At 57.7% G+C, this 57,671-nt stretch carries 51 protein-coding genes (2 of these 51 cut by a window edge); 12 read left to right on the plus strand and 39 right to left on the minus strand.

From position 1 onward, the window contains the following. Window positions 1-208, plus strand: partial view of a protealysin inhibitor emfourin gene (locus tag IM317_RS13120; RefSeq protein WP_033146198.1) — the 3' portion only. It extends 143 nt beyond the left edge of the window; only the last 208 of its 351 coding nucleotides appear in the window; its start codon lies beyond the left edge, outside the window; its stop codon occupies window positions 206-208. On the opposite strand, the gene IM317_RS13125 is transcribed toward IM317_RS13120, so the two are convergent. From IM317_RS13125 to IM317_RS13180, 12 genes are all read right to left on the minus strand, one after another. Further along, a complete protein-coding gene (locus IM317_RS13125; RefSeq protein WP_033146199.1) occupies window positions 205-426 on the minus strand; it encodes a zinc ribbon domain-containing protein in 222 nt (73 codons plus the stop codon). The genes IM317_RS13120 and IM317_RS13125 overlap by 4 nt on opposite strands. A gap of 58 nt (window positions 427-484) precedes the next feature. Next, window positions 485-2,026, minus strand: coding sequence for a peptide MFS transporter (locus IM317_RS13130; protein WP_023308797.1), 1,542 nt, complete (start codon window positions 2,024-2,026; stop codon window positions 485-487). A gap of 300 nt (window positions 2,027-2,326) precedes the next feature. Continuing rightward, entirely contained in the window at window positions 2,327-3,799 is a 1,473-nt protein-coding gene (gene der, locus IM317_RS13135) for a ribosome biogenesis GTPase Der (protein ID WP_023308811.1), read from the minus strand. Between the two features lie 112 nt (window positions 3,800-3,911). After that, window positions 3,912-5,090 (minus strand): outer membrane protein assembly factor BamB, encoded by a 1,179-nt coding sequence (bamB, locus tag IM317_RS13140; RefSeq protein ID WP_033146210.1) that lies wholly within the window; start codon window positions 5,088-5,090, stop codon window positions 3,912-3,914. Window positions 5,091-5,100: 10 nt separating this feature from the next. After that, complete coding sequence (locus IM317_RS13145) at window positions 5,101-5,721, minus strand: YfgM family protein (RefSeq protein WP_033146211.1); 621 nt, start codon at window positions 5,719-5,721, stop codon at window positions 5,101-5,103. A gap of 13 nt (window positions 5,722-5,734) precedes the next feature. Further along, window positions 5,735-7,009, minus strand: a complete 1,275-nt coding sequence (gene hisS / locus IM317_RS13150) for a histidine--tRNA ligase (protein ID WP_032622984.1) — start codon at window positions 7,007-7,009, stop codon at window positions 5,735-5,737. A gap of 80 nt (window positions 7,010-7,089) precedes the next feature. Beyond that, window positions 7,090-8,208, minus strand: coding sequence for a flavodoxin-dependent (E)-4-hydroxy-3-methylbut-2-enyl-diphosphate synthase (gene ispG / locus IM317_RS13155; protein ID WP_033146212.1), 1,119 nt, complete (start codon window positions 8,206-8,208; stop codon window positions 7,090-7,092). 26 nt (window positions 8,209-8,234) lie between these two features. Beyond that, on the minus strand, window positions 8,235-9,248 hold the full coding sequence (gene rodZ, locus IM317_RS13160) for a cytoskeleton protein RodZ (protein WP_033146213.1): 1,014 nt from the start codon (window positions 9,246-9,248) through the stop codon (window positions 8,235-8,237). Between the two features lie 293 nt (window positions 9,249-9,541). Next, on the minus strand, window positions 9,542-10,708 hold the full coding sequence (locus IM317_RS13165; protein WP_014171168.1) for a bifunctional tRNA (adenosine(37)-C2)-methyltransferase TrmG/ribosomal RNA large subunit methyltransferase RlmN: 1,167 nt from the start codon (window positions 10,706-10,708) through the stop codon (window positions 9,542-9,544). Window positions 10,709-10,877: 169 nt separating this feature from the next. After that, the gene (gene ndk / locus IM317_RS13170; protein WP_003860625.1) at window positions 10,878-11,309 is read right to left on the minus strand and encodes a nucleoside-diphosphate kinase; all 432 of its coding nucleotides are present in this window, start codon (window positions 11,307-11,309) and stop codon (window positions 10,878-10,880) included. A 156-nt stretch (window positions 11,310-11,465) separates the two neighbouring features. Next, window positions 11,466-13,790 carry a peptidoglycan glycosyltransferase PbpC gene (gene pbpC, locus IM317_RS13175; protein ID WP_033146214.1) on the minus strand — a complete coding sequence of 775 codons (2,325 nt, stop codon included), beginning with the start codon at window positions 13,788-13,790 and terminating at the stop codon, window positions 11,466-11,468. A gap of 1 nt (window position 13,791) precedes the next feature. After that, complete coding sequence (locus IM317_RS13180; protein WP_033146215.1) at window positions 13,792-18,744, minus strand: alpha-2-macroglobulin; 4,953 nt, start codon at window positions 18,742-18,744, stop codon at window positions 13,792-13,794. Window positions 18,745-19,030: 286 nt separating this feature from the next. Between IM317_RS13180 and IM317_RS13185 the strand changes: the two genes are divergently transcribed. From IM317_RS13185 to IM317_RS13200, 4 genes are all read left to right on the plus strand, one after another. Then, entirely contained in the window at window positions 19,031-20,575 is a 1,545-nt protein-coding gene (locus tag IM317_RS13185; protein ID WP_033146216.1) for a PTS transporter subunit EIIC, read from the plus strand. Between the two features lie 12 nt (window positions 20,576-20,587). Further along, window positions 20,588-21,955 carry a 6-phospho-alpha-glucosidase gene (locus IM317_RS13190; RefSeq protein WP_033146217.1) on the plus strand — a complete coding sequence of 456 codons (1,368 nt, stop codon included), beginning with the start codon at window positions 20,588-20,590 and terminating at the stop codon, window positions 21,953-21,955. Between the two features lie 90 nt (window positions 21,956-22,045). Next, entirely contained in the window at window positions 22,046-22,894 is an 849-nt protein-coding gene (sseA, locus tag IM317_RS13195) for a 3-mercaptopyruvate sulfurtransferase (protein ID WP_033146218.1), read from the plus strand. Then, window positions 22,894-23,664: a MurR/RpiR family transcriptional regulator gene (locus tag IM317_RS13200; RefSeq protein ID WP_033146219.1), complete on the plus strand. Its 771-nt coding sequence runs from the start codon at window positions 22,894-22,896 to the stop codon at window positions 23,662-23,664. Before sseA ends, IM317_RS13200 begins: the two co-directional genes overlap by 1 nt. A 17-nt stretch (window positions 23,665-23,681) precedes the next feature. On the opposite strand, the gene sseB is transcribed toward IM317_RS13200, so the two are convergent. From sseB to trmJ, 11 genes are all read right to left on the minus strand, one after another. Then, on the minus strand, window positions 23,682-24,458 hold the full coding sequence (gene sseB, locus IM317_RS13205) for an enhanced serine sensitivity protein SseB (RefSeq protein ID WP_023333036.1): 777 nt from the start codon (window positions 24,456-24,458) through the stop codon (window positions 23,682-23,684). A gap of 110 nt (window positions 24,459-24,568) precedes the next feature. Next, window positions 24,569-25,855, minus strand: coding sequence for an aminopeptidase PepB (gene pepB / locus IM317_RS13210; RefSeq protein ID WP_033146220.1), 1,287 nt, complete (start codon window positions 25,853-25,855; stop codon window positions 24,569-24,571). Between the two features lie 60 nt (window positions 25,856-25,915). Continuing rightward, window positions 25,916-26,116: a Fe-S cluster assembly protein IscX gene (gene iscX / locus IM317_RS13215; RefSeq protein ID WP_003860650.1), complete on the minus strand. Its 201-nt coding sequence runs from the start codon at window positions 26,114-26,116 to the stop codon at window positions 25,916-25,918. Window position 26,117: 1 nt separating this feature from the next. Further along, a complete protein-coding gene (fdx, locus tag IM317_RS13220) occupies window positions 26,118-26,453 on the minus strand; it encodes an ISC system 2Fe-2S type ferredoxin (RefSeq protein WP_033146221.1) in 336 nt (111 codons plus the stop codon). Between the two features lies 1 nt (window position 26,454). Continuing rightward, window positions 26,455-28,305, minus strand: a complete 1,851-nt coding sequence (gene hscA, locus IM317_RS13225; protein ID WP_033146222.1) for a Fe-S protein assembly chaperone HscA — start codon at window positions 28,303-28,305, stop codon at window positions 26,455-26,457. 14 nt (window positions 28,306-28,319) lie between these two features. After that, window positions 28,320-28,835, minus strand: coding sequence for a co-chaperone HscB (hscB, locus tag IM317_RS13230; RefSeq protein ID WP_033146223.1), 516 nt, complete (start codon window positions 28,833-28,835; stop codon window positions 28,320-28,322). Window positions 28,836-29,033: 198 nt separating this feature from the next. Next, on the minus strand, window positions 29,034-29,357 hold the full coding sequence (iscA, locus tag IM317_RS13235) for an iron-sulfur cluster assembly protein IscA (RefSeq protein ID WP_003860659.1): 324 nt from the start codon (window positions 29,355-29,357) through the stop codon (window positions 29,034-29,036). Window positions 29,358-29,370: 13 nt separating this feature from the next. Further along, a complete protein-coding gene (gene iscU, locus IM317_RS13240) occupies window positions 29,371-29,757 on the minus strand; it encodes a Fe-S cluster assembly scaffold IscU (RefSeq protein WP_003860661.1) in 387 nt (128 codons plus the stop codon). Window positions 29,758-29,781: 24 nt separating this feature from the next. Continuing rightward, on the minus strand, window positions 29,782-30,996 hold the full coding sequence (gene iscS, locus IM317_RS13245) for a cysteine desulfurase (protein WP_008502157.1): 1,215 nt from the start codon (window positions 30,994-30,996) through the stop codon (window positions 29,782-29,784). Between the two features lie 117 nt (window positions 30,997-31,113). Then, window positions 31,114-31,605 (minus strand): Fe-S cluster assembly transcriptional regulator IscR, encoded by a 492-nt coding sequence (gene iscR, locus IM317_RS13250; RefSeq protein ID WP_023308826.1) that lies wholly within the window; start codon window positions 31,603-31,605, stop codon window positions 31,114-31,116. A gap of 219 nt (window positions 31,606-31,824) precedes the next feature. Further along, on the minus strand, window positions 31,825-32,550 hold the full coding sequence (gene trmJ / locus IM317_RS13255; protein ID WP_033146224.1) for a tRNA (cytosine(32)/uridine(32)-2'-O)-methyltransferase TrmJ: 726 nt from the start codon (window positions 32,548-32,550) through the stop codon (window positions 31,825-31,827). 131 nt (window positions 32,551-32,681) lie between these two features. Between trmJ and suhB the strand changes: the two genes are divergently transcribed. Beyond that, window positions 32,682-33,485 carry an inositol-1-monophosphatase gene (gene suhB, locus IM317_RS13260; RefSeq protein WP_023308828.1) on the plus strand — a complete coding sequence of 268 codons (804 nt, stop codon included), beginning with the start codon at window positions 32,682-32,684 and terminating at the stop codon, window positions 33,483-33,485. A gap of 40 nt (window positions 33,486-33,525) precedes the next feature. On the opposite strand, the gene IM317_RS13265 is transcribed toward suhB, so the two are convergent. After that, window positions 33,526-34,506, minus strand: a complete 981-nt coding sequence (locus tag IM317_RS13265) for a nickel/cobalt transporter (protein WP_033146225.1) — start codon at window positions 34,504-34,506, stop codon at window positions 33,526-33,528. After that, window positions 34,497-35,135, minus strand: coding sequence for a DUF1007 family protein (locus IM317_RS13270; protein WP_033146226.1), 639 nt, complete (start codon window positions 35,133-35,135; stop codon window positions 34,497-34,499). Before IM317_RS13270 ends, IM317_RS13265 begins: the two co-directional genes overlap by 10 nt. 125 nt (window positions 35,136-35,260) lie before the next feature. On the opposite strand from IM317_RS13270, the gene csiE reads away from it, so the two are divergent. Beyond that, window positions 35,261-36,538, plus strand: coding sequence for a stationary phase inducible protein CsiE (gene csiE, locus IM317_RS13275; RefSeq protein WP_033146227.1), 1,278 nt, complete (start codon window positions 35,261-35,263; stop codon window positions 36,536-36,538). Here csiE and IM317_RS13280 read toward each other — a convergent pair. Continuing rightward, window positions 36,533-37,678 (minus strand): 3-phenylpropionate MFS transporter, encoded by a 1,146-nt coding sequence (locus IM317_RS13280; protein ID WP_008502163.1) that lies wholly within the window; start codon window positions 37,676-37,678, stop codon window positions 36,533-36,535. The two genes, csiE and IM317_RS13280, sit on opposite strands and share 6 nt — an antisense overlap. Before the next feature lie 173 nt (window positions 37,679-37,851). Here IM317_RS13280 and IM317_RS13285 point away from each other — a divergent pair, with 173 nt between their 5' ends. Further along, window positions 37,852-38,274: a DoxX family protein gene (locus IM317_RS13285; protein WP_029741147.1), complete on the plus strand. Its 423-nt coding sequence runs from the start codon at window positions 37,852-37,854 to the stop codon at window positions 38,272-38,274. 54 nt (window positions 38,275-38,328) lie between these two features. Here IM317_RS13285 and glyA read toward each other — a convergent pair whose 3' ends face one another. Next, the gene (glyA, locus tag IM317_RS13290; RefSeq protein ID WP_008502165.1) at window positions 38,329-39,582 is read right to left on the minus strand and encodes a serine hydroxymethyltransferase; all 1,254 of its coding nucleotides are present in this window, start codon (window positions 39,580-39,582) and stop codon (window positions 38,329-38,331) included. A gap of 304 nt (window positions 39,583-39,886) precedes the next feature. On the opposite strand from glyA, the gene hmpA reads away from it, so the two are divergent. Next, window positions 39,887-41,077 carry an NO-inducible flavohemoprotein gene (hmpA, locus tag IM317_RS13295; RefSeq protein WP_033146228.1) on the plus strand — a complete coding sequence of 397 codons (1,191 nt, stop codon included), beginning with the start codon at window positions 39,887-39,889 and terminating at the stop codon, window positions 41,075-41,077. 79 nt (window positions 41,078-41,156) lie between these two features. Here the strand turns inward: hmpA and glnB are convergent, their stop codons facing one another. The 5 genes from glnB to purL form a co-directional block, all read right to left on the minus strand. Beyond that, window positions 41,157-41,495, minus strand: coding sequence for a nitrogen regulatory protein P-II (gene glnB, locus IM317_RS13300; RefSeq protein ID WP_003860685.1), 339 nt, complete (start codon window positions 41,493-41,495; stop codon window positions 41,157-41,159). 65 nt (window positions 41,496-41,560) lie between these two features. After that, window positions 41,561-42,898 carry a two-component system response regulator GlrR gene (gene glrR, locus IM317_RS13305; RefSeq protein WP_033146229.1) on the minus strand — a complete coding sequence of 446 codons (1,338 nt, stop codon included), beginning with the start codon at window positions 42,896-42,898 and terminating at the stop codon, window positions 41,561-41,563. After that, a complete protein-coding gene (qseG, locus tag IM317_RS13310; protein WP_033146230.1) occupies window positions 42,885-43,622 on the minus strand; it encodes a two-component system QseEF-associated lipoprotein QseG in 738 nt (245 codons plus the stop codon). Before qseG ends, glrR begins: the two co-directional genes overlap by 14 nt. A gap of 1 nt (window position 43,623) precedes the next feature. Next, window positions 43,624-45,051: a two component system sensor histidine kinase QseE/GlrK gene (gene qseE, locus IM317_RS13315; protein ID WP_033146231.1), complete on the minus strand. Its 1,428-nt coding sequence runs from the start codon at window positions 45,049-45,051 to the stop codon at window positions 43,624-43,626. Between the two features lie 534 nt (window positions 45,052-45,585). Continuing rightward, the gene (purL, locus tag IM317_RS13320) at window positions 45,586-49,473 is read right to left on the minus strand and encodes a phosphoribosylformylglycinamidine synthase (RefSeq protein WP_033146232.1); all 3,888 of its coding nucleotides are present in this window, start codon (window positions 49,471-49,473) and stop codon (window positions 45,586-45,588) included. Window positions 49,474-49,740: 267 nt separating this feature from the next. On the opposite strand from purL, the gene mltF reads away from it, so the two are divergent. Further along, a complete protein-coding gene (mltF, locus tag IM317_RS13325; protein WP_033146233.1) occupies window positions 49,741-51,291 on the plus strand; it encodes a membrane-bound lytic murein transglycosylase MltF in 1,551 nt (516 codons plus the stop codon). On the opposite strand, the gene tadA is transcribed toward mltF, so the two are convergent. From tadA to murQ, 4 genes are read right to left on the minus strand one after another with little or no spacing between them, the layout of a single operon-like run. Next, complete coding sequence (gene tadA / locus IM317_RS13330) at window positions 51,179-51,718, minus strand: tRNA adenosine(34) deaminase TadA (protein WP_033146234.1); 540 nt, start codon at window positions 51,716-51,718, stop codon at window positions 51,179-51,181. The genes mltF and tadA overlap by 113 nt on opposite strands. Before the next feature lie 24 nt (window positions 51,719-51,742). After that, the gene (gene yfhb / locus IM317_RS13335) at window positions 51,743-52,378 is read right to left on the minus strand and encodes a phosphatidylglycerophosphatase C (protein ID WP_033146235.1); all 636 of its coding nucleotides are present in this window, start codon (window positions 52,376-52,378) and stop codon (window positions 51,743-51,745) included. Between the two features lie 3 nt (window positions 52,379-52,381). Beyond that, window positions 52,382-53,746 carry a PTS transporter subunit EIIC gene (locus IM317_RS13340; RefSeq protein WP_033146236.1) on the minus strand — a complete coding sequence of 455 codons (1,365 nt, stop codon included), beginning with the start codon at window positions 53,744-53,746 and terminating at the stop codon, window positions 52,382-52,384. 11 nt (window positions 53,747-53,757) lie between these two features. Further along, window positions 53,758-54,651, minus strand: coding sequence for an N-acetylmuramic acid 6-phosphate etherase (gene murQ / locus IM317_RS13345; protein ID WP_033146237.1), 894 nt, complete (start codon window positions 54,649-54,651; stop codon window positions 53,758-53,760). Between the two features lie 117 nt (window positions 54,652-54,768). Here murQ and IM317_RS13350 point away from each other — a divergent pair, with 117 nt between their 5' ends. Continuing rightward, window positions 54,769-55,617, plus strand: a complete 849-nt coding sequence (locus tag IM317_RS13350) for a MurR/RpiR family transcriptional regulator (protein WP_023615996.1) — start codon at window positions 54,769-54,771, stop codon at window positions 55,615-55,617. Between the two features lie 46 nt (window positions 55,618-55,663). Continuing rightward, window positions 55,664-55,924, plus strand: coding sequence for a YfhL family 4Fe-4S dicluster ferredoxin (locus tag IM317_RS13355; protein ID WP_008502177.1), 261 nt, complete (start codon window positions 55,664-55,666; stop codon window positions 55,922-55,924). On the opposite strand, the gene acpS is transcribed toward IM317_RS13355, so the two are convergent. The 3 genes from acpS to recO all read right to left on the minus strand — a co-directional run. Beyond that, window positions 55,921-56,301, minus strand: coding sequence for a holo-ACP synthase (gene acpS / locus IM317_RS13360; protein WP_023294331.1), 381 nt, complete (start codon window positions 56,299-56,301; stop codon window positions 55,921-55,923). The two genes, IM317_RS13355 and acpS, sit on opposite strands and share 4 nt — an antisense overlap. Further along, complete coding sequence (pdxJ, locus tag IM317_RS13365; protein ID WP_032659491.1) at window positions 56,301-57,032, minus strand: pyridoxine 5'-phosphate synthase; 732 nt, start codon at window positions 57,030-57,032, stop codon at window positions 56,301-56,303. The genes acpS and pdxJ overlap by 1 nt, the downstream gene beginning before the upstream one ends. Before the next feature lie 75 nt (window positions 57,033-57,107). Next, a protein-coding gene (recO, locus tag IM317_RS13370) for a DNA repair protein RecO (protein ID WP_033146238.1) crosses the window boundary here: on the minus strand, window positions 57,108-57,671 show its 3' portion. 144 nt of this gene lie beyond the right edge of the window; the window shows 564 of its 708 coding nt (coding positions 145-708); its start codon lies beyond the right edge, outside the window; its stop codon occupies window positions 57,108-57,110.

The raw sequence follows: 57,671 nt of genomic DNA on the forward strand, positions 1-57,671 counted from the left end.
CCTGGAGCAGGCTTTTCCACGCGGTCAGCCGCCCGGGCAAGCTTCTTCACCCGGCAGCGGCGACCAGCGCTATTTCCGCATCCAGATTGTCTGGACCGGGCAAAATCAGGCGCACTACGCCGATATCATCGTGCTGGTGCCCGAGCAGGAAGCGCCCGAGTCGCTGGTCGAGCTGTGGAAGAAAGGCGAAGGCTGCGTCTGCGATTAACCTTCGGCCCGAACAAACTCCACGCGTTTTTTAGAGATAAGACCGTGGCCGTTCTGGCAGAAATAGTCCACCGCACCGCAGGCTTTTAATACCTGGAGTGGCTGATGGCACTCCGGGCAGCGGGCTACAAGCGCAATATCTTTATTACAGCTGTCGCAGTGCGCTACGCCGTTCTGGGGCTCCAGCGGTGCCTGGCATTCCGGGCAGGTAATCGACATATTCTCTCCTGTTGGGTTTTACCGGGACAGGATAACTGCCCCGGTAGGCTGAACATTATCAGGCTTCAGCTGCCGGTTTAGTCTGCGCATTTTCCAGCATGCGGCGCACCGGAACAATAAGGACGATCAGTACCGCGGCACAAATCAGCAGCGCGATGGAGCAGCGAGCAAAGAGATCCGGCAGCATATCCAGCTGGTCGGCCTTCACGTGACCGCCAATCAGGCCCGCCGCCAGGTTACCCAGCGCGCTGGCGCAGAACCACAGCCCCATCATCTGGCCGCGCATTCTTTCCGGCGCAAGCAGCGTCATGGTCGCCAGGCCAATCGGACTCAGGCACAGTTCGCCGAGCGTCAGCATCAGGATGCTGCCCACCAGCCAGAACGGCGACACGCCCGCTCCACCGCTGCTCAGCACGTTCTGTGCCGCCAGCATCATCAGGCCAAAGCCTGCCGCCGCGCACAAAATACCAATAACGAACTTGGTGATGCTGCTCGGACGAATGTTTTTGCTCGCGAGCTTCGGCCATGCCCAGCTAAACACCGGTGCCAGCAGGATGATGAACAGGGCGTTGATTGACTGGAACCACACCGCCGGGATTTCAAAATCGCCAATCATGCGGTTAGTGTAGTCGTTGGCAAACAGGTTAAACGAGGTTGGCTTCTGCTCAAACGCGGACCAGAAGAACGCCGCTGAAATCAGCAGAATAAAGCAGACCAACAGCCTGGCGCGCTCTTTACGGTTCAGCCCCGCAAAGACAAACAGATAAATAAAGTAGAGGGCAACGGACGCCGCAATCACGTAGACCAGCACGCTGGCTACCGCGACCGGGTTAATCACAATCACGCCCTGCGCAATCAGCGTCACGATCGTTGCCACGCCAGCCGCCAGCGCCAGCAGCCAAACGCCCACGCCGTTACGCTTCACCACCGGGCTGTTCCAGGTAGAGTCGAGGCCGACTTCGCCGTCATAGCGTTTCATTGCCGGAACGGCAAACACGCGGAAGATAATCAGCGCCACCAGCATCCCGATACCGCCTATACCAAAGCCCCAGTGCCAGCCGTGGGTTTTGATCAGCCAGCCGGAAATCAGCGGCGCGATAAACGAGCCCATGTTGATGCCCATATAGAACAGCGAGAAACCGCCGTCACGACGCGCGTCGCCTTTTTTATACAGGGTGCCGACCATCACCGAGATACAGGTTTTGAACAGCCCTGAGCCAAGCACGATGAACATCAGGCCGATAAAGAACAGGTTGTTCCCCATCACCGCAGAGAGCGCGATCGACAGGTGGCCGAGCGCAATCAGGATCGAACCGTACCAGACGGCTCTCTGCTGACCGAGCCAGTTATCGGCCAGCCACCCACCCGGCAGCGCGGCCAGGTACATGGTACCGGCAAAGATACCGACAATCGCCGAGGCGTTTTCACGCGCAAGGCCCATCCCGCCGTCATAGACGGTGGCGGCCATAAACAGGATCAGTAACGGACGAATGCCGTAAAACGAGAAGCGCTCCCACATCTCGGTGAAGAACAGGGAACCGAGCGGATACGGATGGCCGAAGAACGTTCGGCTCTCTTTTTGATTAACAGTGGATTGCATAATTCTCCCGAAAGGTATGTCGTCGTGCTTGTAAACACCAGCAGGTACGCCGGCCAGTTACGTATCTGGCCGATTTTTTACATGCGGCGAAAAGTTAGTTAACCATTTGATAACCAGGCGCTAGTTTTGTCTAGTACCAGACCCTGGACTTTAAGATGAAAATTCGACGATTGTCTACTTTCTTAGATTTAAACTTGGTTAAAAGTGAATAGTGATTGACTTCACACAGAGATAACCGGCGGTATGATTTGGCAAAAAAAAGCCCGCGATAAACGCGGGCTTTCGTGAGGCAGGTAAAGATTATTTGCTTTTCTTAATGTGCTTAATCAAGCGCTTACGCTTACGCATCTGGTTTGGCGTCAGGGTGTTGCGCTTGTTGGCAAACGGGTTTTCCCCTTCCTTGAACTGGATACGGATAGGCGTGCCCATTACGTCCAGCGATTTACGGAAGTAGTTCATCAGATAGCGCTTGTAGGAATCCGGCAGGTCTTTCACCTGGTTGCCGTGAATTACTACGATTGGCGGGTTGTAACCACCGGCGTGGGCATATTTCAGCTTCACGCGACGGCCGCGCACCAGCGGCGGCTGATGGTCTTCAGCAGCCATATTCATGATGCGGGTCAGCATCGCGGTGCTCTGACGACGGGTGGAGCTGTCGTACGCTTCACGCACGGATTCGAACAGGTTACCCACCCCGCTGCCGTGCAGCGCAGAGATAAAGTGCACGCGGGCGAAGTCGATAAAGCCCAGACGGAAGTCGAGGGTCTCTTTCACCTGCTCGCGCACTTCATTGCTCAGGCCATCCCACTTGTTGACCACGATAACCAGTGAGCGCCCACTATTGAGGATAAAGCCGAGCAGAGAGAGATCCTGATCGGAGATACCTTCGCGTGCGTCGATGACCAGCAGCACTACGTTGGCATCTTCGATCGCCTGCAGGGTTTTGATAACGGAGAATTTTTCCACCACATCGGTGATTTTCCCGCGCTTACGCACCCCGGCGGTGTCGATGAGGACATACTCGCGCTCGTCGCGCTGCATAGGGATGTAGATACTGTCACGGGTGGTGCCCGGCATGTCGTAAACGACCACGCGCTCTTCACCCAGAATACGGTTAGTAAGCGTAGACTTACCTACGTTTGGACGACCCACGATGGCCAGCTTGATCGGCAGATCCTGCGGGTTGAAGTCGTCTTCAGGCTCTTCTTCGCCCTCTTCTCCGTCTTCAAACTGCGCCCAGTATTCAGCGTCTTCGTCCACTTCTTCCGGCGGGTTTACTTCGTCAACCCACGGCAGCAGAACGGTTTCCAGCAGGCTGGTGACGCCACGGCCATGCGATGCCGCAATCGGGTAGATTTCACCCAGGCCCAGAGACCAGAAATCCGCGACGGCCTGATCGGCATCGATACCGTCAGTTTTGTTCGCCACCAGGAAGGTCGGCTTTTCGCGTGAACGCAGGTGTTTGGCAATAGCGGAGTCCGCCGGCATCAGGCCAGCGCGCGCATCCACCATAAACAGCACCACATCCGCCTCTTCAATCGCCAGCAGCGACTGTTCCGCCATGCGGGTTTCAACGCCGTCTTCTGTGCCGTCAATACCACCGGTATCAATACAGATGAACTCGCGTCCTTCCACCTCTGCACGACCGTACTTACGGTCACGCGTCAGCCCCGGGAAATCCGCAACCAGCGCATCACGGGTGCGTGTTAAACGGTTAAAAAGAGTGGATTTTCCAACGTTAGGGCGCCCGACAAGCGCGACCACAGGTACCATGTTTGAAGCCTCATAAAATTCAAAATAACGTCGCTTTCGCGGCGTTTTTAAAAATGTCAAAACGGCTCCTGAGTGAACAGGAGCCGTTTAGTATACTACAACCGCCGGGTAATTAACGCGTGATCGCGTACAGCGTGCCGTCTTTTGCCTGAATCAGCAGTTTGCCGTCGGCCACAACCGGATCGGTCAGGAAGCCAGAGCTGTCGACTTTTTGCTGTGCAACAAAGCGGCCGTTATCCGGATCGATCCAGTGCATATACCCTTCGCTGTCGCCAACCACCAGGCTACCGTTGTACAGCGCCGGTGCGGTCAGCAGGCGGTGCAGCAGATCGCTTTGCGTCCACAGCGTCACGCCGCCTTCGGTGCTCAGCGCCAGCAGACGGTCGTTCTGATCGACCATATAGATGCGGTTGCCCTCAACGATGAAATCGTTCACAGAGCCCAGCTCACGTTTCCACATGATCTGGCCGCTGCGCAGATCCAGCGCGGTCAGGTTGCCGTTATAGGCCAGCGCGTAAACCACACCGTTCACGATGACCGGCGTTGTGTCTACGTCGCTCAGGCGGTCGATTTCCGTTGAGCCAGTAGCCTGAGAGATACGCTGCTGCCAGATCATCTGACCCTGCTGCATCAGCACGGCGCTCACGCGACCGTTGTCACCGCCCACAATGGCAGCACCAAATGCGGTAGCCGGCGCGGATTCGCCGCGCAGAGAGAGCGCAGGCATATCCAGGTTAACGGTCCATTTCACCAGACCGTCAGCTTCGTTCAGCGCCTGCAGCTGGCCGTTGCTGGTATGAATCAGCACCAGACCGTCGCTCACCACCGGACGAGACAGGGATTCACCCGCTACGGTTGTTTGCCAGGCAATAGAACCGTCGCTGCTGTTCAGCGCATAAACCTGCGCTTTTTCGCTGCCCACGTAGACATGGCCACCGGCAACGGTCAGACCGCCAGAGAGCAGTGCAGGTTTACGGGAGAACCAGCCGTCTTTTTCCGCCAGGTTAACGGACCAGACTTCTTTCCCGTCATCGGCGTTCACCGCTTTCACGGTACCTTTGCGGTCAGCGGCATAGACAACGTTGTCTGCATACGCAGGATGAAGGTTGGAATAGAAATCACCAATCCCATTGCCCACGGAGACATCCCACGCGGTGGATGGGGTAAACTGGTTTTCAACCGTCGGCAGTGGGGACATTTTCACAACGTCTTCTTCGCCACTGAACAGTGAACAACCACTCAATAACGTAACAGAAAGCAGTCCTGGCAGAAGTAATTTACGCAATTGCATCGGGTCCCTCTCAGACGGACAAATTATTTATTTTCATCTGCATCATTTCGCTCAGCGCAGGTGAAGCATTGCTCTCGACGCCAGCTTGCCACGCTTTACGCGCGCCCGCTTTGTCACCTTTGCTCAGCAGTGCTTCACCGCGCAGATCGGCAACGATGGCAGCAAAACCTTCGCCTTTGATGGTATCGAGCGTTTTCAGCGCATCGTCAGCTTTTTTCTGCTGAACCTGAATACGTGCCAGGCGCAGATTGATCACCGCTTTCAGGTTCTCATCGCTTGCCGCAGCAAGGCTCTGAGAGAGCTGTGCAGCGGCTTTATCCAGTTCGTTCTTATCAACGTACTGCTGAGCCACTTCCAGCGCAGCCAGTGCACCGTAGGTGTTTTTGTTGTCAGCCGCAAATTTTTCTGCCGCCGTCAGCGTTTGCGGCTGATCGGCACGAATTGCGCTCACGGTATTTTCATAGGACAGGGACGCGCCGCGCGCGGAATCTGCCTGATGATTGTTCCAGTAACGCCAGCCCACCAGCGCACCGACACCTAAAATAACCCCAACAACCAGCGCTTTGCCGTTTTCAACAAAGAAGCGCTTAATCGCGTCGACCTGATCGTGTTCGTTCTCGTAAATTTCCACGCAGTCCTTCTCCTTAGCCCAATAGAGTGCGCAAGTGCGCCGCAACGCCGTCCTGCGTTACCGTTGTCTGCTCACCAGAGCGCAGGTCCTTCACCACCACTTCGCCGTTAGCCACTTCGGACTCGCCCAGCACCAGTGCAATACTTGCGCCCCACTTATCGGCACGAGCAAACTGTTTTTTAAAGTTGCCGCCGCCATGGTTGGTCATCAGCTTAACGCCCGGCAGCGCATCGCGCACGCGTTCGGCAAGCTGCATCGCCGCAGACTGCGTTTCCGCGCCTGAAGCCACCAGGTATATATCGACAACGGAATCTGCTTTAAATTCCGGATTAACTGCCTGAACCAGCAAAACAAGTCGCTCAAGGCCCATCGCGAAGCCAACAGCAGGGGCTGCGCGACCTCCAAGCTGCTCAACCAGACCGTCATAACGGCCGCCCGCACATACGGTGCCCTGAGAACCGAGGCTGGTGGTCACCCACTCAAACACGGTACGGTTGTAGTAGTCCAGACCGCGCACCAGGCGCTGATTCACGGTATAGGCGATGCCTGCCGCTTCAAGCAGCTTGCACAGGCCCGCGAAGTGTTCGCGAGATTCTTCATCAAGGTAGTCACCCAGCGCAGGCGCATCGTTCAGCAGTGCCTGAACATCCGCGTTTTTGGAATCCAGAACGCGCAGCGGGTTGCTGTACATGCGACGTTTGCAGTCTTCGTCCAGCTTCTCTTTATGCTGTTCCAGGAACGCCACCAGCGCATCGCGGTAGTTAGCGCGTGCTTCCAGAGAACCGATAGAGTTCAGCTCAAGAGAAACGTGATCGGCGATACCGAGGGCGCGCCACCAGCGGGCGGTCAGCATAATCAGTTCGGCGTCAATGTCCGGGCCCTGCAGGCCAAAGACTTCCACACCCAGCTGATTGAACTGACGATAACGACCTTTCTGAGGACGTTCGTGGCGGAACATTGGGCCGATATACCACAGGCGCTGCTCCTGATTGTACAGAAGACCATGTTCGATGCCGGCGCGTACGCAGCCCGCCGTACCTTCCGGACGCAGGGTCAGGCTGTCGCCGTTGCGATCCTCAAAGGTGTACATCTCTTTTTCAACCACGTCGGTGACTTCACCGATCGCGCGCTTGAATAACGGGGTCTGCTCTACAATCGGCAAACGGATTTCGCTGTAACCGTAGCTGCCGAGCACCTGCTTCAGTGTGCCTTCTATGCGCTGCCAGATGGCGGTTTCGCCAGGCAGATAATCGTTCATGCCGCGGATGGCTTGAATGTTTTTTGCCACGTTTATTCTCTTTCTATATACAAAAAAAACCCAAAGAATGGGTTCAATCATACATGGGAAGCGGCACGCTTCCCATCACGTTATTTTTCAACCTGCTGAACGCTGATACGCTGTGTTTCGTCCATCATGGCAGCTTTGGCGCGGATGCGGGCTTCAAGCTGGTCGATCATGTCGCTATTATCCAGACGATCTTTACGAACGCCATCTTCATAGAGACCACTTTTCTTGTTACCGCCGGTCACGCCCAGGGTTGACACCAGTGCTTCACCCGGACCGTTTACCACGCAGCCGATGATGGAGACGTCCATCGGGGTGATAATGTCTTCCAGACGCTGCTCCAGGGCATTCACCGTCCCGATCACATCAAACTCCTGACGCGAGCAGGTTGGGCAGGCAATGAAGTTGATCCCACGCGCGCGAATGCGCAGCGACTTCAGGATATCGAAACCGACTTTGATCTCTTCGACCGGATCGGCCGCCAGCGAGACGCGCAGGGTGTCACCGATCCCTTCAGAGAGCAGCAGCCCCAGACCGATCGCAGATTTTACAGAGCCGCTGCGCAGGCCGCCCGCTTCGGTTATCCCGAGGTGCAGAGGCTGGTCGATCTGTTTTGCCAGCAGACGATAAGACTCCACCGCCAGGAACACGTCGGACGCTTTTACGCTGACTTTGAACTGTTCGAAGTTAAGACGATCGAGATGATCGACATGACGCATCGCGGATTCGAGCAGCGCCTGTGGCGTCGGCTCGCCGTATTTTTCCTGCAGGTCTTTTTCCAGGGAACCGGCGTTAACGCCGATACGGATAGGAATATTTTTATCGCGGGCGCAGTCCACGACCATGCGGATACGCTCTTCGTTACCGATGTTGCCCGGGTTAATGCGCAGGCAATCGACGCCGTATTCGGCCACTTTCAGTGCGATGCGGTAGTCGAAGTGGATATCAGCCACCAGCGGAACGCTGACCTGCTGTTTGATCAGTTTGAACGCCTCAGCGGCATCCATGGTCGGGACGGAGACGCGAACAATGTCCGCGCCTACACGTTCTAATGCTTTGATTTGATTGACCGTCGCTTCTACATCGGTAGTGCGCGTGTTGGTCATCGACTGAACGGCGATAGGTGCCCCATCGCCGATTGGCACATTCCCAACGTAAATCCGTTTCGATTTTCTACGTTGAATCGGAGCCTGGTTATGCATGAAAAATCTCCCGCGTTGCCCGTCTGTTACTGTGCTGCTGATTGTTCGGCATTAACGGTAAGACGTGCAACCTGGTTAGTTCTGATAAAGCGGCTCAGGTCGACAGGTTTTCCTTGATACTGGATCTGTACCGCTGCCGGAGCGCCGATTTTAAGTTTATAGGGAGCCTGGCCGGTTAGGTTTAACGTGCCATCTTTACGCTGCAGGCCGCTGAACAGTTTTTTACCTGTCGCGTCAGTCACTTCCAGCCAGCAGTCGGCGCTGAAGTTCATCACCAGCGCGTTGGGATCGGCTGCTGTTGCCGTACCCGCCGGGTTGGTTGGCAGAGACGCTGCGCTATTGTCTGCAGGCTGAGTAGCCGCAGGCACGTTCGCTGCAGTATCAACATTCGCCTGAGAAGGGGCAACAACCGCATTTTGATCCTGAGCCTGCGGCGCAGCGGTGTTAGCCGTTGCTGACGGAGCCTGTGCTGCATCGGTCGCCGACGCGTCTGGCGCTGCGGTCTGTGGCTCGCTTGAGGACGCTGCACCGTCGTTATTCAGCGGCACGTTCTGGGCATTCTCACTTCCGGCCTGGTTGAGTTCAGCAGAGGATTGATCGGCCATGGTGGTGATCTCTTCCTGCTGGGCTTTGTGGTTTTGCCACCACCATGCGCCCGTCAGGCCAATCACCACAAACAGCACCAGCCAGGTAAAGCTCATCAGCCAGCCATCGCGTTTTTTACGACGTTTCCCCAGGGAGAAGGTCTGCATCGGCGCAACTTTTGCTGCACGGACCGGTGCCTGCTTCTCCATCATTGGCAGTAATTCATTTTCGGGGATATGGACCAGTTTTGCGTAAGAGCGGATATAACCGCGCAAGAACGTTGAAGCCAGATCGGCAGGTGCCTTATCTTCTTCAATATCGCGAACCGTGGAAACCTTCAGGCACAAGCGTTCCGCAACGGCTTGCTGGCTGAGTCCGAGTTGTTCACGGGCGTTGCGAAGACGAACGCCAGTGGAGAGTGCTTCATGTTGGTCGTGAGTGGCTTCAGTATTCATTCGCTACAACTACTGGTACGTGAAAAATAAGGGTTCAGGTGCCGGTGAGTCACAATGCCACCCGCACCGCGAAACTTCTGGTCAGTTAACCTTGAACAGAGAGTATAAGACTGTCAGCCCGGAGATGACAGTACAGCCCTGCCCGTACGGCTAAACTGTTGTTACGTCGTTACATACTGCCCGAAAGTCGGATGAAACGCACCGTAATTATTGTTCAGTCATCACGAATCTGACTGATTATTCAGTAAGACCAGGCTTCACGGCGCAGATAATGCGCCGTGAGTGCATAATAATCAAACAGCTTTAACCGCGATCGTCTCGCCCTGCATGCGTTTACGCAGGGTACGTTTGGTACGGTCAATAACATCACCTGCCAGCTGTCCGCATGCTGCATCAATGTCATCACCACGGGTTTTACGCACGATGGTGGTGAAACCATACTCCATCAGCACCTTGGAAAAACGGTCGATACGGCTGTTCGAGCTACGGCCATACGGCGCGCCCGGGAACGGGTTCCATGGGATCAGGTTGATTTTGCATGGCGTATCTTTCAGCAGTTCAGCAAGCTGATGCGCATGTTCGGTACCGTCGTTAACGTGGTCAAGCATCACGTACTCGATGGTGACGCGGCCCTGGTTGGCGTTGGATTTCTCCAGATAGCGACGCACCGCAGCGAGGAAGGTTTCGATATTGTACTTTTTGTTGATCGGCACAATTTCGTCACGAATTTCGTCGTTTGGTGCATGCAGGGAGATCGCCAGCGCAACGTCAATCATATCGCCCAGCTTGTCCAGCGCAGGCACAACGCCAGAGGTAGACAGCGTGACGCGACGCTTGGACAGACCAAAACCGAAGTCATCCAGCATGATTTCCATCGCCGGAACGACGTTGGTCAGGTTCAGCAGCGGCTCACCCATCCCCATCATCACCACGTTGGTGATAGGACGCGTACCGGTTACTTTTGCCGCACCGACGATTTTCGCGGCACGCCAGACCTGGCCGATAATTTCTGACACCCGCAGATTACGGTTAAAGCCTTGCTGCGCGGTTGAGCAGAATTTGCACTCCAGCGCACAGCCTACCTGAGAGGAGACACACAGCGTGGCGCGGTCTTCTTCCGGGATGTAGACGGTCTCAACGCGCTGATCGCCGACCGCAATCGCCCATTTGATGGTGCCATCCGCTGAGCGCTGCTCTTCCACCACTTCCGGTGCGCGGATTTCAGCCACTTCCTTGAGCTTGTTGCGCAGGACCTTGTTGATGTCAGTCATGTCATCAAAATTGTCGCTGCAGTAATGGTACATCCACTTCATGACCTGATCGGCACGAAACGGCTTTTCGCCCATCTCTTTAAAGAACTCGCGCATCTGCTGACGGTTCAGATCCAGCAGGTTGATTTTTCCATTTTTATTGGGAACCGCAGGAATGGCGACTTCGGAGGTATTAACTAATTCAGACATAATATTTTCCGGCCTCGTTGTTACACGTTATGGCCCATGGAGGGTTGAATAGAAACGCCCCGGAAAGCAGTCTGCTCGTCCGGGGCGTTGCATTGTACAAAGTCTGGCGCAGGGATGCCACGTCTGGACGCGGCATTTACGAAAATAATGTGTAAACGAAACCGTTAAATTAACGGGTGCGTGGACACACTTCGCCTTCTGCGAAGAAGAAAGCGATTTCGCGTGCAGCAGATTCAACAGAGTCAGAACCGTGGGTACCGTTCTCGGTGAAGCTGTCTGCGTAGTCAGCGCGCAGAGTACCTGCCAGCGCGTTGTCCGGGTTGGTTGCGCCCAGCAGGTCACGGTGACGCTGTACTGCGTTTTCGCCTTCCAGCACGGATACCACGATTGGACCGGAGGTCATGAACTCAACCAGGCCGTCAAAGAATGGGCGACCTTCGTGCTCAGCGTAGAAACCGCGAGCCTGCTCAACGGTCAGGTGCAGCATTTTGGTGCCAACAATTTTGAACCCTGCAGATTCAAAGCGAGCGAAGATGCTGCCAATAACGTTTTTTGCCACCGCGTTTGGTTTGATGATGGAAAAAGTACGTTCAATAGCCATGATAACCTCTGTCAATGTTCTGTTGTTTTGCATACCTGAGTATGGTGTGGCGCGGATTATAATGAGCAATAGCGCCATTGCCTATGGATTCAGGTAACATTTTTTTAAAATAAGACGAGTTTTAGCAACAGCTCACATCAGAAAGCTATTTTCAGGTCACTGCAACGTAAAATTCACCGTCGCGACCTGACCGGTCTCATCCATAACGAGTAACTGATAATCGCCCGATTTATCAAGCTGTAATGTGTAAACTCTTCCCTTCACATTCAGCGGTTCACCGTTCAAAAACCACCAGCGCTCGCCGCTATTGCCGGTCGCCTGAAGCGGCAGCGAAACGCGGGATTCCCCCGGCAGACGTTTGATGACGGCCCCTTCACGCACGCCTGTCAGGATGAGTGGCGCAGGTGCGTCCTGCGATAGCGGAGGACAGGTGGTTGAGGAAGGAGGGACCCGTACCGCGCGACGCTCGGTTGCCGGCAGCCACGGCTCCAGCGGCAGCGGCCAGACATCCAGGACTTTTTCAGTTGCATCAGGGCAATCTGCCGCCACGCGTTTACCCGTTTTATCCAGCCAGACCGGGAAACGAATGCCGCGTATCCCTTCCTGTTCGGGCAATAGCAGCGTGGGCGGTTCACTCCCTTCCAGCAGCCAGGTCGACAGGCGACGCCGACAGTTTTCACTTCCTTCCGGCAGCGACTGGCCGCCCGGCCAGCAGATCACGCCCCGCCCGACGCTCTCCGGACGCGGGTCGCGCGGCAGGCGGGCTTCGTCTACCGTTGAGCGTGACTGAAGCAGGTTATTAACCTGATTTAAGAGTGGAACCGCGCTGGCGAAACCAAACTGCCCCGCTACGGGCGTGCCGTCCGGTCGTCCTGTCCAGATGCCTATTACGTAGCGGGCATTAAGACCAATCGCCCAGGCATCACGGTAACCGTAGCTGGTGCCGGTTTTCCACGCCAGCGGTGCGATCTGCGGTAACGCATTATCCGGCAGCGGCTGCGCCTCGTTCGCCAGAATACGGCGAATAATCCACGCCGAGCCTTGCGACAGCAGCGGACGTTCAATGAGCGGATCGCCCGGCTGTAACCGCAGCCTCCCCGCCTTACCGTGTCGGGCAAACGCGCTGTAGGCCGCGGCGATATCGGCCAGCCGCGCGCCTGCCCCGCCGAGGATCAGAGAAAGATTTGGCTGCGCCCCCGCAGGCAGGATCAGCGGCAAGCCTGCGTTGCTCAACATCCCGGCAAAACGTTTTGGCCCGTAGGCTTCCAGTACCTGTACCGCGGGCAGGTTGAGGGAGCGCACCAGCGCTTCACTCATGCTGACCGGTCCGTGGAACCCACTGTCAAAATTCCCGGGGCGATAATCACCGGTTTTTCTGGGAACGTCCTGGAGCAGCGAGGCGGGATGGATCAGGCCATCGTCCAGTGCCATACCGTAAATAAAGGGCTTTAACACCGATCCCGGGGATCGGATCGCATTGACCATATCCACGTGGCTAAAACGCGTGTCATCGTTAATATCCACCGAGCCGACCCAGCCGCGCACTTTCATATCGGTGTGATCCACGACGATCATCGCCAGCGAGCTGCGTGCCGGCAGGCGAGATTTCCAGTTCATCGCCAGCTCTTCCAGCTGCCGCTGCAGTCCGGCATCCAGCGTGGTGACAATTTTTGCGTCGCGGCTTTTGCCGAGCATCATGCGCGCAAAGAGCGGCGCCAGCTGCGGCATCTGTCGGGGCGCCAGCCATACCGATTCTTCCCGTGATTCTTTAACCTGCTTCGCGGACCAGACGCCCTGCGTTACCATGCGGTCGAGCACTTTGTTGCGCGCCGCCTCGGCCCGTTCAGGCCAGCGGTCCGGACGCAAGCGGCTGGGTGCCTGCGGCAGTACCGCCAGCAGCGCCGCTTCGGAATAGCTGAGCTGCGACGGCTGTTTGCCGAGATAGGTCCAGCTTGCCGCCCCGACGCCCTGCAGCGTGCCGCCAAACGGAGCGCGGTTGAGGTAAAGGGTGAGAATGTCGCGTTTGGAAAGATGCCACTCCAGCTGCATCGCCCGCCAGAGCTGACGAACTTTGCCGCCAAAGGTGCGCGGATGCGGGTCCAGCAGGCGTGCCACCTGCATGGTGAGCGTGCTTCCACCAGAGACGACTTTACCAGAACTGAGATCCTGCCAGGCAGCGCGCAGGACAGAGAGCGGGTTTACGCCTAGGTGATCCCAGAACCAGCGATCTTCATACTGGATCAGCGCCTCAAGGTAGCGGGGAGAGATCTCTTCAATGGTAACCGGGTAGCGCCAGATCCCGTCGCTATCGGCAAAACGCCAGAGCGGCGTGCCCTTCTCATCTACCACCACCCGGGCGGGATTAACCTCTTTCAGAGGCAACGGCCACAGGCGGTCGGCGGCGACAATCAGCCCCCATAAAATGAGAAGCGCTCCCGCCAGCCATAGCCAGCGGGAGCGTGTCAGACGTGCCATTCGCATATTACGGAACAACAATCAGCGGGCCGCTGGCCGCCCCCGTTGCCCGCCACTGCGGAACGTACATAGACTCCACCATCGGGACCGGCACCTGATAGGTTCCCGGCGTCACGGCGCGGGCCAGATAAACCAGCGTGACCGGCTGACCTTCGTTTACCGGCACGGCAGCCACAAAGCGGTCGTCGCGGAACTCCATATGCTGAATATCCGCCTGCTGCATCTGGCTGAGCAGGTTCTGAACCTCACTGCCGCTGTCCTGCAGGCTGGCGCTGCTGCTCGCCAGGTTCTGGTTTTCGAGCTCCAGACCCGCAGGGAGCAGATCCACCACCAGCGCATCCGGCACGTTCTGGCTGGCTTTAACGTCCAGCCACACCAGCACCAGCTCACCGCTCTTCAGCGAGGAGAGCGATTTACTGCTGCCGTCGGTTGCCAGGATATGACGTTCAACCTGCAGCACGTTCGAGCTCGGCTGAGGGGCATATTCCGGATAACCGGTGCTGTCCAGGCGTACCCACAGCGGCGCTGTACCGGTGTTAGTCACCTGCAGCGCGCCAAGCTGGTCGCCGCTCACGTTTTGCACCAGTGACTTATCGCCGCCTGATGCGGCCTCAGACAGCGAAGTTTTCGCCTGCCACGCACCAGACAGGGTTTGCAGTGAGCGTCCGGCCAGGAACAGCGCATTGCTCTCCTGCGTTGACAGCCAGCGCTGGCTGAAGGCCTGTTCAGACAGAGCATTCAGCAGCGTATTTTGCGCATCCGGCAGCAGCTTGTACTCCTCCAGAAGAGAGAGCATCAGCGCGTTATCGCGAAGCTGGCTGCCGTAATCGGCCATCCAGTTTTTGCTGTCGTTGCGCGGGGTTTTGAGCGCCAGATCCAGCGCCTGCTGGCTGCGCGGCGCATCGCCCATCAGTTTGAGCGCCATGCCCAGCTGCATCAGCGGCAGCCCGGAAGCCGCCTGCCCGTGGCGATCCCAGATTTCACGCAGCGCGCCCAGCGGCGCTTTTTGCTGACGTGCCAGCACCAGCGCGGCATAGGCCTGCACGGCAAACTTGCTGGCCTGAGTATCGTCGCTGTAGCGAATGGACATCATGCCCGGATCCTGCAGGTAGCGCAGCAGGCGGTTATTGGCGTTATTCACCGCATCGGCAGGTACGCTGTAACCCTGCTCGCCCGCGCGCACCAGGAAGTCGGTCACGTAGGCCGTCAGCCAGTACTCTTCCGGACCGTTTTTATCCCATAGCGCAAAACCACCGTCTTCACGCTGCATCTGCAGCAGACGGGAGATGCCAATATCAATCGCTGCACGGCGCTTGTCATCGGTGTCGCCCTTGATGCCAAGTGCAGTCAGCTGCGCCGCGTTGGTGTAGAGCGACGGGAACAGGCCACTGGTGGTCTGTTCCAGGCAGCCATACGGATACGCCTGCAGCTCGCGAATATAGCGCGCCAGGTTAAGCGGTGGTTTGCCGCTCAGCAGCAGTTGTCCCTGCAGGGTAGCAGGAGAGAAACCGTTACTATGCTGCGCCGGTGCGGTCCAGGACTCACCGGGGTTCAGCATGGCACCGGTATTCACCGTCTGCGCCGGGAATGCCGGCCGCACGCCGATTTTCCAGCTCTTCTGCTGCGGTGCGAAAGTCTCGCCCGGAAGTTGCAGGCCCGTAACCTGTGCTGTCACCTCACCATCACCATAACCGTCCAGCGCCCGCACCGGAATAAACAGGGTACTGCGCGCGCCAGGAGACAACTGAACCGGCTGCGGCTGCGAGCCTTCCAGCGACAGTTTTCCTGTCGCGGTCAGGGCGACATTCAGCGTTTGCGGCTTGTCCGTCAGGTTGGTGAGGTCCAGCGTCAGCCGTGAGGTGTCCCCGCTTGCCAGGAAGCGCGGCGTGTTAAGCTCGGTAATGACCGGCGCAGCCACCACAACCTTGCTTTCGCTGCTGCCGAAATCGTCTTCCGTCCAGGCCTGCGCCATCAGACGCAGCTCGCCGTTGAAATCACCAATCGGCAGCGTAATCGTGCCTTCTCCGTTGGCATCCAGCGTAACCGGCTGTGCCTGCTGGGCAATAATGGTGACGTGGTTCACCGGCGGCTTACCGCCGCGCTTCAGCTCATCACCGTCACCACCAAAGCGCAGCGCGGCCAGGCGGCCCTGCCCTTCGATGACCTGGCCGTAGATATCGTAGATATCCGCGCCGTAGCGTTTCTGACCGAAGAAAGCCTGCCACGGATCGGGCGTAACGTAATCGGTGATGTTCAGCACGCCGCTGTCAACCGCCGAGACCAGTACGTTCACTTTCTGCGGAACCGCACCCTCTTTCACGCTGGCTTTCACCTTCACAGAGAGCGTCTGGTTTGGACGCATTTTCTGCGGGTTATCGAGCGCAATGTTCAGACGACGATTTTCATCGCCCATCGGCAGATGCAGCAGGCCGACCGCGCGTTTCGGCGTGGCGGATTTCGATTTATCCCCAGGACGAACCACCAGCGTACTCAGGTAGAGATCGTGACGTTTCCAGGCTTTGTCGACCGGGATAGCGAGATCAAGCCCGTTTGCCGGGACGTCGATCTCTTTCCACCACAGCGGCCCTTCGCTGGACTCGATCATCGCATAGCCCTTACCTGCTGCCGGCGCTGCAATGTGCAGGTTAATGGTATCGCCTGGCTGATAGGCTGGCTTATCCAGTTTCAGCGTCACGCGGTCAGGACGTGCAGCCCCGGTGCCGTCGCTGTTATCCTGCCAGCTGTAGCCTGCCCAGAAGCGCACGCTGCTGACCATCTCATCAGGCGCTTTAACCTCCAGACGGTATGAGCCCCACTCCACCGGGAAGGTGACTTTACCCGTCTCGTCGGCCTTGAGAGTCAGCTCCTGCTCGCCTTCGACCAGGTCTTTCTGATCGAACTGAGACTGCCAGCCTTCGCTCTCAGACCAGTTCCAGAAGTAGTCGCGGCGCTCACGGATCAGGCGTACCTGTAAACCGGAAACCGCTTTTTTCGCTCCGCTGGCATCGGCATAAACGATGTCGAAGCTGGCGTTGCCGTTCTCGTCAACAATCGGTTGGTTGACGGTGGTATCGGTGCGGTAGTCGTAAACGGCTTTACTGGCGAACTGAGGGCGGATACCCGGCAGCTCAGCCGCTGGCCAGATGGCCTGCTCAGCGCGACGCGTCACCGGACGGCCGCCGGACTCCAGCAGGCTGGCCTGCAGGATCAGCTGCAGCGGAGAGTGGACCTCTTTCCACTGGCTTTCGGTGGTTACCTGCCCACGCCCCTGCTCATCCAGCGTAAGCTGAACTTCATCCAGACTGCGGCTCAGGTTCTCCTCAGCGATATCACCAAACTGGAAGCCCGGCAGCGCAGCCACCGCGTCACGCAGCGGACGCAGGAAAAGCTGGCCCTGCAGAGAATTACCGTTGGCCGGTGCGCCATACAGGTAATAGCCCACCACGTTAAAGTCCACGTTATCCTGCGGTGAAACCGGCGATTTTTGTCCGCTCAGGTTGAGCGCCATACGCTCGGGCATGAAGTCTTCGACGTGGAAGTCCCACAGGCGCTGCAGGTTATCGCCCGTGTTGGCGCGGATATGCCACATACCGGTCTGCGCCCCGCTGTCCAGCGGATAGTTAAAGCGATAGAGCCCGTTCTCTGGCTTGACGACAATCGTACGCGCAACCTGTCCATCCGGGCGCAGCACGTCAAGTTTTACGGGCTGATCGGGAAGCGGCTTACCGTCACTGTCGCGCAGTAAGCCGTTGAGGATCACCGTTTCACCCGGACGATAGAGATCGCGCGGGCCAAACATAAAGAATTGCTTGCTGTAGCCGGGGCGACCGGCAATATCGAACTCCGCCAGATCCAGCGCCGGAAGCTTGAGGTCAAGCAGCGTGGTCTGGCCGTCTTTGCTCGCCAGAATCAGCGCGGCTTCTTTGTCCGTTTCAAGCTTCGCATGACCGTCGGCATCGCTCTTCGCCTCGGCGAGAGTCTGGCCTTTATCGTTCAGCAGCGTGACGGCCACGCCGGACTGCGCCGCACCGTTTTCCAGACTCTGAGTGAAAATATCCAGGCGGTTATGGTAACGGTGAGCGGACAGGCCAATATCGCTTAGGGTAAAGAGCGTTGCGGCGTTGCTGTAGTTATAGTGCCCAGCCTGGTTCATGACCGCGATATAAACGCCAGACTGCTGGAGCGGTTTAATATCCTTCAGGGGCAACAGCAATTTTTCGCGCGTATTGCGCGCCGGATTAAGATCGAATCGACCGGTGTAAACCAGCTCCGCCATCTTCAGCAGGTTATCGGACTCCCAGTTGGTCAGCGAGTTACGGTACTCCCACTGGCTGACTAGGGAGGCCAGCGATTCCGGCTTCACGCGGTAAAAGTTGACATCAACATTGTTGACGTTGAGCGCCATCACCGGCAGACCTTCCACCACTTTGCCCGGCAGCAGCGAGCCGCGGCTGGCAAAACCAACGGTGGGTTCAATGTCCCGGGTGGTCAGGGCTTTTTCATAATCAATGCCGAATGTGGCCTTGTTCAGCGCCTGCAGGTCACGTTCAACGGTGACGACCAGGTTGCGGTTAGGCTCCAGATGACGCAGGCGAAGCTCTTTCAGGTTAGGCGCAAGTTCCCACGCCCCGTCAACCTTGCCGCTTTTCTTGTCCACGACATGCACCGTTTTGGCGAAATCCTGATCGGGATTCAGCGGAACAGAAAAGGTCAGCACCAGCGTGGCGGCACCGTCGAGCTGAACTTCTGAGGTATCCAGCAACGTCAGCGCTTTTCCCTGAGTCTGGGCAGCCAGTTTAGCCAGCGTTTCAGCATTGGGCTTTTCTGCAGCTTTCGGTGTGGATGCGGTGGATGCCGCGGGAGCCGCAGCCTGAGTTTTATCGTCGCTGTTATCACAGCCGACAAGCGTAAACGTGGTGAGCAGCGCAAGAGAGAGCGCGGCTAAGCGAAACGGTTTCATCCTTTGTCCCTGGCCCATGGAGCCTGTTGGTCGTCGTCCGGATAAGTATTATCCGCAAGTTTCATTAATTCAAAAAGGCCAATTTTAAAATCTGGAAAGCGTCTCGCAGAACGGCATCACGCCGCTACGCCGTGATGGAACCGCGATCACAGCACATAACGTCACATGTTACCTTTCAAGTCATTTGTTTTTAAAACAAGAAGATAGCTGGCTAAGCTCGCCCGAAGGCTGCTAGTTTTATGACCATGACGCACCCCGAGTGCGCGGTTCAAAAAGAGAGAAAGCCATGAAACGAGCCGTGAACGCCCTACAAAATTTCGGAAAATCATTGTACGGACCGGTACTTATCTTACCGATCGTCGGTCTGTTTATCGCCTTTGGTAACGTTCTGGGTAACGGTAATCTCGCTGAATACCTGCCGTTTCTGGGCCATCCGCTGATTCAGCACCTTGGTCAGCTTATCGCGAAATCTGCCGTGTCGGTGCTGGTCAACCTGGCGCTGGTGTTTGCCGTCGGGATCCCGATTGGTCTGGCGACGCGTGATAAAGGCTATGCCGCGCTGATTGGTCTGGTGACCTTTGTCGTGTTCATCAACGCCATGAACGTCACGCTACAGCTGCAGGGCGCGCTGGCGCCAGCGGCCCAGATGAAAGCGGCCGGGCAGACCATGGTACTGGGCGTGCAGGTGCTGGAGATGGGCGTTTTTGCCGGGATCCTGACCGGGGCGCTCTCCGGATATCTGTACAACAAATACTCCAGCGTACAGTTTAACGGCGCGATGGCGATTTACTCCGGCCACTGTTTTGTCGCCATCGTCATGCTTCCCGTCTCCATGCTGCTCGGCGTGGTGATGAGTGAGCTGTGGCCGTATGCCCAGCACGGCATTAGCGCCCTGGCGCTGGCCATCAAAGGCTCCGGGCCGTTGGGCGTGGCAATCTACGGTTTCCTGGAACGTATTCTGGTCCCCACCGGCCTGCACCATCTGGTTTATACCCCGTTCCTCTATACCGAGCTGGGCGGCACGCAGGAGGTGTGCGGCGCAACCTATCAGGGCGCACGCAATATCTATTTCGCCGAGATGGCCTGCCCGGACGTGAAGCAGCTCAGCAGCACCGTGGTGTGGGACGCGCGCGGCATCAGCAAGATGTTCGGCCTGCCTGCCGCAGCCCTGGCGATGTATATGACCGCAAAGCCGGAGCGTAAAGCCATTGCGAAAGCCATTCTGATCCCGGCGGCGCTGACCTCGCTGCTGGTCGGCGTGACCGAGCCGATTGAGTTCTCCTTCCTGTTCGTCGCTCCGCTGCTGTTCGTGGTGCACGCGGTGCTGACCGGCATCGGCATGATGCTGTTCTCGCTGCTGGGCGTTCACGCCATCGGCGCCAACGGGATTATCGACTTCATCCTCTACAACCTGCCGCTCGGCACGGAGAAGTCCAACTGGCCGATGTACATCGTGGTCGGGCTGATCATGTTTGCCCTCTACTTCGTGGTGTTCCGCTTCCTGATCCTGCGCTTCAACATGAAAACGCCGGGCCGTGAGGATGACGATCGGGAAACGCGCCTCTACAGCAAGCAGGAGTACCAGGCGAAGGGCAATAACGACGGGCTGGGCGAATCCATCGTGACGGGTCTGGGCGGCCGGGAAAACATTGAGGTGGTGGACAACTGCTACACCCGCTTACGCGTCACGGTGAAGGACGTCGCCATTATCGACGAGCCGCGGCTCAAGGCGACCGGCGCGAAAGGGATTATCAAACAAGGTAACAACGTTCAGGTGGTCTACGGGCTGCACGTCAAAAAAATGCGAGAAGCCGTTGAGACGTTTCTCTGAAAGGAGCTAAAGATGTTTACACCCCCATTTATTCTGTCGATTGCCGGCGGCGGCAGCACCTACACGCCGGGCATTGTGAAAAGCCTGATGGTGCGCCTGCAGGATTTCCCGCTGGCCGAAATCCGCCTTTATGACATCGACGAGGCGCGCCAGAACACCATTGCGCCCGTCGTCGAAAAGGTCATTCGCGACCACAGCCAGAGCATCAAGTTCACCGTCACCAGTGACCCGGAAGTGGCGTTCAGCGGCGCGCATTTCGTCTTCGCCCAGATGCGCGTCGGCCAGTACAAGATGCGCGAGCAGGATGAGAAGATCCCGCTGCGCCACGGCGTGGTCGGCCAGGAAACGTGCGGGCCCGGTGGCCTGGCCTACGGACTGCGCACGATCCTGCCGATGGTGGAGCTTATCGATCTGGTCGATCGCTACGCGCACGAAAAAGCCTGGATCGTGAACTACTCCAACCCGGCGGCGATCGTCGCGGAGGGCGTGCGGCGGCTGCGGCCAAATGCGCGGGTGCTGAACATCTGCGATATGCCTGTCGCCGCGATGCGCAATATGGGGGCGATTCTGGGTGTCGATCGCCGCAGGCTGGAGGTGGACTACTTCGGCCTGAACCACTTCGGCTGGTTTACCCGCGTGCTGGTGGACGGCGAAGACAAGCTTCCCGAACTGCGTAAACATATCGCGAAGTTTGGCCTGCTGACGGAAGATGCGGCTAAAACCGATCCGCAGCATTCCGATCCATCATGGGTCAAAACCTGGCGCAACATTAAGCCGATCATGGACAACTTCCCGGAGTATCTGCCGAACCCGTATCTGCAGTACTACCTGATGCCGAACCAGATCGTGGAGCATCAGAACCCGGACTATACCCGCGCCAATGAAGTGATGGACGGGCGCGAGAAAAAGCTGTTCGCCGCAGCCGAAGAATATAAGCGCACCGGGATCCTGCCGGACGCCTTCCACGTAGGCGTTCACGGCGAGTTTATCGTCGATGTCGCCTGCTCGCTGGCCTTTAACCTGCGGAGCCGCCATCTGGTGATGGTGGAAAACCGCGGGGCGATTACCAACCTGCCTTACGATGCCGTGGTGGAGGTGCCCGCTTATATCACCTCCGAAGGCCCGGAACCGATTCGCGTCGGTCAGGTGCCGCTGTTCCATCAGACCCTTTTGCAACAGCAGCTCGCCTCTGAACAACTGCTGGTAGAGGCCACCATCGAGGGCAGCTATGAGAAAGCCCTGCAGGCGTTTACCCTCAACCGCACCGTGCCGACCATGGAACACGCGAAAGCGATTCTGGATGAGATGATCGAGGCCAACCGCGACTACTGGCCTGCGCTGAAAAAAGCCTGGCAGGACGGCGAAACGGTGAAAAAATAGGGGCTTGCTCGCGAGTTGAACGTGGTTTGCTTGTCGGTGTCAGAAAAAACACCGACAATCCTTTTTTACGGAAAAGAATGGAGGCAACCCATGTCCACCTCATATTTTGTCGCCGCCGACTGGCTGATTGAGCACGGTGACGATCCGGAAGTTCAGATTATTGACGCGCGTATGGCCCCGGCCGGGCAGGAACACCTTCGCGATATGGTCGCGGAATACCGTGCCGGACATCTGCCTGGCGCGGTATTTTTTGATATCGAAGCCCTCTCCGATCGCAACTCTCCCCTGCCGCACATGCTGCCGCGCCCGGAAGCGTTTTCTGTGGCGATGCGCGAGCTGGGCGTCAGCAAAGACAAACACCTCGTTGTTTATGATGAAGGTAACCTCTTCTCCGCCCCGCGCGCATGGTGGATGCTGAAGAACTTCGGCGTGGAAAAAGTCTCTATTCTGGCGGGCGGGCTGGCGGGCTGGAAGCGCGACGAGCTGCCGCTCCAGCAGGGTGACGTGACGCTGCCGGAAGGCGAGTTCGACGCCACGTTCGACGCGCACGTGGTGAAACGCCTGACCGACGTGCTGGTCGTGAGCCATGAAAAAACGGCGCAAATCGTCGATGCCCGTCCTGCTCCGCGCTTCAATGCCGAAGCGGATGAACCGCGTCCGGGGCTGAAGCGCGGACATATTCCGGGGGCGCTGAACGTGCCGTGGGGCGATCTGGTGTTTGAGGGCGAGCTGAAAACCACCGACGAACTGCGCGCCATTTTTGACCGTGCTGGCGTGGATTTACATCGTCCGATTATTGCCAGCTGCGGCTCCGGCGTCACGGCCTGCGTGGTGATCCTGGCGCTCGCCACGCTCGGCGCGAACGACGTCACGCTCTACGACGGCGCCTGGAGCGAATGGGGTGCGCGGGACGATCTGCCTGTCGAACCCGCGAAATAATGGATAACCGCCTGGCCACGCTGTTAACGCGCGGTGCGTCGCTGACCCGCGCGGAGTATCGCGTCCTCGCCCACCTCACGGAGCACCCGCTGCTGGTGGGCAACATCACGGTACGCGAGCTGGCGCAGGCGACGTTTGTTTCTACCGCCACCATCATGCGGCTGTGTCAGAAGCTGGGGTTCAGCGGCTTTAGCGAGTTTATATGGCACTGCAAGCAGCTGCTCTCCGACACGCCGCATATTGCCGCTCAGGGGCAGTCGCTTCCTGAACTCCCGGCGCTGTTTAATCAGTTTATCGCCAACTATCAGCACACCTTCCAGTGGGTCACGCAGGAGAAGCGCCAGCAGTTTGCCGACCTGCTGCGCCAGAAAGAGAGCTTCTTTCTCTACGGGGCCGGGTTTTCCTATCTGTTTGCGGAGTACCTGACCAAGAAGCTACAGGTGCTGGGCAAAACGGCGTTTATCTCCGGGCCGGGGGACAGCCGGAATATTTTCCTCAGCAACGCCTCACGCTATCAGGTGTTTATTGCCGTCTCGCGCAGCGGCGAAACGGAGCAGGTGCTGGATAAAGCGCGGATTGCCAAAAACGTCGGTATGACGATTGTCGCGTTTACCCGCGCCTCGGCCAATACGCTGGCGGGGATGGCGGACGTGCATTTTGCCCTCTATGACGAAGCGGTACACTTCGCCGCCGAAGCCGCGGGGGTGACGTCGTTTGAGTCGAATCTGGTGCTGCTGATGGATTTACTGCTGCTGGAAGCAACGGGGTGATATTCACCCCGCCGTAATCAGATGATGCGGTTGGTTTTGAGATCGCGCAGGAAGCCGCCCCAGCGACGCTCGTAGAACGGGGTGATGTGCTCGGTAATAAAGTGGCTGATGCCCTTCTCGCCGTTCTTCACCTGGCAGATATCAATCGGCTCATCGCCCGGCAGCGTGTCGGTCGCCACGCTTCCCGCGGCCTGAATGATATCGTCGATATCGCCGTCCGCCTCAATACCAATCAGCAGAACCGGATGCTCGTCCGCACGCTCTTTAATGGAGCAGAGAAACGCGCGTCTAACCGGTTTCAGGGTTTTGAACAGCGTCGTCAGGGAATCAATCATCTGCGCGGGCGGCTCGGCTACTTCAGACAACAGCAGCGTTTCGCCCCCTTCCAGCACTTCCTGGGTGCTGAGCGGGTTGCCTTCTTCACCTATCAGATGGCTGATTTCACGCGGGGTAAACTCTTTCCCGGTCGGCAGCTTCGCGTTAAGGAACAGCGTCTGGCCCAGCGTCATTTCGAACAGGGTACGCACCGGCATCACTACGAACGCCTGTTCGTCTTCTACCGCTTCCTGCAGGGCTTCCAGCGAGGTGAAGAACGGGATCACCGACGTGCCGTCGTCTTTCTCCCAGTGCAGCAGATCCAGCGCGCTGTCTTCGACAACCTGCTCACCTTCCGCCGCGGTGCCCGGCACCCAGACGGTGGATTCCAGCAGCGTGCGGAAAAATGCCGGACGGTGGGCGGGCTCGGTCGCCGCCTGCTCCAGCAGGGTTTCTAATTCGTTTTTGGTTTCGGACATAACAATTCCAGATGATGCATTTCCCCTCACCCCAGCCCTCTCCCTCAAGGGAGAGGGAGCAAACCATCCCCTCTCCCCTTGGGAGAGGGTTAGGGTGAGGGCAATAAAGATTACTCAGCCGTCAGCAGGTTCGCCACGGTACGCACGCCCAGACCGGTCGCGCCAGCGGACCACTGCTCAACCGCCGCTTTACGGTACGTTGCGGAACAGTCGATGTGCAGCCAGCCTTCGTGGTAGTTCTCAACGAAGTGGGACAGGAAGCCTGCCGCCGTGCTTGCACCCGCCGGGTACGCCGCGCTCGCGGTGTTGTTCAGCTCGGCAAAGTTGGACGGCAGCTGGCTGCGGTGGAACTCGGCCAGCGGCAGACGCCAGAACGGCTCGTTTTCCGCAGCGGCGCTTGCCAGCAGGCGAGCAGCCAGCTTGTCGTCAAAGCTGAACAGCGCGTGGTAGTCGTTGCCCAGGGCGGTTTTTGCCGCGCCGGTCAGGGTCGCCATGTCGATAATCAGCTCTGGCTTCTGGGCAGACGCGTCGATCAGACCATCGGCCAGCACCAGACGGCCTTCGGCGTCGGTGTTCATCACTTCGACGTTTTTGCCGTTGCGGTAGCGAATGATGTCGCCCAGCTTGAAGGCGTTACCGCTCACCATGTTGTCCGCGCAGCACAGATACAGCTTCACGCGCTTGTTCAGACCGCGGGTAATGGCGAACGCCAGTGCGCCGGTGATGGTTGCCGCGCCGCCCATGTCGGACTTCATGGAGTCCATGAACGCGCTCTGCTTCAGGCTGTAGCCGCCGGTGTCGAAGGTGATGCCTTTCCCGACCAGGCAGGCAAAGACCGGCGCCGCTTTATCGCCGGTTGGGTTGTAATCCAGCGCCAGCAGGACCGGAGGACGCTCAGAACCACGGCCCACGGTGTGGATGCCCATGTAATTCTGCTCGCGCAGGTCTTCACCTTTGGTGATGCGGTAGGACATTTTCTCGCCCGCCACGCCGCACAGCAGGTCAACCGCGCGCTGCGCCAGCTGCTCAGGACCGAGCTCTTCCGCCGGGGCGTTGATGGTGTCGCGCACCCAGTCGATGATTTGCAGGCGGCTTTCCAGCTCTTTCTGACCGGCTTCGTCGAGGTTAGCCCACTCGATTTTGCGGGTGCCTTTCGGCCCTTTGTAGCCTGCCCAGAATGCCCAGCTGCGGTCGGTGTCCCAGCCTTCGCCTTCCAGGGAGACATGCTTAATGCCCAGGCCGTCAATTTTGCGGGCGGCGCGCTGGATCAGGCCCAAATCATCTTTGCCCGTCAGGTGCAGGGTAATGCCGTCGTTATTAATGCTGTAGGTGGCTTTCTCGCCCCAGCGCGCGTCAGCAGGCTGATTCGAGAGCGTAATCTTCATCGCTTCGGTCATTTTATTTTTCCTTATTAGCAACTAGCAAACGGGCCGCCTGAAGGCAGCCCGTTATGTTATTTATTCTGCTTCATCTAACCAGACTAACAGAATCGCCTCCAGAATTTTTTCATTGGATGCGTTTGGATCGTCGTCGAAATCCTCTAAATCGCAGATCCACTGATGCATGTCGGTGAATCGTACGGTCTTCGGATCGAGATCCGGGTTCGCGTCGTAGAGCGCTTCGCCGATTTCACGGCTGTCTGTCCACTTCAGTCCCATATCAATGCTCGCGTGCGTGGTTGATGGTGTAGCGTGGGAATTCCACGACCAGATCTTCATCGGTCACCGCGGCCTGGCAGCTCAGGCGGCTGTCAGGCTCCAGACCCCATGCTTTATCCAGCATGTCGTCTTCGTCTTCGGTGCTCTCGACGAGAGAGTCGAAACCTTCACGCACGATGCAGTGGCAGGTGGTGCAGGCACAGGATTTTTCACAAGCGTGTTCCACTTCGATACCTGCACGCAGGGCAACATCGAGAATGGTTTCACCGGTCTTCGCTTCCAGAACAGCGCCATCCGGACAGAGGTCCGCATGAGGCAAAATAACAATCTTTGGCATATTAAACCTCGTCCACGGACTGGCCTTTCAGCGCGACGCGGACAGATTTGTCCATGCGGCGAGCAGCAAAGTCCTGGGTTTGTTTATCAACGTTTTTAATGGCTTCTTCTATTGCGTCAGCGTCATTGCCTTCTGCTACTGCGCTTAAATGCGCGGCAGCGTCGTCAATCACCTGGCGCTCAGCGGCGCTTAACAGCGCGGCATCGGCAGCGAGCGCGCCGTTCAGGCTCTCCAGCACGCGGGCGGCTTCAACTTTTTGTTCAGCCAGCATACGCGCCTTCACATCCTGCTCGGCGTAGCTCATTGAGTCCTGAATCATGGAGGCGATTTCGCCATCGGTCAGGCCGTAGGACGGCTTCACCTGAATGGACGATTCCACGCCGGTCGATTTTTCCATCGCCGTGACGCTCAGCAGACCGTCCGCATCCACCTGGAAGGTGACGCGAATATGCGCCCCGCCCGCAGGCAGCGCCGGGATACCGCGCAGCGCAAAGCGCGCCAGAGAGCGGCAGTCCTGCACCAGCTCGCGCTCGCCCTGCATCACGTGGATGGACATCGCGGTCTGGCCGTCTTTGAAGGTGGTGAACTCCTGCGCGCGCGCCACCGGAATAGTGGTGTTACGCGGGATCACTTTCTCCACCAGGCCGCCCATGGTTTCTAACCCGAGCGACAGCGGGATGACGTCCAGCAGCAGCATTTCGCTGTCCGGCTTGTTGCCGACCAGGATATCGGCCTGGATTGCGGCGCCCACGGCAACCACTTTGTCCGGGTCGATGGAGGTCAGCGGCGTGCGGCCAAAGAATTCACCCACGCGCTCGCGCACCAGCGGCACGCGAGTCGAACCGCCCACCATGACCACTTCCAGCACCTCGTTCGCCTCAACGCCCGCATCTTTCAGTGCGCGACGGCAGGCCAGCAGGGTGCGTTTCACCAGCGGGGCAATCAGATCGCTGAACTGGTCGCGGGCGATCTCACCCTGCCAGCCCGCAACGTTTACGGTAACCGTCTGCGCATCGCTCAGGGCGATTTTGGCGTCGATGGCCGCATCCAGCAGTTCACGCTGCACGCGCGCATCGCTGCGATCGCTGATTCCCGCCTGCTCGCGAATATAATCCGCCAGCAGATGATCGAAGTCATCGCCGCCCAGCGCGGAATCCCCGCCGGTCGCCAGCACTTCAAATACCCCGCGGCTTAAGCGCAGGATCGAGATATCAAAGGTACCGCCGCCGAGATCGTAAACCGCGATCACCCCTTCCTGACCGGAGTCGAGGCCGTAGGCAATCGCCGCCGCCGTCGGTTCGTTCAGCAGGCGCAGCACGTGCAGGCCTGCCAGACGCGCGGCGTCTTTGGTGCCCTGACGCTGTGCATCGTCAAAATAGGCCGGAACGGTGATGACTACACCGTCCAGATCGCCGCCAAGCGTTGCCGTCGCGCGCGCCGCCAGCGCTTTGAGGATGTCAGAGGAAACGCGAATCGGGTTCAGCAGACCGGCCGCGGTCGCAATCATCGGCAGGCCGTTTTCACTGGCCTGCAGCTGATACGGCAGATGCGGATAGCGGGTCTGAATATCGGCCAGCGAGCGGCCCATCATGCGCTTTACGGAGCTGATGGTGTTGGCCGGATCGCGCGCGGCGTTGGCGCGGGCGTCATAGCCGACCGCGTGACCCTGCTGCTGGTAGTGGACCACGGAAGGCAGCAGATGGCGGCCCTGCTCGTCAGCCAGCGTTTCCGCCTGGCCGCTGCGCACGGTCGCCACGAGGGAATTGGTGGTGCCCAGATCGATACCCACCGCCAGACGACGCTGGTGCGGTGCGGCACTTAAGCCAGGCTCACTAATTTGTAATAAGGCCATAATTGCTTCCGAAATTAAAAATCGAGCAGCTTTTCTTCGAGTTGTTCAGCACTGCTTCGCAGTTTATCGAGAAAACGGAGTTTGCGCACAGTGTCCGCCGCCGCGTCCCAGGTCTCGTTGTTCAGTTGCTCCATCATCTGCTGATGGCGGGTATCGAACATGCCCTTCACGCGCGTGATGAAGCTTTCCAGACGCGCTTCGTCTTTGGCCTGTTCAATCTCATCCAGCTCTTCGCGAAGCTCCAGCTGTTCCATCAGAAACGCGGTGTCGCGCACGGTATGCTGTTCGCTCGCCAGATCGAAACCGTGGAGCGAGAGCAGATATTCTGCACGCGCCAGCGGATGGCGCAGCGTCTGCCAGGCCTGGTTGATGGTCGCAGATTGGGAAACCGCAGCCAATTGCTCAGACTGAGTACCACTCGCGAATTTATCCGGGTGATACTGACGCTGAAGATCCTGAAAACGGATCGTCAGCGCCTGGAGATCAATCGGGTATTGAGCGGGTAGTCCGAAGAGAGTGAAGTAATCCATAACAATCTCAGGGGTAGCCTGTTAGAAGAAACCCCACGCGCAGCAGAGCCACGGTGGGGTTATACCTTCTTACTTCGCGCTGCAGATGCGTTGTCTGCGCTCGTTCACCCCAGTCACTTACTTATGTAAGCTCCCGGGGATTCACTCGCTTGCCGCCTTTCTGTAACGCGAATTAATCGGTATAACAGCGGAACGCGGTTAAACGTGGAAGCTTTCGCCGCAACCACACTCGTCTTTGACGTTCGGGTTCGTGAACTTGAACCCTTCGTTCAGGCCTTCTTTGACGAAGTCCAGCTGAGTGCCGTTGAGGAATTGCAGGCTTTTGCCATCGACCACCACCTTCACGCCCTTGTCTTCAAACACGGTGTCGTCAGACGCCGGCTCGTCAACAAACTCCAGTACGTAAGCCATACCAGAACAGCCGGAGGTACGTACGCCCAGTCGCAGGCCAAAGCCTTTACCACGGTTCGCCAGAAAAGAGCTTACTCGCGCGGCAGCGCTGTCGCTAAGGGTAATCGACATACTCAAACCTCAATTATTTTGCTTCACGTTTGCTTTTGTAATCCGCAATGGCGGCTTTGATCGCGTCTTCTGCCAGAATTGAACAGTGAATTTTCACCGGTGGCAGTTCGAGTTCTTCAGCAATATCCGTGTTCTTGATTGCCTGTGCTTCGTCCAGAGACTTGCCCTTCACCCATTCGGTAACCAGGGAGCTGGACGCGATAGCAGAACCACAGCCGTAGGTCTTGAAGCGCGCGTCTTCAATGATACCTTCATTGTTGACTTTAATCTGCAACTTCATCACGTCGCCACACGCCGGTGCGCCAACCATACCGCTGCCGACAGATTCGTCGCTGTTGTCAAAAGAGCCAACGTTGCGCGGGTTTTCGTAATGATCGATGACTTTTTCGCTGTATGCCATGATTGAATTCTCCTTATGTACCGATTAGTGATGTGACCATTCAATGCTGTTCAGATCCACGCCCTGCTTGAACATTTCCCACAGTGGAGAAAGGTCTCGCAGACGGCCGATGGAGTTGCGAACCAGCTTGATGGTGTAGTCAATCTCTTCTTCGGTAGTGAAACGACCTAAAGAGAAACGGATAGAGCTGTGCGCCAGCTCGTCGGTCATGCCCAGCGCGCGCAGCACGTAGGATGGCTCCAGGCTTGCAGACGTACAGGCAGAACCGGAAGAGACTGCCAGGTCTTTCAGCGCCATGATCAGCGATTCGCCTTCAACATAGTTGAAGCTGACGTTGAGGATGTTCGGAGCGCCCTGCTCGAGATCGCCGTTCAGATACACTTCTTCCATATCTTTCACGCCGTCCCACAGACGGTTACGCAGCGTGCGCAGGCGCGCCATCTCGGTTTCCATCTCTTCTTTCGCAATGCGGTACGCTTCGCCCATGCCCACGATCTGGTGAACAGGCAGCGTGCCGGAACGCATGCCGCGCTCGTGACCGCCGCCGTGCATCTGTGCTTCGATGCGGATACGCGGTTTACGACGAACGTACAGCGCGCCGATCCCTTTCGGGCCATAAATTTTGTGGCCGGAGAAGGACATCAGGTCCACTTTCAGCTGGCTCAGATCGATAGGCAGTTTGCCCACGCTCTGGGTCGCGTCAACGTGATAGATGATACCGCGCGCGCGGCACATTTCGCCGATGGTCGCGATGTCCTGAACGACGCCGATTTCGTTGTTAACGTGCATGATGGAAACCAGAATGGTGTCATCACGCATGGCCGCTTCGAGCTCTTTCAGGTCGATGATCCCGTTGCTCTGTGGCGCCAGGTAAGTCACTTCGTAACCTTCACGCTCCAGCTGGCGGCAGGTATCCAGCACGGCTTTGTGTTCGGTTTTGCTGGTGATGATGTGCTTGCCTTTTTTCTGATAAAAGTTGGCTGCACCTTTGATCGCCAGGTTGTCGGATTCGGTCGCACCGGAGGTGAAAACAATCTCACGCGGGTCGGCACCCACCAGGTCGGCAATCTGATTACGGGCGATATCAACCGCCTCTTCAGCATGCCAGCCAAAACGGTGTGAACGGGAAGCTGGGTTACCAAAGTTTCCGTCCAGGGTCAGACACTGCATCATTTTCTCGGCAACACGCGGGTCCACCGGCGTGGTTGCGGAGTAATCGAGATAAATCGGTAATTTCATTGCTCTTTAAACTCCGTACATCGCTTCAATGCAAGGAATCAGGCAACCGGCTGGATGTACGACCGAGTACGCGGGGCGTGACCGCCCCGGCCTGATTCTGAAATCTTTATCGTTTTATTACGCGCGCAGTTTGACGTCGATAGCGTCCTGCGCGCGGGTGCTGCGTTGGGAATCCTGACCGTGCTGACGACCAGAGACATCCAGAACTTCCTGGTTATTGACCAGTTCACCCAGGGTGATGTTGTTCAGGAAGCCGGTGAGACGGTCGCTCAGATCGCGCCACAGCGCGTGGGTCAGGCACTTATCGCCGCCCTGGCAGCCGCCTTTACCCTGGCAACGGGTCGCGTCAACGGATTCGTCAACTGCGCTAATCACTTCACCAACTGCAATACTGCCCGCGTCTTTACCCAGCAGATAACCGCCGCCTGGGCCACGAACGCTGGAAACCAGTCCATTTTTACGCAGTCTCGAGAACAGCTGCTCCAGGTAAGAGAGGGAGATCCCTTGTCGTTCAGAAATATCAGCCAACGGAACCGGGCCCGCTTCGGAGTTGAGCGCAACGTCCAGCATCGCGGTCACGGCATAACGCCCTTTAGATGTCAGTCTCATGTCTTACTTAACCTCAAACTCGCCCCTGCCCGGGGTTTTTTATTGTAAAATGGGGGTATTGCATAGCAGGGCCAAGTCTGACATTCCTGACTAAAATGGTCAACTATTTACTTGACTGTTTTAGTCAGGTATTTAACGTTCCGTGCCTTCCTTCATAACCCAGGTGCGGCCTGATGCCCTCACCCCAGCCCTCTCCCACGGGGAGAGGGGAAATCGACACTACTCTTTATTCTTCTGCTCAATCGACGCCAGAATCCCGCGCAGGATGTTAAGCTCCTGGCTTTCCGGGCGCGCGCGGGTAAACATGCGGCGCAGCTTGTTCATCACCTGGCCCGGGTGACCTTCACGAATAAAGCCGGTTGAGAGCAGCGTCTGCTCCAGGTGACCGTAGAAGCGCTCAAGGTCGTCCACCAGCGGGTAGGCCGTTTCTTCTTTAGGCTCTACCTGTTTCTCCTGCGTCGCCAGCCACGCCATACGCACCTCATAGGCGATAACCTGCACCGCCATCGCCAGGTTCAGCGAGCTATATTCCGGGTTAGCCGCGATGGCGACGTGATAATGGCACTTCTGCAGCTCGTCGTTGGTCAGGCCAACGCGCTCGCGGCCAAACACCAGCGCAACCGGAGCCTGTTCCGCTTCTGAGACGCTTTTCAGGCCGCATTCGCGCGGGTCCAGCATCGGCCACGGCAGCGTGCGTGAACGCGCGCTGGTGCCAACAACGAGGCTGCAGCCGGCCAGCGCTTCGTCAAGGGTATCGACGATCTGAGCGTTGCCGATCACGTCGCTGGCACCGGCCGCCAGGGCGATAGCCTGCGAGTCAGGTTTGACCAGCGGGTTAACCAGCCACAGGTTCGTTAAGCCCATGGTTTTCATAGCGCGGGCAACGGAGCCCATGTTGCCGGTGTGCGATGTTTCGACCAGCACGATTCGAATGTTTTGCAGCATAATTTTTAATGTCTGAATTCAGCGTCTGAAGAATATTCCGGCATATTATCATAAACGGGAGACATAATCCGATCCCACTGCTATACTCTGCGCCGATTTTCCTGTTCTTTAACATCCAGTGAGAGAGACCGATGCATCCGATGCTGACCATCGCCGTGCGCGCAGCGCGCAAGGCGGGTAATGTAATTGCCAAACACTACGAAACGCCAGACTCCGTAGAAACCAGCCAGAAAGGCAGCAATGATTTCGTGACTAACGTCGATAAAGCCGCAGAAGCGATTATTATCGAAACGATCCGCAAATCTTACCCGCAGCACACCATCATCACCGAAGAAAGCGGTGAACATGAAGGTACCGATCAGGATGTTCAATGGGTTATCGATCCACTGGATGGCACCACCAACTTTGTTAAACGCCTGCCACACTTCTCTGTGTCTATCGCAGTACGCATTAAAGGCCGTACTGAAGTCGCCGTTGTTTACGATCCAATGCGTAACGAACTGTTCACCGCTACCCGCGGTCAGGGCGCACAGCTGAACGGCTACCGTCTGCGCTGCAGCAACGCACGCGATCTGGACGGCACCATTCTGGCGACCGGTTTCCCGTTCAAGGCGAAACAGCACGCGACCACCTATATGAATATCCTGGGCAAACTGTTTACCGAATGCGCTGACTTCCGCCGCACCGGTTCTGCCGCGCTGGATCTGGCCTATGTAGCAACAGGCCGCGTTGACGGTTACTTCGAGCTGTCACTGAAGCCGTGGGACTTTGCTGCGGGCGAGCTGATCGCACGTGAAGCAGGCGCCATCGTGTGTGATTTCACCGGCGGCCATAACTATATGTCTACCGGCAACGTCGTTGCAGGTAACCCACGCGTTGTTAAAGCCATGCTGGCCAACATGCGTGATGAACTGAGCGATGCGCTGAAGCGTTAATCCCGGTCATTCCCTCTCCCCGTGGGAGAGGGAATCCCAACTAAAACGGCCGCAATCCTCTTCCCACCGGCATCGCGCTCATCCACATCGTCACCGCCGCAACCAGCAGAATCACCCCGCCCGCCAGCGCAAGCGTTGTCCACCCTACCTGCCGCCACAGCACCGGTGTTTTATTGCCGCTGAGTCTGACCGCAAGCTGACGGAAGCTGTGAACCAGCAGCGCTAAAGACGAAATGGTGAGAGACGTCCCTGCTGCCATCGCCAGCGCGGAGAGCATTCCCCAGCCAAACACGCCTATCACCTTGCTGAACAGCAGCACCATGATGGCCCCCGAACACGGGCGCATGCCCATCGAAAGAACAATCATCAGCCGCGCGCGCCAGTCGTCGCCGTTCTGCAATTGTTCCTGCGTGGGCAAATGCTGATGCCCGCAGCCGCAGTTTGCATCATGAACGTGGTGCGGCGTGAAGGTTTTGAATTTCGGTTTTTGCAGCAGCACGCGCAGCTTTTTCAGCGCCCGCCAGCAGAGGATCAGCCCCAGCACGCCCACCAGCGCGTAGCTTCCCTTCTCCAGCCAGAAACTGCTCATGTGCAGCTGGCGCGCGGGAAGCTGCAACAGCGAAAGCACGATCACGACGAGCGCAATCGCCACGCTGCCCTGAAGCAGCGAGGAGGCCAGCGTCAGCCCGATACTCGATTTCAGCTTCGACGGATGGGTGGCGAGCCAGGTCGTTATCACGATTTTGCCGTGCCCCGGCCCCAGCGCGTGCAGAACGCCATAGATAAAGCTGAACGCCAGCAGGGAACCACCCGCTTTGGTCGGGTTCTCCGCCACCGCCTTCAGCAGAGCGCTCATCTGCTGGTTGACCTCACGCTGCCAGACGATGCTTTTCATCATGACCTGCGGCCAGGCCTGCCACAGCCAGAGTGAACCGCAAACGGCCAGCAGGAGAAAAAGCGCCAGCGGCCAGAGGTGCAGCCAGCGGCGCGGTTTCCGAACCGGAGAGGAGATCACTGACATTGTAACGTTACCTCCTGCGCGAACTGTTTACCCAACTCCATGTCCTCAGGCGGTGCATCTTCCTTATCAAGCGAGACCGCAAAGTTCAGCGTCTCCTCGCTGGGTTTCGGGGTGTGAACGCCAATTTTGCAGTTTTTTTGCAGAGCGTCCGGCAATCGTACGTCGCCGTCTTTGTCATAGCGCATATCGACATAGTAGGTAGGATCAAAAGTGGAAAACGTGTACGTTTGCCCGGCCAGCGGCTGCGGATGCGCCAGCGGGAGCACAAACGTCAGCACCGCCTGATGCCCGTCACGCGTCATCCCGTATTCCGTTGGCCGGTTCAGAAATTTGACCTTTTGCCCGTTGTGCCAGAATTCCGTGAAGTAGTGCTGGCCGAGCACGTTGGCCATCACTTCCGCCGCCAGCTTTTTCCAGATTTCATCGCCGGGCTTCGCGTTTCCCGCATCATAGAGCAGATCGGCCGAGGTGATTTCATCCATCGTCCAGCGCATCTTCAGGCCGCTCAGCTGCGTGCCGTCGGTAACCAGCTCGGTCTGGAGGTCAATAAAACTGTGAGGGTGTGCGCTGGCGGTGAAGCTGATAACCGCCAAAAATAACGCCATCGCACTTTGTTTAACTGTTTGCATCAATTCCTCACGTCAAAAATTCTGTGATGTTCCCCAGCAATCCTGAGTGAAAGGCCTGCCGGCGCGCTTTTCAGCGCTCATCCTTTAGCTATTCTTATCAAACATTCACACTGGATACCCGACAGATGATGACGACGCTTGAAATTCCATCTGTGCTTTCCAGTTCGCAGCGCCGCTGCCAGGTGCTTTTGATGCTATACCTGCCCGATGCTGCCGTCACCGCAGAGAGCATAATCGCTGCCAACGGGGTGGACGACGCGATGGCACGGCAAGATATAGCCGAGACGCGCGATGAAATCCAGCGCTATCACCGGCTGGACATCGTCACGCACCACGACGGCAGCTACCGGATTGAAGGCACAGCCCTGAATCAGCGTTTATGCCTGCTGCACTGGCTGCGCCGGGCGCTGCGGCTTTGCCCGCAGTTTGTCTCACACCAGTTTACCCCCGCATTAAAAACCGCGCTTAAACAACACGGCATTGCGCGGCCGCTTTACGACGATGCGAACCTGCGGGCGCTGATCGGCTTCTGCTCCCGCAAGCTGCAGCGCCAGTTTGAATGCCGCGACGTCCAGTTTTTACAGCTCTATCTGCAATACTGTCTTATTCAGCACCAGCTCGGGAATACGCCACAGTTTTCTCACGTTCAGCGCAGCTGGACCCAGTCGAGAGGGGAGTATTTTACGGCCCAGGAGATCGTGCGTCACTGGAGACGTCGCGTGCCGCAGGGAGCGCACGGGGATGAACAGCTGTTTCTGGCGCTGCTGTTTATGATGCTGCGCACGCCCGATCCGGTGCTCGATAAACACCAGCAGGATCAGCGCTTGCGCCGGGCCATCGTGCGCATGGTCGCCCGTTTTCGCTCGCAGACCGGGATGAACTTCAGCGATGAGCAAGGGCTGACCGATCAGCTGTATATCCATCTGGCTCAGGCGCTGGACCGCTCGCTGTTTGAAATTGGCATCGACAATAGCTTGCCGGAGGAGATCCATCGTCTCTATCCCCGGCTGTTACGCACCACAAAGGAAGCGCTGTTTGAGCTGGAAGCGGAGTTTGGGCTGCGTTTTTCTGATGAAGAGATGAGTCTTGTCGCGGTGATTTTCGGCGCCTGGCTGATGCAGGAGACCGATCTGCACGAAAAACAGGTGATCCTGCTGACGGGAGACGATAAAGCCAGCGAGGACCTGATTGAACAGCAGCTTCGCGAGCTGACGCTGCTGCCGCTCAACATTCGCTATCTGACGCTGCAGGCTTTCCAGAAAGAGGGGGCACCGCGCGAGGCCGCGCTGGTTATCACCCCCTACCCTACCGTTCTGCCGCTGTTCTCGCCGCCGCTGATACATGCCGTTGAAACATTGAACGCGCAGCAGCAAGAACATATTCGCGCCATGCTGGAATCATAGCGAGGCGCGAGCGGCCACTTTCGGGCGAACAACGATGGCGGGTAAGGCGACCAGCGCCATCACCCAGAAAACCCCATGCCCCAGGTGCTGGTAGAGGAACCCCGCAAAGACCGTCATGATCGCGATACTGCCCCCCATCGCGACCGCCGAGTAGACGGCCTGCAGGCGAATAACGTCTCCGCCCTCGCGCGCAGCGATATAGCGCATCGCCGCCAGATGGCACACGGTAAAGGTGCCGCAGTGAAGAATTTGCGCCACTATCAGCCACGGCAGATCGGTCGTCCAGCCCATAATCCCCCAGCGCGCCACGCCGCACACGGCGGAAAGCAGCAGAAGGTCTCGCGCGCCAAAGCGACGGAACAGCTTCTTGCTCAGGGCGAAGATAATGACTTCGGCCACTACCCCCAGCGACCACAGATAGCCCACTGCGGAAGCAGAATATCCCGCCCCCTGCCAGTAGATGGCGCTGAAGCCATAGTACGCCGCATGCGCCCCCTGAAGCAGACAGACACACGCCAGAAAACGCCAGCTTTGTGCCACCAGGCTCCGCCAGGCGGGCCATCCTGCGCTCTCCTGATGGCGGCTTTCCCCTTGCGGCATCACCGACGGACGCAGCAGCATACCCAGCAGCATCGAGGCAATACCGATACTCAGCAGGGCGAGAATGGCGCGGTAATCGTAAAGGCTGACCAGTTTGCCCACCAGCGCGGAACCAATCACAAAGGCAATTGAGCCCCACAGGCGCACGCGGCCGTAGTCCATGGTGATCTGCTTTTGCCAGGTGTTCGCCAGGGCATCCGTCAGCGGTACCAGCGGTGAGAAGAACAGGTTAAAGCCGACCATCACCACCATCAGCCAGGCAAACTGGTGGCTGACCCAGAAGCAGGCAACAAAGACCAGCGTCAGCAAAGCAAGAATGCGCACGGCCTTGATCAGTAAGGAGGGATCGCTGACGCGCGGGGCAATCAGCAGGCTGCCGAGGAAACGCGCCACCAGCCCGGCCCCCAGCAGGACACCGATAGTCTCAGGAGTCAGACCGATACCCTTGAGCCAGACGCTCCAGAAAGGCAGAAAAATACCGTAGCTAAAGAAATAGGTGAAATAACTGAGCGCCAGCCAGCGCGTGGAATGCAAGACCATGAATCCCTCCCGAAATCGAGGCCATAGTCTGGCGAGAATATAAAAATTAAGCAAGTAGATAGCCTGCTATAAATTAACGAAAAATTAACATCTTGTGCAGTCGTCTGGCTTATGGCAGGGAATGAAAATATGTATTACGTTTAAATTACTCCACTTGCAGAGGTTTTTCTGCCATGAACTCACTACGTTATTTCGATTTCGGTCAGTCACGTCACCTGCTGCTGCTGATTGGCCGCATCGCGCTTGTCGTGCTGTTTATCATCTTTGGCTATCCAAAACTGACGGGGTTTAGCGGCACCGTACAATATATGACCTCGCTGGGTACGCCGATGCCCATGCTGGCGGCCATTATTGCGGTGGTGATGGAAGTCCCTGCTGCCATCCTGATCGTGCTGGGCTTTTTCACCCGCCCGCTCGCGGTACTGTTTGTATTCTATACGCTGGGCACGGCGATTATCGGTCACCATTACTGGGATATGACCGGTGATGCGGTCGTGCCGAATATGATTAACTTCTATAAGAACGTCAGTATTGCTGGCGCCTTTATTTTGCTGGCGATTGTCGGACCTGGAGCCATTTCCCTCGACCGGCGTTAAGCCATAAAAAAAGGCCGCAAGCGCGGCCTTTTTTATTTCTGCCAGGCAGAGGAATTATGCGTATACCGGGAAGCGTGCGCAGATATCCAGAACTTTACCTTTGACGCGCTCGATAACCGCTTCGTCATTGATGTTGTCCAGAACGTCACACATCCAGCCAGCCAGCTCTTTCACTTCCGCTTCTTTGAAGCCGCGGCGAGTCACGGCCGGAGAACCGATACGGATACCGGAGGTCACGAACGGGCTCTTCGGATCGTTTGGCACGCTGTTTTTGTTCACGGTGATGTTGGCGCGGCCCAGGGCTGCGTCAGCTTCTTTACCGGTCAGGTTCTTATCAACCAGATCCAGCAGGAACAGGTGGTTTTCAGTACCGCCGGAGACCACTTTGTAGCCACGGTTCAGGAACACTTCCACCATCGCTTTGGCGTTCTTAGCAACCTGCTGCTGATAAACCTTGAATTCTGGCTCCATCGCTTCTTTCAGCGCTACCGCTTTAGCCGCGATAACGTGCATCAGCGGGCCGCCCTGCGCGCTTGGGAATACAGCGGAGTTCAGTTTTTTGTACAGCTCTTCGTCACCGCCTTTCGCCAGGATCAGGCCACCGCGTGGACCCGCCAGGGTTTTGTGGGTGGTGGTGGTCACAACGTGAGCGTGTGGAACCGGGTTCGGGTAAACGCCAGCGGCAATCAGACCCGCAACGTGCGCCATGTCGACGAACAGGTAAGCACCAATGCTGTCTGCGATTTCACGCATTTTTGCCCAGTCAACGATACCGGAGTAAGCAGAGAAGCCACCGATGATCATCTTCGGTTTGTGCTCTTTAGCCTGCTTCGCCATGTCTTCATAGTCAATTTTGCCGGACTCATCAATACCGTAAGGGATGATGTTGTACAGTTTGCCGGAGAAGTTAACCGGGGAGCCGTGAGTCAGGTGGCCGCCCTGCGCCAGGTTCATACCCAGAACGGTATCGCCCGGCTGCAGCAGCGCGGTGTAGACCGCGAAGTTAGCCTGAGAGCCAGAGTGCGGCTGCACGTTCGCGTAGTCAGCGCCAAAGAGTTCTTTCGCACGGTCGATAGCCAGCTGCTCAACGATATCCACGTACTCGCAACCGCCGTAGTAGCGTTTGCCCGGGTAACCTTCAGCATATTTGTTAGTCAGCTGAGAACCCTGCGCCTGCATGACGCGCGGGCTGGTGTAGTTTTCGGAGGCGATCAGTTCGATGTGCTCTTCCTGACGTACTTTTTCCTGCTCCATAGCCTGCCACAGTTCGGCATCATAATCGGCAATGTTCATTTCACGCTTTAACATCCGCATCTCCTGACTCAGCTAACAAGTAAATTTTGGCCTGAAAAGGCAGTCCTGTTGGACGACGGGCAACAGTATAACTGATTAGTTCTGTGATAACAGGTCTTGACAAACGATTTTACGCAAACGTTTTCCTTCGCGCCACGCAAGGGTTTGAGGAATAAAGCTCTCGCCCTTTCCAGCGGATTTCTTTTCAGGTTTGTGATGCATATTTTTCATCTTGCAAAGAACCATTTACAACGCAGGGGTATTTTTTATAAGATGCATTTAAAATACATCATTAAAGTCACATCGGAAGGAAGCTGCCATGCTCGACGCTCAAACCATCGCTACCGTTAAAGCCACCATCCCCCTGCTGGTGGAAACCGGCCCTAAACTCACTGCCCATTTCTACGATCGCATGTTCACGCATAACCCGGAGCTCAAAGAAATTTTCAACATGAGCAACCAGCGTAACGGCGATCAGCGCGAAGCGCTTTTCAACGCCATCGCGGCCTACGCCAGCAATATTGAAAACCTGGCGGCACTGCTGCCCGCGGTGGAAAAAATCGCGCAGAAACACACCAGCTTCCAGATCCAGCCCGAGCAGTACAACATTGTGGGTAGCCACCTGCTGGCAACGCTGGACGAGATGTTCAGCCCGGGCCAGGAGGTGCTGGACGCGTGGGGTAAAGCCTACGGCGTGCTGGCAAACGTGTTTATCAACCGCGAAACGCAGATCTACAGCCAAAACGCCAGCAAGAACGGCGGCTGGGAAGGCACGCGCGCCTTCCGCATCGTTGAGAAAACGCCGCGCAGCGCGCTGATTACCAGCTTTGAATTTGAGCCGGTGGACGGACAGCCGGTTGCCGATTACCAGCCGGGCCAGTATCTGGGCGTGTGGCTGAAGCCTGAAGGTTTCCCGCATCAGGAGATCCGCCAGTATTCTCTTACCCGCAAGCCAAACGGCAAAGGCTATCGCATTGCGGTGAAGCGTGAGGACGGCGGTCAGGTCTCCAACTGGCTCCACAACGAAGCTAACGTGGGCGACGTGATCCATCTGGCCGCGCCGGCGGGCGATTTCTTCATGGCCGTAGAAGCGAATACCCCGGTTACGCTGATCTCTGCGGGCGTCGGCCAAACGCCAATGCTGGCGATGCTCGATACGCTGGCGAAAGCCAATCACGGTGCGCAGGTCAACTGGTTCCACGCTGCGGATAACGGCGACGTGCAGGCCTTTGCGGATGAAGTGAAAACGCTCGGGGCGTCCCTGCCGCGCTTCACCGCGCACACCTGGTATCGCCTGCCGACGGATGCAGACCGCGCGGCCGCACGGTTTGACACTGAAGGCCTGATGAATTTAAGCCAGATGGAAGGGGCGTTTAGCGCGCCAGACATGCAGTTCTACGTCTGCGGGCCGGTAGCGTTTATGCAGTATGCCGCCCAGCAGCTGGTGGATCTGGGCGTGAACAAAGACAACATTCACTACGAATGTTTCGGGCCGCATAAGGTGCTGTAATGAAAAAGCCCCTCGTTCGAGGGGCTTTTTTTTCGCCGGGTGGTTGCACCTTACCCGGCCTACAAAACCGTTGGCATTGTTAAATCGCGGCGTCGTCTTCTTCGCCGGTACGGATACGGATCACGCGCGCCACGTCAAAGACGAAGATTTTACCGTCGCCGATTTTGCCCGTCTGCGCGGTGCGGATAATGGTATCCACGCAGGTATCGACGATATCGTCGCTGACCACGATTTCAATTTTTACTTTCGGCAGAAAGTCGACCATGTATTCTGCGCCACGGTAAAGCTCGGTGTGGCCCTTCTGACGACCAAAACCTTTCACTTCCGTCACGGTCATCCCGGTGATGCCGACTTCCGCCAGCGCTTCACGCACGTCATCCAGTTTGAAAGGTTTAATAATCGCATCAATCTTTTTCATGGTGGGTCCTTAAACTCTTGCCTGTAAGCTGCCTCGTAATCGATTGCTCACAGTATCATACGGCATTACTCTTTAAAATCGTTTGCTTCCAGCTCGTGGCGCGACAGCAGCTTGTAGAACTCGGTGCGGTTGCGTCCGGCCATGCGCGCCGCGTGGGTCACGTTGCCTTTGGTTATCTGCAATAGCTTGCGCAGATAGTTCAGCTCGAACTGATTCCGCGCTTCCGCAAACGTCGGCAGGGCCGTGTTTTCCCCTTCCAGCGCCTGCTCCACCAGCGCATCGCTGATCACCGGTGAGGAGGTCAGCGCCACGCACTGCTCAATCACGTTCACCAGCTGGCGCACGTTACCCGGCCAGCCTGCGGCCATCAGCCGCTTAATCGCGTCGGTGGAAAACGCGCGCACGAACGGTTTATGGCGATCGGCCGCCTGGCGCAAAAGATGGTTCGCCAGCAGCGGAATGTCTTCCGCGCGCTCCGCCAGCGCCGGGATCTTCAGATTCACCACGTTCAGACGGTAGTAGAGATCTTCGCGAAACTCGTTGCGCGCCATCACTTTTGGCAAGTCGCGGTGGGTGGCGGAAATAATGCGCACATTAATATCGATATCGCGGTTGCTGCCCAGCGGGCGAACTTTACGCTCCTGCAACACGCGGAGCAGTTTGACCTGCAGCGGTGCGGGCATGTCGCCAATCTCGTCCAGGAACAGCGTGCCGCCTTCCGCGGCCTGGAACAGCCCTTCCCGGCTGCTCACCGCGCCGGTGAATGCGCCGCGGGCGTGTCCAAACAGTTCAGATTCGAGCAGCTGTTCCGGAAGCGCGCCGCAGTTAATGGCGATAAAGGCGTTTTTACTGCGCGGGCTGGCGTTATGGATCGCCTGCGCCAGGATCTCTTTTCCGGTTCCGCTCTGGCCGTTGATGAGCACGCTGACGTCGGACTGCGCCACCATCCGGGCCTGTTCAAGCAGACGCAGCATAATGGGGCTGCGGGTGACGATGGACTCCCGCCACGCTTCATCCCCCGCCGGGGCGGCATGTTCCAGCGCGCTGTCGATAGCCTTATACAGCGCGTCTTTGTCCACCGGCTTGGTCAGGAAGCTGAAGACCCCCTGCTGCGTCGCGGCAACCGCATCCGGGATCGACCCGTGCGCCGTCAGGATAATCACGGGCATACCCGGCTGCTGCTTCTGGATCTCCGCGAACAGCTGCAGGCCATCCATTTCGTCCATCCGCAGGTCGCTTATCACCAGATCGATTTTCTCGCGACTGAGGATTTTTAGCCCTTCCAGCCCGCTTTCAGCGGTCACGACGCTGTAGCCTTCGCTCACCAGACGCATCCCCAGCAGCTTTAACAGCCCGGGATCGTCATCCACCAGTAAAAGATGGGCAGGTTTACGGCTCGTCATGCTTCACATCCTCTTGTTTCGGCGTATCGCTGTCCGGTGCAGCGGATGAGCTCCCCGGCTGATATTTACGCGACGAGAGCTGCCTTTCGATATCGGTCAGGTTTTCCAGCTTACGCGTCGTGGTATCCAGCTGCGTACGTAAATGTTGCTGCTGTTGACGCAGCGTATCAAGCTCGCTGTCGGTTGACTGCTGCAGCTTGCTGTAGCGGGAGCGCTCTTCAGACAGCTGAAGCTGTAATGTCTGCCCATCGCGCCAGAGCTGGTATACCGGGCGTACCTGCACGGGAAGATTGACCACGTACGTGTCCAGTCGGGTCACATTGACGCGACGTTCAACGGGGGTAATTTTCGCATCTGCGAGTAAAATCCCGCGCTTGAAAGCGTCCTGCCAGGTGTCGTCATCCAGCATCGCCGCCTTCGAGCGGGCGTCTACCGGCGCCAGACGCTGGGCGCAATCTATCCCACGCAGCCAGAACAGCGGGTTGCTTTCAACGTCATGTCCTGACAGGTTCCAGATGTCGTCACAGCGGGTTGAGAGGAAGTCTGCCAGCTGGTTATCGGGCCATTTATCTTCCTGTTTATCGCTAATGGCACTTTGTGGCGCATGGGAAACACACCCTGCCAGAAATAAACAGGGCAGGCTCAGGCGAAGCGTTTTGCTGGAAAACACCGCACGTACGGCGCGGAAAAAGACGTGTGACATACTCACCAGACATAGATTCATTTTATTGATTTTTCCGGCTCACGGGCAGTTCGATACGGAAGCAAACATCTGAACGTTCGTCCGCGGCAATGTTTAGCTCACCCTGCATGCGTCGTATGCAGTCCCGGGCGATGCTCAAGCCCAGACCGCTTCCTTTAACCGCGCCTTTCCGCTGATGACTTCCCTGGAAAAAGGGTTCGAAGATCATGGTTTTTTCGTCATCGGGGATCGGGGTGCCGGTGTTTGCGACGTCAATAAACACCCGTGAACCATTCGTATTACTTCGGATATAAATGTTACCGGATTCAGTACCATAGTGCACCGCATTGGAGTAAAGATTATCCAGAACGCTCATCAGCAGCATGGGTTCAGCCAGGCACGCAGGCGCATTCAGCTCGACGCCGGTATGCATCATTTTAGCTCTTGCTGGCAAGCTGTGGGCGGAGATCACCATATCCACCAGCGGCTCAATCTCAACGTTTTCCAGTACAACCGCCCCGTCAGCCAGCTTGCGGTTGTAATCCAGCAGTTGCTCAATCAGCTTTTGCAGATTGCGGCTGCTGTTATCCAGGATCTCAACAATTTCTTTCTGCTCTGGCGTAAGGGGCCCGGCCACTTCGTCCGCCAGCAGCTCCGTCCCTTCGCGCATGCTGGCCAGCGGCGTTTTAAGCTCATGAGAGATATGGCGCAGGAACTGATGGCGCTGTGATTCGAGCCACGCCAGGCGCTCGGACAGCCAGATAATGCGCTGGCCTACGGATCGCAGCTCGCGGGGACCTTTAAAGGCTACCGTATCCCCGAGCGATTTCCCCTCCCCCAGGCGGTTGATCATACGCTGAATGCCCTTTACCGGGCCGATGATCATGCGGGTAAAGAGCAGTACCAGCCCGAGGCTCACCAGGAACAGCACCAGCGCCTGCCAGCCGAAAAACTGGCCACGCTCGGCAATCTCCTGCTGGAGCTGCTGGCCGCGAGAGAAAATCACCGCGCGCGTAGACTGCACCATCTCGGTATTGGCGCTGGCAAAAGCTTCGAGGCGCGCGGCGGCAACGGCATCCGGGCCGCTGTTGCTGCACTGCAGCTGCGCGAGATCGTTCAAATCCTGACGCAACGCCTGATAGAGCTTGTCATCAGGTAAGACCCCCGCGTGAGCGTCCAGCATTTCGCTGTAGCGTTTACGCTGGCTCTGATAAACCTTTTCCAGCGTCCGATCGTCAAGCACGCAATACTGACGATAGCTGCGCTCCATCTCCAGCGCGGCGTTGGTCATCGCTTCACTGCGTCTGGCGTCGATGAGCGTCGTACGGTTGGTCAAAGCCGCCTGCGCGCTCAGCGCGTTCAGGCTTTGCCACGCCTGCCAGGCAAGGATCAGCAGCGGCAGCAGGATCAGCAGGAAGGCCATCATGACGAGCTGCCGCAGGGAGCGGGGGAAAACGGGCCAGCGTTTCAACGCATTACTCTCTTAATGGGGGTTTACGCAGAGCGTAACTGAGTCTGCCCTTCAGATACAACAAAGCCGGGTAAAAACCCGGCTTTGTCATGGAATGAGGCGGTGCCTAACTCGACGTTTCGCCCTGGCCTGATAAAGCATCGCTATGATCAGTAGTTGGACGGCAGGCACCTTTTTGTGCGTCATTCGAAGTTTATGTAGCGCGTCCCGAAGGGGCTGACATAAGAAGGTGAATGAGCCACTGGTTAATATTATGCAACACCCGTGCCAGAATGCAAAACAAAATATTAACAGTTTGAAATATATGATTTTTACTCGTTTATCACGTTAATTATCGGTTGAATGATTTTCAGGCTAAGTGTCGCTATTCAGCAACACCTTAAGGGGAACCTTACCTGACATATATAAATCAAAGAGTTAAATGTCTCCATTTGGAGACAGCTATATTGCGGGTCTGTCGCGTAATTGCGACACAAACAAAAAAGCCCGGTCGAGCTTTCGCTTACCGGGCCTGGAAGGGGGTGGGGCTAAAACTTAACCCAGCTGCTTACGCGCGTTGCGGAAGATACGCATCCACGGGCTGTCCTCGCCCCAGTTTTCCGGGTGCCAGGAGTTGCTCACGGTACGGAATACGCGTTCCGGGTGCGGCATCATGATGGTCGCGCGACCGCTTTCGCTGGTCACTGCCGTAATACCGTTGGCGGAGCCGTTCGGGTTAGCCGGATAGGTTTCCGTCACCTTGCCGAAGTTATCGACAAAGCGCAGCGCTACCAGGCCTTTGCTCTCCAGCTGAGCCAGATGCGCAGCGTCGCGCACTTCTACCTGTCCTTCACCGTGGGAAACGGCGATTGGCATCTGTGAACCGACCATTCCCTGCAGCAGCAGAGACGGGCTTTGGGTCACTTCCACCAGGCTGAAGCGCGCCTCGAAGCGGTCAGACTGGTTGCGCACAAAGCGCGGCCAGGCTTCGCTGCCCGGGATCAGCTCGCGCAGGTTAGACATCATCTGGCAGCCGTTACACACGCCCAGCGCCAGGGTCTGCGGACGGTGGAAGAAGGTTTCGAACTCGTCGCGCACGCGGCTGTTGAACAGGATGGACTTCGCCCAGCCTTCGCCCGCGCCCAGCACGTCGCCGTAGGAGAAGCCGCCGCACGCCACCAGCGCCTGGAAATCTTCCAGACCGGTACGCCCGGCCAGCAGGTCGCTCATGTGGACGTCGATAGCGTCAAAGCCCGCGCGGTGGAAGGCGGCCGCCATCTCAACGTGGGAGTTGACGCCCTGCTCGCGCAGCACGGCCACTTTTGGACGCGCGCCCGTCGCTATGTACGGCGCGGCGATGTCTTCGTTGATGTCGAAGGAGAGCTTCACGTTCAGGCCTGGATCCTGGTCATTCGCTTTCGCGTTATGCTCCTGATCGGCACATTCCGGGTTGTCACGCAGGCGCTGCATCTGCCAGGTGGTTTCTGCCCACCACATGCGCAGCGTGGTGCGGCTTTCGCTGAACACGGCGTGACCGTCTGCTTCAATGACGAAGCGGTCGCCCTGAACGGCTTTGCCCAGATAGTGCACGCAGTCTGCCAGACCATGCTTCGCCAGAATCGCTTCAACCGCGTCGCGATCTGCCGCACGCACCTGAATCACGGCGCCCAGCTCTTCGTTGAACAGCGCCGCCAGACGGTCTTCGCCCAGCGTCGCAATGTTCGCTTCCACGCCGCAGTGGCCGGTGAAGGCCATCTCTGCCAGGGTCACCAGCAGGCCACCGTCGGAACGGTCGTGGTAGGCCAGCAGCTTACGCTGCGCCACCAGCGCCTGAATCGCGTCGTAGAAGCCTTTCAGCTGCGCCACGTCACGCACGTCGGCTGGCTTATCGCCGAGCTGGCGGTAAACCTGCGCCAGCGCGGTAGCACCCAGCGCGTTGTGGCCTTTGCCCAGGTCAATCAGCAGCAGGGCGTTGTCTTCGGTCGCAAGCTGCGGCGTAACGGTGTGACGCACGTCTTCCACGCGGGCAAACGCGGTGATCACCAGCGACAGCGGAGAGGTCATCTCGCGCTGTTCGTTGCCTTCCTGCCAGCGGGTTTTCATCGACATGGAGTCTTTGCCCACCGGAATGGTCAGGCCGAGGGCAGGACACAGCTCCTCGCCCACCGCTTTCACGGCTTCATACAGGCCAGCATCTTCGCCAGGGTGGCCGGCAGCGGCCATCCAGTTGGCGGAGAGCTTGATACGTTTGATATCGCCAATCTGCGTCGCGGCGATGTTGGTCAGCGCTTCACCGACCGCCAGACGGGCAGAGGCCGCGAAGTCCAGCAGCGCCACCGGGGTGCGTTCGCCGAGAGCCATCGCTTCGCCGTAGTAGCTGTCGAGGCTCGCGGTGGTCACGGCGCAGTTCGCGACCGGGATCTGCCACGGGCCGACCATCTGGTCGCGCGATACCATACCGGTCACGGTGCGGTCGCCGATGGTCACCAGGAAAGTTTTCTCTGCCACAGCAGGCAGGTGCAGCACGCGGTTTACCGCTTCTGCCACGGTGATGCCCTGGCGATCCAGCGCTTTGCCGGCCGCTTTGCGGGTGGTTACGTCGCGGGTCATCTTCGGCGTTTTACCGAGCAGAACGTCGAGCGGCAGATCGATCGGCTGGTTGTCAAAGTGGGTGTCGCTTAAGGAAAGGTGCTGCTCTTCGGTCGCTTCACCGATGACGGCATACGGCGCGCGCTCGCGGCGGCACAGCTCGTCAAACAGCGGCAGCTGGTCGGCAGCAACCGCCAGCACGTAGCGCTCCTGGGATTCGTTACACCAGATTTCCAGCGGGCTCATGCCCGGCTCATCGCTCAGGATGTCGCGCAGGTTGAAGCGCCCGCCGCGGCCACCGTCGCTCACCAGCTCCGGCATGGCGTTGGACAGACCGCCCGCGCCCACGTCGTGGATGAAGAGGATCGGGTTGGCGTCGCCCAGCTGCCAGCAGCGGTCGATCACTTCCTGGCAGCGGCGCTCCATCTCAGGGTTGTCGCGCTGCACGGAGGCGAAGTCGAGATCCGCATCAGACTGGCCGGAGGCCATAGAAGAGGCCGCTCCGCCGCCCAGACCGATGTTCATCGCCGGGCCGCCCAGTACGATCAGCTTCGCGCCGACGACGATCTCGCCTTTCTGCACGTGATCGGCACGGATGTTGCCGATCCCGCCCGCCAGCATGATCGGCTTGTGGTAGCCGCGCAGCTCTTCGCCGTTGTGGCTGTCCACTTTCTCTTCATAGGTACGGAAGTAACCGTTCAGCGCCGGACGACCAAATTCGTTGTTAAACGCCGCGCCGCCCAGCGGGCCTTCGGTCATGATATCCAGGGCGGTCACGATGCGCTCTGGCTTGCCGAAATCTTCTTCCCACGGCTGCTCAAAGCCCGGGATACGCAGGTTGGAGACGGAGAAACCGACCAGACCCGCTTTAGGTTTAGCGCCACGACCGGTCGCGCCTTCGTCACGGATTTCACCGCCGGAGCCGGTCGCCGCGCCCGGCCACGGGGAGATCGCCGTCGGGTGGTTGTGGGTTTCCACTTTCATCAGGATATGCGCGGGCTCCTGATGGAAGTCATAGCGCCCTGCTTCGCGATCGGCGAAGAAGCGGCCCACCTCGGAACCTTCCATTACCGCGGCGTTGTCTTTATAGGCAGACAGCACATGGTCCGGGGTTTGCTCCATGGTGTTTTTGATCATTTTGAACAGCGACTTCGGCTGCTGTTCGCCGTCAATAATCCAGTCGGCGTTGAAAATCTTGTGGCGGCAGTGCTCAGAGTTAGCCTGCGCGAACATATAGAGTTCGATGTCGTTCGGGTTACGGTTGAGCTTAACAAACGCATCCTGGAGGTAGTCGATTTCGTCTTCTGCCAGCGCCAGGCCGAGACGCAGGTTGGCGTCAATCAGCGCCTGACGGCCCTGCCCCAGCAGGTCTACGCTCTGTACCGGCGCAGGCTGATGGTGAGAGAAAAGCTTCTGCGCGTCATCGAGAGAGGTAAATACGCTCTCCATCATGCGATCGTGCAGTTCAGCCGCAACCGCCTGCCACTGCGCGTCGCTCAGGGTAGAGGCTTCCACGTAGTACGCCACGCCGCGTTCCAGACGGTTAATCTGGTTCAGGCCACAGTTGTGGGCGATATCGGTGGCTTTGGAAGACCAGGGGGAGATGGTGCCCGGACGAGGCGTCGCAAGGATCAGTTTGCCGGTTGGCGTATGGCTGCTCAGGCTTGGACCATACTTGAGCAGGCGTTCCAGCTGTACGCGCTCCTCTGCATTGAGGGGGGCATTCAGGTCAGCAAAATGGACATACTCAGCGTAAATATTGCTTACCGGAAGGTCGGCCGCCTGAAAACGTGCCAGCAGTTTAGTGATACGGAAGGCAGACAGTGCAGGCGAACCACGCAGAATTTCCATCATAAGTCTCTCGTCTTCGAAGCGCCGGGGCGCTTACAGTGTGCGCAAGGGGGGAAAACGGGCGTCATTATAGAGAATCCTGAGCGCCGACGAAACCGTTTGCGTCGAAATAAAATTTGCACAGAGATTTAACAATAGATGTGACCTGTCTCTCTAATTGGTTGCCAAGTGGCGCAAGTTTACGCAAAATGCCGCTCATTCAATGGCAAACCTTATGATTAACATGGCTACAGCAGACTGAGGCAACCGGCGTCGCAGAGAATTAACTAATTGAAAAAATTAAAGATTAATTATCTGCTCATCGGCATTGTAACGTTGCTGCTGGCAGTGGCCCTCTGGCCTTCCATCCCCTGGTTCGGCAAAGCCGAAAACCGTATCGCCGCCATTCAGGAGCGGGGGGAATTGCGCGTCAGTACCCTCAACTCGCCGCTGATTTACAGCGACGTCAACGGCAAAATCATTGGCCTGGATTATGAACTGGCACAACAGTTCGCCGATTATCTTGGCGTGAAGCTTAAAATCACCGTCCGCCAGAATATCAACCAGCTGTTTGACGACCTCGATAACGACGATGCCGATATGCTCGCCGCCGGGCTGGTGTATAACAGCGAGCGCAGTAAGAACTACCAGCCAGGCCCGACCTACTACTCCGTTTCGCAGCAGCTGGTTTACCGCGTCGGGAGCCTGCGCCCGCGCTCGCTGTCCACGATTAACGATCGGCAGCTGACGATTGCGCCCGGCCACGTGGTGATTGACGATCTGCGGGAGCTTAAGGAGAAGAAATATCCCGACCTGAGCTGGACGGTGGATCCGAAACTCGGCACGACGGAGCTGCTGGAGCAGGTAAAAGATCAGAAGGTGCCCTACACCATCGCCGATTCGGTCGCGATCAGCCTGTTCCAGCGGGTGCATCCTGAAATCGCCGTGGCGCTGGACGTCACCGACGAGCAGCCCGTGACCTGGTTTAGCCAGCTTGATGACGATCAGACCTTCTCTGCCGCGATGCTTGATTTCTTCAACACCATCAATGAAGACGGTACCCTGGCGCGTCTGGAGGAGAAGTACCTCGGGCACGGCGATGACTTTGACTACGTTGACACCCGCAGCTTCCTGCGCGCGGTAGATAGCGTCCTGCCGGACCTGCAGCCGCTGTTCGAAAAATACGCCCAGGAGATTGACTGGAAACTGCTGGCGGCTATTTCGTATCAGGAATCCCACTGGGATACCCAGGCCACGTCGCCCACGGGCGTACGCGGTTTGATGATGTTAACCAAAAATACCGCGCTGAGCCTGGGCGTCAATGACCGTACCGATGCCGAACAGAGCATCAGCGGCGGCGCGCGCTACCTGCAGGATATGATGGCCAAAGTACCGGAAACGGTGCCGGAAGAAGAGCGGATCTGGTTTGCGCTGGCGGCCTATAATATGGGCTACGCGCATATGCTTGATGCGCGAGCGTTGACGGCAAAAACGAAAGGTAACCCGGACAGCTGGTCAGACGTTAAGCAGCGCCTGCCGCTGCTGAGCCAGAAGCCATGGTATAACAAGCTGACATACGGCTACGCGCGCGGACATGAAGCCTACGCCTATGTGGAAAACATCCGTAAATATCAGATTAGCCTGGTCGGGTATCTGCTGGAGAAAGAGAAAGAGGCGACGGAGGCCAAACAGCTGGCTCAAAGCTACCCGGTCGTGGCGCCGGACGAGCTTAATCGTCCGACAGCTTCAGTTCTGCCTTTTGCTGCTTTTTCTGCTGACGGCGCATTCGAAAGAAATCGCTTAATAGCCCCGAACACTCTGGTGCAAGTACCCCACCGATAGTCTTCACCTGGTGGTTCATACCCGGGTGACCCAGCACGTCCATCAGCGAACCGGCCGCACCGGTTTTTTCATCCCGCGCGCCGAAAACCAGAGTCCCGATCCGGCTGTGCACCATCGCGCCGGAGCACATCACGCACGGCTCCAGCGTCACATACAGCGTGGTATCAAGCAGGCGATAGTTTTGCAGAACCAGACCGCCCTGGCGAAGCGCCATAATTTCGGCATGCGCAGTAGGATCGTGGCGACCAATAGGACGGTTCCACCCTTCGCCAATCACCTGGTTGTTATGAACCAGCACCGCGCCCACGGGCACTTCGCCCTCGTCCCAGGCGCGTTGAGCCAGCGTCAGCGCGTGGCGCATCCAGTATTCATGATTGTGTTCAGGGTTGGACAAAGGCTGATACTCCAGTCGAAAAGCGGGCAGCATTATACACGCCCATTATGGATAAGCCTATTCGAGTTGCTGAAGTTCGCCTGATGGCGTGACGCGCCAGCGGTGCTGGCAAAAATAGAGCAGCGGGTTGTCCTGCTTGCTGTCGCTGTAGCCGCTGTACAGGCGCAGCGGCGTACCGATGCGTTTTTCCAGCTGGACCACTTTTTCATGCCCCAGGCAGCGCAGGGTCAGCACCCAGCCGCCGTAACCGCGGGCAATTTGCGTGGCGATAAGATTCACGCGCGGAAGCCAGGGGGTATCAAAGTAGACCTGCTCCACCAGCGTCTGCGGGGAGCCGGTAATGAGCCAGATGTCGGCATCATTCGCGTCGAGATAGCTGGTCAGGCGCGCCTGCACCACCGGAAAGGCGGCGACGTGGCTGCGAAACCAGTGCGCAAAATCCTTTTCGAGCTGCTTAAGCCGCGCTTCGCTGTGCCCAAAGGTACATCCCCACAGCAGCAGACTCATCGGCCATCGCGCCGCCCGGCCTTTCACCAGCAGCGCGATCCCGATAACCGGTAAGAGCGGCAGCACGAGCAGCGCATTCAAAGGCTGACGCCGCAGCAGGTAACGCATAAACGTGCCAAACATATCCTGCTGATGCAGCGTTCCATCCAGGTCGAAAAAGACAACGCGACGCGCGTGATTTGCCAAACCTTACTCCTCTGGGTCGTTGAAACCTAACAGCCAGGTAAACAGGAACCCGGCGATCACCGCTACTAAATAGCCTAACAGATAGAGCATCACTTTTCCGGTCACGATGGTTAATGCCAGCGGTAAACCGGAGAGCCCAAAGGTGATAACGGTAGCGACTTTCCAGTAGCTGATCAGCGCCCCGCCTACCGCGCCGCCCAGACAGGCGGCGAGGAACGGTTTACCCAGCGGCAGCGTAACGCCGAAAATCAGCGGCTCGCCAATGCCGAGCAGTCCGACCGGGAGCGCGCCTTTAATCATTTTTTTCAGACGCGCGTTGCGGGTTTTCATCAGTACGGCAATCGCCGCGCCGACCTGCCCCACTCCCGCCATCGACAGGATAGGCAGCAGCGCGTTATAGCCGTGCGCCTGCACAAGCTCGACGTGGATCGGCACCAGCCCCTGGTGCAGGCCGGTCAGCACCAGCGGCAGGAAGGTACCTGACAGCACCGCTCCCACCAGCAGGCCGCCGCGGTCAATAGCCAGAGACGCGCCGTGAGCGATGGCTTCAGAGATCCATCCGCCTAGCGGCTGGAGGGCCACAATCGCTACGCTACCGGTAATCAGCGTGGTCAACAGCGGGTTGAGAATAAGCTCGATCGAGCCAGGCAGAACCGCGCGCAGCCTTTTCTCGATCCAGCACATCAGAATGACCACCAGCAGCACGGCGATCACCCCGCCGCGCCCGGGCTGGAGCGCCTCACCAAACAGCGTGATCTGCGCCAGCTGCGGGCTGGACAAGATGCCCGCCATGACCCCGCCCATGGCCAGCGATCCGCCAAACACCTTCGCGGTATTTACCCCGACCAGAATGTTCATGATGGCGAAAACAGCGCTGCCGAAGATCCCCAGAATCCCCAGCAGGTTCGGATAGTGCGTGGCGAAATCCCCCACAATATCCGGTCGCTTGAGGATATTGATGATCCCGGTGATCAGGCCGGAGGCAATAAACGCCGGGATCAGCGGAATAAAGACGTTTGCCAGCTGACGCAGCGCATCGCTCATGGGGGCTTTGTATTTGGCTTTTGCCTGCGCTTTGGTGCTTTCGGCATCGTCAAATGAGGCCGTCGCCTCACCGCCAACCATCAGCGCGCGCATGGCATCAACAACCTGCGCCGCTTTCCCCGGCCCGACGATCAGCTGATGCTGCTGCCCCTGTTTCACGTAGCCGCTGACGCCGGAGAGTTGCTTCAGGCGCGGCACGTCGAGCTGGTCGTCGTTATGCACCTCGACGCGCACGCGCGTCATGCAGTTTTCGAGACGCTGAATATTTTTTTCCCCACCGATCCCCTGCAGGATATCGCTGGCGAGCGCTGCTGTTTTGTCCATAGACGCCTCTGTTAGTTTTCTAATGCCGCCCGTAAGAAGCCGCTATGCGCAGCGAGTTTGGCTCTCGCGGTAGCCGCATCCAGCCCGCTCAGGATCATCAGAATGGCCGGTTTAACATCGTGATCGGTCTGCTTGAGTACCGCTTCTGCCTCTTCACGGCCTGCGCCTGTCGCCTCCATCACCATGCGGCAGGCTCTGTCCACCAGCTTGACGTTGGTGGCCTGCATATCCACCATCAGGTTCTGATAAACCTTGCCGAACTTCACCATCGCGCCGGTGGAGATCATATTGAGCACCAGCTTTTGCGCGGTCCCGGATTTCAGGCGCGTGGAGCCGGTGAGCGCTTCCGGCCCGACAACCGGAGAGATAGCAATAGCGGCCACCTGCGCAATCGGTGAGCCCGGATTACAGGAGATGGCCACCGTCGTGCAGCCCGTCCGGTTGGCGTATTCCAACCCGCCAATGACGTACGGGGTGCGCCCGGATGCCGCCAGCCCGACCACCAGATCCTTCTCGGTCAGATTCAGATCCTTCAGGTCATCCTCGCCCAGCTGTTTGTTATCTTCCGCACCTTCAACGGCTTTCAGCAGCGCACCGGGTCCACCGGCAATCAGCCCAACGACCAGACCGTGCGGCACCCCAAAGGTGGGCGGACATTCTGACGCATCCAGAACCCCAAGACGCCCGCTGGTGCCCGCCCCCATGTAGATAATGCGACCGCCAGCCTTGAGGGCTTCCGCCGCCGCATCGACCGCTTTCGCCACCTCGGGTAATGTCTCTTTCACTGCCTGCGCGACCAGCGTATCCTGTTGATTAAAGCGGTTAACCAGCTCCAGGGTGGAGAGCGCATCCAGATCCATGGTTTGCGGGTTACGCGTTTCAGAAACAAGTGAGCCAAGATTCATTTTTGTACCTCAAGAATTTTTAATTCATAATAATCACACTATAATGGAATATAAAATTCATTCAGGCGAGCAAAATTCGTATTTGCGCAGATAATCACATTTTCGCCAGGAGACCGTATGAACTGTTTAATTCGCATTCGCCAGCGCTACGCAGGCTTTGCCCAAAGCGACAAGAAGCTGGCGGATTTTCTGCTTTCTCAACCCGATCGCGCGCGCCATCTCAGCTCGCAGCAGCTGGCGAGTGAAGCCGGCGTGAGCCAGTCCAGCGTGGTGAAGTTTGCCCAGAAGATTGGCTTTAAGGGGTTCCCCGCCCTCAAGCTGGCGATCAGCGAAGCGCTGGTGAGCAACCCCAACCCGCAGTCCATGCCGGTGCATAATCAGATCCGCGGCGATGACCCGATGCGGCTGGTTGGCGAAAAGCTGATCAAAGAGAACGTGGCGGCCATGCACGCGACGCTCGATGTGAACACTGAAGAGAAGCTGCTGGAGAGCGTGGCGATGCTGCGCGGCGCGCGGAGGATCGTTCTGACCGGTATCGGCGCGTCCGGACTTGTGGCGCGTAACTTTGGCTGGAAGCTGACGAAAATTGGGCTTAACGCCATCGTCGAGCAGGATATGCACGCCCTGCTGGCAACCGTACAGGCAATGGATCCTGACGATCTGCTGCTGGCCATCTCCTACTCCGGCGAGCGCCGTGAAATCAATATGGCAACCGATGAAGCGCTGCGCGTCGGCGGTAAAATTCTGGCGATCACCGGTTTTACGCCGAATGCCCTCCAGCAGCGGGCAACGCGCTGTTTATATACCATTGCCGAAGAACAGGCCACGCGCAGCGCGGCTATCTCGTCCACCAGCGCGCAAATGATGCTGACGGACCTGCTGTTTATGGCGCTGGTGCAGCAGGATCTGGAGCGCGCGCCCGAGCGCATTCGCCACAGCGAAGAACTGGTAAAGAAACTGGTTTGACGCGTATAATGCCCGCCCGGTTTGTGTTGTTTCTGAGAATTTCCTGATGGCGCTGTTAATTACCAAAAAATGCATTAATTGCGATATGTGCGAGCCCGAATGCCCGAACCAGGCGATTTCGATGGGCGACAGCATCTATGAGATTAACAGCGACCGCTGCACGGAATGCATCGGCCACTATGAAACGCCGACCTGCCAGAAGGTGTGCCCGATCCCGAATACCATCCTGAAGGATCCGGCCCACGTCGAGAGCGAAGAGCAGCTATGGGATAAGTTTGTCCTGATGCATCACGCGGACAAACTTTAACTTTCGATGATCACCGTCGCGCTGGCATAGTGACGTTCATCCGCGATCGTCACGTGCATATGATTCACCCCCAGCTTTTCCGCCAGCTTTTGCGCTTCTCCCCACAGACGCAGGCTCGGTTTGCCCAGCTCATCGTTAAACACTTCGAACTGATTAAACGCCAGGCCGTTACGAATGCCGGTCCCGAAGGCTTTGGCCGCAGCCTCTTTTACCGCAAAGCGCTTTGCCAGAAAACGCACCGGCTGCTGATGCGCTTCCCAGATGGCCCACTCGTTATCGCTCAGCACGCGTCTTGCGAGGCGATCGCCGCTACGGGCGATCACCGCTTCAATGCGGGCTATTTCAACGATATCGGTGCCTAAGCCCAGAATGGCCATTACTGACGCGCTTCCTGCATCAGGCGTTTCATTTCTGAAACCGCCTCTTTCAGGCCGCTCATCACCGCACGGCCAATGATGGCGTGGCCGATGTTCAGCTCGTGCATTTCCGGCAGGGCGGCAATGGCCTTCACGTTGTGGTAGGTCAGGCCGTGACCGGCGTTAACCTTCAGTCCCAGGCTTGAGGCGTACGTGGCCGCTTTAGCGATACGCTCCAGCTCTTTGGCCTGTTCGGCATCGTTTTTGGCATCGGCATAGCAGCCGGTGTGGATTTCGATATACGGTGCGCCCACGTCGGCCGCCGCTTTAATCTGGGCGAAATCGGCGTCGATAAACAGAGAAACCAGGATACCGGCATCCGCCAGGCGCTTGCAGGCATCGCGCATTTTGTCGAGCTGACCAGCCACGTCCAGACCGCCTTCGGTGGTCACTTCCTGGCGTTTTTCCGGCACCAGGCAGCAGAAATGCGGCTGGGTCTCGCAGGCAATCGCCAGCATCTCTTCGGTGACCGCCATCTCCAGATTCATACGGGTGTCCAGCGTCTGGCGCAGAATGCGCACGTCGCGATCGGTGATATGGCGACGGTCTTCACGCAGGTGAACGGTAATGCCGTCGGCGCCAGCCTGTTCAGCGATAAACGCCGCCTGAACCGGATCGGGATACGCCGTGCCGCGCGCGTTACGCAGCGTGGCGATGTGGTCGATGTTGACGCCTAACAGTAATTCAGCCATGACAATCCTCGGTATTTTGGTTCATTTCTCTTCCCCCTCTCCCTCCGGGAGAGGGCTGGGGTGAGGGGTAAAACGTTAACGTTTCGGCACAAACTGCCTGAATAATTCGCGGCTCTTTAAGGGCTTGCCGCCAAGATACGGCTTGAGGGCAATCCGGGTAAAGCGTTTTGCTGCGCGCAGGGTGTCCCGATCGGGAAACTCGCGCTCATACAGCGCCCGGAGCTGGCGCCCGGTAAAGGTGCTGTTGTCTATCACGATACTGGCAATGAAGCCCTTTTCTTCGCGGTAGCGGTAGGTCATGGTGTCTTCTATCTCATCACCGCTGCCCGCGCAGTGCAGAAAATCTACGCCGTATCCGAGGTGGCCCAGCAGCGCCAGTTCAAAACGACGCAATGCGGGTTCGGGCGTGCCGGTTGCGCCAGCCAGCGACTGGATACAGTGCAGATAATCGAAGAAAAGTTCAGAGAAGCGGGTCTCATGTTCAAGAACGCGTGAGATGAGTTCGTTGACATACAGACCGCTGTAGAGTGTGATGCCGGAAAGAGGAAGCGCCAAGGAGACGGCTTCGGCACTGCGCAGGGTTTTCACTTCCCCTCGCCCACCGAAGCGTACCAGCAGCGGCGTGAAAGGCTGTAGGGC

This window comes from Enterobacter cloacae complex sp. S3, from assembly GCF_014930495.1.
GTDB lineage: Bacteria > Pseudomonadota > Gammaproteobacteria > Enterobacterales > Enterobacteriaceae > Enterobacter > Enterobacter asburiae_B.

Excerpts from the sequence above, each read along its gene's own strand:
- IM317_RS13125 (WP_033146199.1), bottom strand. The coding sequence starts at position 426 with ATGTCGATTACCTGCCCGGAATGCCAGGCACCGCTGGAGCCCCAGAAC.
- IM317_RS13130 (WP_023308797.1), bottom strand. The coding sequence starts at position 2,026 with ATGCAATCCACTGTTAATCAAAAAGAGAGCCGAACGTTCTTCGGCCAT.
- der (WP_023308811.1), bottom strand. The coding sequence starts at position 3,799 with ATGGTACCTGTGGTCGCGCTTGTCGGGCGCCCTAACGTTGGAAAATCC.
- bamB (WP_033146210.1), bottom strand. The coding sequence starts at position 5,090 with ATGCAATTGCGTAAATTACTTCTGCCAGGACTGCTTTCTGTTACGTTA.
- ispG (WP_033146212.1), bottom strand. The coding sequence starts at position 8,208 with ATGCATAACCAGGCTCCGATTCAACGTAGAAAATCGAAACGGATTTAC.
- rodZ (WP_033146213.1), bottom strand. The coding sequence starts at position 9,248 with ATGAATACTGAAGCCACTCACGACCAACATGAAGCACTCTCCACTGGC.
- IM317_RS13165 (WP_014171168.1), bottom strand. The coding sequence starts at position 10,708 with ATGTCTGAATTAGTTAATACCTCCGAAGTCGCCATTCCTGCGGTTCCC.
- ndk (WP_003860625.1), bottom strand. The coding sequence starts at position 11,309 with ATGGCTATTGAACGTACTTTTTCCATCATCAAACCAAACGCGGTGGCA.
- pbpC (WP_033146214.1), bottom strand. The coding sequence starts at position 13,790 with ATGCGAATGGCACGTCTGACACGCTCCCGCTGGCTATGGCTGGCGGGA.
- IM317_RS13180 (WP_033146215.1), bottom strand. The coding sequence starts at position 18,744 with ATGAAACCGTTTCGCTTAGCCGCGCTCTCTCTTGCGCTGCTCACCACG.
- IM317_RS13185 (WP_033146216.1), top strand. The coding sequence starts at position 19,031 with ATGAAACGAGCCGTGAACGCCCTACAAAATTTCGGAAAATCATTGTAC.
- IM317_RS13190 (WP_033146217.1), top strand. The coding sequence starts at position 20,588 with ATGTTTACACCCCCATTTATTCTGTCGATTGCCGGCGGCGGCAGCACC.
- sseA (WP_033146218.1), top strand. The coding sequence starts at position 22,046 with ATGTCCACCTCATATTTTGTCGCCGCCGACTGGCTGATTGAGCACGGT.
- IM317_RS13200 (WP_033146219.1), top strand. The coding sequence starts at position 22,894 with ATGGATAACCGCCTGGCCACGCTGTTAACGCGCGGTGCGTCGCTGACC.
- sseB (WP_023333036.1), bottom strand. The coding sequence starts at position 24,458 with ATGTCCGAAACCAAAAACGAATTAGAAACCCTGCTGGAGCAGGCGGCG.
- pepB (WP_033146220.1), bottom strand. The coding sequence starts at position 25,855 with ATGACCGAAGCGATGAAGATTACGCTCTCGAATCAGCCTGCTGACGCG.
- iscX (WP_003860650.1), bottom strand. The coding sequence starts at position 26,116 with ATGGGACTGAAGTGGACAGACAGCCGTGAAATCGGCGAAGCGCTCTAC.
- fdx (WP_033146221.1), bottom strand. The coding sequence starts at position 26,453 with ATGCCAAAGATTGTTATTTTGCCTCATGCGGACCTCTGTCCGGATGGC.
- hscA (WP_033146222.1), bottom strand. The coding sequence starts at position 28,305 with ATGGCCTTATTACAAATTAGTGAGCCTGGCTTAAGTGCCGCACCGCAC.
- hscB (WP_033146223.1), bottom strand. The coding sequence starts at position 28,835 with ATGGATTACTTCACTCTCTTCGGACTACCCGCTCAATACCCGATTGAT.
- iscA (WP_003860659.1), bottom strand. The coding sequence starts at position 29,357 with ATGTCGATTACCCTTAGCGACAGCGCTGCCGCGCGAGTAAGCTCTTTT.
- iscU (WP_003860661.1), bottom strand. The coding sequence starts at position 29,757 with ATGGCATACAGCGAAAAAGTCATCGATCATTACGAAAACCCGCGCAAC.
- iscS (WP_008502157.1), bottom strand. The coding sequence starts at position 30,996 with ATGAAATTACCGATTTATCTCGATTACTCCGCAACCACGCCGGTGGAC.
- iscR (WP_023308826.1), bottom strand. The coding sequence starts at position 31,605 with ATGAGACTGACATCTAAAGGGCGTTATGCCGTGACCGCGATGCTGGAC.
- trmJ (WP_033146224.1), bottom strand. The coding sequence starts at position 32,550 with ATGCTGCAAAACATTCGAATCGTGCTGGTCGAAACATCGCACACCGGC.
- suhB (WP_023308828.1), top strand. The coding sequence starts at position 32,682 with ATGCATCCGATGCTGACCATCGCCGTGCGCGCAGCGCGCAAGGCGGGT.
- IM317_RS13265 (WP_033146225.1), bottom strand. The coding sequence starts at position 34,506 with ATGTCAGTGATCTCCTCTCCGGTTCGGAAACCGCGCCGCTGGCTGCAC.
- IM317_RS13270 (WP_033146226.1), bottom strand. The coding sequence starts at position 35,135 with ATGCAAACAGTTAAACAAAGTGCGATGGCGTTATTTTTGGCGGTTATC.
- csiE (WP_033146227.1), top strand. The coding sequence starts at position 35,261 with ATGATGACGACGCTTGAAATTCCATCTGTGCTTTCCAGTTCGCAGCGC.
- IM317_RS13280 (WP_008502163.1), bottom strand. The coding sequence starts at position 37,678 with ATGGTCTTGCATTCCACGCGCTGGCTGGCGCTCAGTTATTTCACCTAT.
- IM317_RS13285 (WP_029741147.1), top strand. The coding sequence starts at position 37,852 with ATGAACTCACTACGTTATTTCGATTTCGGTCAGTCACGTCACCTGCTG.
- glyA (WP_008502165.1), bottom strand. The coding sequence starts at position 39,582 with ATGTTAAAGCGTGAAATGAACATTGCCGATTATGATGCCGAACTGTGG.
- hmpA (WP_033146228.1), top strand. The coding sequence starts at position 39,887 with ATGCTCGACGCTCAAACCATCGCTACCGTTAAAGCCACCATCCCCCTG.
- glnB (WP_003860685.1), bottom strand. The coding sequence starts at position 41,495 with ATGAAAAAGATTGATGCGATTATTAAACCTTTCAAACTGGATGACGTG.
- glrR (WP_033146229.1), bottom strand. The coding sequence starts at position 42,898 with ATGACGAGCCGTAAACCTGCCCATCTTTTACTGGTGGATGACGATCCC.
- qseG (WP_033146230.1), bottom strand. The coding sequence starts at position 43,622 with ATGAATCTATGTCTGGTGAGTATGTCACACGTCTTTTTCCGCGCCGTA.
- purL (WP_033146232.1), bottom strand. The coding sequence starts at position 49,473 with ATGATGGAAATTCTGCGTGGTTCGCCTGCACTGTCTGCCTTCCGTATC.
- tadA (WP_033146234.1), bottom strand. The coding sequence starts at position 51,718 with ATGCTGCCCGCTTTTCGACTGGAGTATCAGCCTTTGTCCAACCCTGAA.
- IM317_RS13340 (WP_033146236.1), bottom strand. The coding sequence starts at position 53,746 with ATGGACAAAACAGCAGCGCTCGCCAGCGATATCCTGCAGGGGATCGGT.
- murQ (WP_033146237.1), bottom strand. The coding sequence starts at position 54,651 with ATGAATCTTGGCTCACTTGTTTCTGAAACGCGTAACCCGCAAACCATG.
- IM317_RS13350 (WP_023615996.1), top strand. The coding sequence starts at position 54,769 with ATGAACTGTTTAATTCGCATTCGCCAGCGCTACGCAGGCTTTGCCCAA.
- IM317_RS13355 (WP_008502177.1), top strand. The coding sequence starts at position 55,664 with ATGGCGCTGTTAATTACCAAAAAATGCATTAATTGCGATATGTGCGAG.
- acpS (WP_023294331.1), bottom strand. The coding sequence starts at position 56,301 with ATGGCCATTCTGGGCTTAGGCACCGATATCGTTGAAATAGCCCGCATT.
- pdxJ (WP_032659491.1), bottom strand. The coding sequence starts at position 57,032 with ATGGCTGAATTACTGTTAGGCGTCAACATCGACCACATCGCCACGCTG.